Annotated in this window: 45 protein-coding genes (1 of these 45 running past the window's edge); 20 read left to right on the plus strand and 25 right to left on the minus strand. The window is 51.8% G+C overall.

Annotated features, from left to right (window positions below):
• The 13 genes from ACO0K8_RS17820 to mpl form a co-directional block, all read right to left on the minus strand.
• The coding region (locus ACO0K8_RS17820; protein ID WP_422947993.1) for a retention module-containing protein at positions 1-2,356 on the minus strand (2,356 nt) is incomplete at its 3' end.
• Positions 2,357-2,448: 92 nt separating this feature from the next.
• Positions 2,449-3,063, minus strand: a complete 615-nt coding sequence (locus tag ACO0K8_RS17825; protein WP_422947994.1) for a response regulator transcription factor — start codon at positions 3,061-3,063, stop codon at positions 2,449-2,451.
• 27 nt (positions 3,064-3,090) lie between these two features.
• Positions 3,091-4,503 (minus strand): HlyD family type I secretion periplasmic adaptor subunit, encoded by a 1,413-nt coding sequence (locus ACO0K8_RS17830; protein ID WP_422947995.1) that lies wholly within the window; start codon positions 4,501-4,503, stop codon positions 3,091-3,093.
• A complete protein-coding gene (locus tag ACO0K8_RS17835; protein ID WP_422947996.1) occupies positions 4,503-6,707 on the minus strand; it encodes a type I secretion system permease/ATPase in 2,205 nt (734 codons plus the stop codon). Before ACO0K8_RS17835 ends, ACO0K8_RS17830 begins: the two co-directional genes overlap by 1 nt.
• Before the next feature lie 272 nt (positions 6,708-6,979).
• Complete coding sequence (corA, locus tag ACO0K8_RS17840) at positions 6,980-7,948, minus strand: magnesium/cobalt transporter CorA (protein WP_422947997.1); 969 nt, start codon at positions 7,946-7,948, stop codon at positions 6,980-6,982.
• Positions 7,949-8,030: 82 nt separating this feature from the next.
• Positions 8,031-8,489 (minus strand): hypothetical protein, encoded by a 459-nt coding sequence (locus ACO0K8_RS17845; RefSeq protein ID WP_422947998.1) that lies wholly within the window; start codon positions 8,487-8,489, stop codon positions 8,031-8,033.
• Positions 8,486-9,172: a monofunctional biosynthetic peptidoglycan transglycosylase gene (gene mtgA, locus ACO0K8_RS17850; RefSeq protein ID WP_422947999.1), complete on the minus strand. Its 687-nt coding sequence runs from the start codon at positions 9,170-9,172 to the stop codon at positions 8,486-8,488. The genes ACO0K8_RS17845 and mtgA overlap by 4 nt, the downstream gene beginning before the upstream one ends.
• Positions 9,169-10,017, minus strand: a complete 849-nt coding sequence (gene aroE / locus ACO0K8_RS17855; RefSeq protein WP_422948000.1) for a shikimate dehydrogenase — start codon at positions 10,015-10,017, stop codon at positions 9,169-9,171. Before aroE ends, mtgA begins: the two co-directional genes overlap by 4 nt.
• On the minus strand, positions 10,014-10,910 hold the full coding sequence (locus tag ACO0K8_RS17860) for an energy transducer TonB (protein ID WP_422948001.1): 897 nt from the start codon (positions 10,908-10,910) through the stop codon (positions 10,014-10,016). The genes aroE and ACO0K8_RS17860 overlap by 4 nt, the downstream gene beginning before the upstream one ends.
• Positions 10,911-10,948: 38 nt before the next feature.
• Positions 10,949-13,060 carry a ribonuclease catalytic domain-containing protein gene (locus tag ACO0K8_RS17865; protein WP_422948002.1) on the minus strand — a complete coding sequence of 704 codons (2,112 nt, stop codon included), beginning with the start codon at positions 13,058-13,060 and terminating at the stop codon, positions 10,949-10,951.
• A gap of 170 nt (positions 13,061-13,230) precedes the next feature.
• Positions 13,231-13,854, minus strand: coding sequence for a chorismate--pyruvate lyase family protein (locus tag ACO0K8_RS17870; protein ID WP_422948003.1), 624 nt, complete (start codon positions 13,852-13,854; stop codon positions 13,231-13,233).
• The gene (locus tag ACO0K8_RS17875) at positions 13,793-14,362 is read right to left on the minus strand and encodes a YqiA/YcfP family alpha/beta fold hydrolase (RefSeq protein WP_422948004.1); all 570 of its coding nucleotides are present in this window, start codon (positions 14,360-14,362) and stop codon (positions 13,793-13,795) included. Before ACO0K8_RS17875 ends, ACO0K8_RS17870 begins: the two co-directional genes overlap by 62 nt.
• 6 nt (positions 14,363-14,368) lie before the next feature.
• On the minus strand, positions 14,369-15,778 hold the full coding sequence (gene mpl, locus ACO0K8_RS17880; protein WP_422948005.1) for a UDP-N-acetylmuramate:L-alanyl-gamma-D-glutamyl-meso-diaminopimelate ligase: 1,410 nt from the start codon (positions 15,776-15,778) through the stop codon (positions 14,369-14,371).
• A gap of 96 nt (positions 15,779-15,874) precedes the next feature.
• Here mpl and ACO0K8_RS17885 point away from each other — a divergent pair, with 96 nt between their 5' ends.
• The 14 genes from ACO0K8_RS17885 to ACO0K8_RS17950 all read left to right on the plus strand — a co-directional run bounded on the left by ACO0K8_RS17885 (position 15,875) and on the right by ACO0K8_RS17950 (position 29,916).
• Positions 15,875-16,492 carry a hypothetical protein gene (locus ACO0K8_RS17885; protein ID WP_422948006.1) on the plus strand — a complete coding sequence of 206 codons (618 nt, stop codon included), beginning with the start codon at positions 15,875-15,877 and terminating at the stop codon, positions 16,490-16,492.
• Positions 16,493-16,504: 12 nt separating this feature from the next.
• Positions 16,505-17,041 (plus strand): TlpA disulfide reductase family protein, encoded by a 537-nt coding sequence (locus tag ACO0K8_RS17890; RefSeq protein ID WP_422948007.1) that lies wholly within the window; start codon positions 16,505-16,507, stop codon positions 17,039-17,041.
• 79 nt (positions 17,042-17,120) lie between these two features.
• A complete protein-coding gene (gene aroQ / locus ACO0K8_RS17895) occupies positions 17,121-17,558 on the plus strand; it encodes a type II 3-dehydroquinate dehydratase (protein WP_422948008.1) in 438 nt (145 codons plus the stop codon).
• 111 nt (positions 17,559-17,669) lie between these two features.
• Positions 17,670-18,125 carry an acetyl-CoA carboxylase biotin carboxyl carrier protein gene (accB, locus tag ACO0K8_RS17900; protein ID WP_422948009.1) on the plus strand — a complete coding sequence of 152 codons (456 nt, stop codon included), beginning with the start codon at positions 17,670-17,672 and terminating at the stop codon, positions 18,123-18,125.
• Between the two features lie 96 nt (positions 18,126-18,221).
• Entirely contained in the window at positions 18,222-19,589 is a 1,368-nt protein-coding gene (gene accC, locus ACO0K8_RS17905; protein ID WP_422948010.1) for an acetyl-CoA carboxylase biotin carboxylase subunit, read from the plus strand.
• An 82-nt stretch (positions 19,590-19,671) separates the two neighbouring features.
• Complete coding sequence (gene prmA, locus ACO0K8_RS17910; RefSeq protein ID WP_422948011.1) at positions 19,672-20,583, plus strand: 50S ribosomal protein L11 methyltransferase; 912 nt, start codon at positions 19,672-19,674, stop codon at positions 20,581-20,583.
• Between the two features lie 14 nt (positions 20,584-20,597).
• Positions 20,598-21,866, plus strand: coding sequence for a DUF3426 domain-containing protein (locus ACO0K8_RS17915; RefSeq protein WP_422948012.1), 1,269 nt, complete (start codon positions 20,598-20,600; stop codon positions 21,864-21,866).
• 336 nt (positions 21,867-22,202) lie between these two features.
• On the plus strand, positions 22,203-23,156 hold the full coding sequence (gene rbsK / locus ACO0K8_RS17920; RefSeq protein WP_422948013.1) for a ribokinase: 954 nt from the start codon (positions 22,203-22,205) through the stop codon (positions 23,154-23,156).
• A gap of 122 nt (positions 23,157-23,278) precedes the next feature.
• A complete protein-coding gene (locus ACO0K8_RS17925; protein ID WP_422948014.1) occupies positions 23,279-24,274 on the plus strand; it encodes a BMP family lipoprotein in 996 nt (331 codons plus the stop codon).
• A gap of 55 nt (positions 24,275-24,329) precedes the next feature.
• A complete protein-coding gene (locus ACO0K8_RS17930) occupies positions 24,330-25,859 on the plus strand; it encodes an ABC transporter ATP-binding protein (protein WP_422948015.1) in 1,530 nt (509 codons plus the stop codon).
• A gap of 9 nt (positions 25,860-25,868) precedes the next feature.
• Positions 25,869-26,975, plus strand: coding sequence for an ABC transporter permease (locus tag ACO0K8_RS17935; RefSeq protein WP_422948016.1), 1,107 nt, complete (start codon positions 25,869-25,871; stop codon positions 26,973-26,975).
• Positions 26,968-27,936: an ABC transporter permease gene (locus ACO0K8_RS17940; protein ID WP_422948017.1), complete on the plus strand. Its 969-nt coding sequence runs from the start codon at positions 26,968-26,970 to the stop codon at positions 27,934-27,936. The genes ACO0K8_RS17935 and ACO0K8_RS17940 overlap by 8 nt, the downstream gene beginning before the upstream one ends.
• Positions 27,937-28,055: 119 nt before the next feature.
• Positions 28,056-29,057, plus strand: coding sequence for a nucleoside hydrolase (locus ACO0K8_RS17945; protein ID WP_422948018.1), 1,002 nt, complete (start codon positions 28,056-28,058; stop codon positions 29,055-29,057).
• A 16-nt stretch (positions 29,058-29,073) separates the two neighbouring features.
• The gene (locus tag ACO0K8_RS17950; RefSeq protein WP_422948019.1) at positions 29,074-29,916 is read left to right on the plus strand and encodes a 2OG-Fe(II) oxygenase family protein; all 843 of its coding nucleotides are present in this window, start codon (positions 29,074-29,076) and stop codon (positions 29,914-29,916) included.
• A gap of 1,398 nt (positions 29,917-31,314) precedes the next feature.
• Here ACO0K8_RS17950 and ACO0K8_RS17955 read toward each other — a convergent pair.
• Both ACO0K8_RS17955 and ACO0K8_RS17960 read right to left on the minus strand, forming a co-directional pair.
• Positions 31,315-31,734 (minus strand): hypothetical protein, encoded by a 420-nt coding sequence (locus ACO0K8_RS17955; protein ID WP_422948020.1) that lies wholly within the window; start codon positions 31,732-31,734, stop codon positions 31,315-31,317.
• A 367-nt stretch (positions 31,735-32,101) separates the two neighbouring features.
• Positions 32,102-33,349 (minus strand): sensor domain-containing diguanylate cyclase, encoded by a 1,248-nt coding sequence (locus tag ACO0K8_RS17960; RefSeq protein WP_422948021.1) that lies wholly within the window; start codon positions 33,347-33,349, stop codon positions 32,102-32,104.
• A gap of 354 nt (positions 33,350-33,703) precedes the next feature.
• Between ACO0K8_RS17960 and ACO0K8_RS17965 the strand changes: the two genes are divergently transcribed.
• Positions 33,704-35,398, plus strand: a complete 1,695-nt coding sequence (locus tag ACO0K8_RS17965; protein ID WP_422948022.1) for an alkaline phosphatase family protein — start codon at positions 33,704-33,706, stop codon at positions 35,396-35,398.
• 75 nt (positions 35,399-35,473) lie between these two features.
• Here the strand turns inward: ACO0K8_RS17965 and ACO0K8_RS17970 are convergent, their stop codons facing one another.
• The 3 genes from ACO0K8_RS17970 to ACO0K8_RS17980 form a co-directional block, all read right to left on the minus strand.
• Positions 35,474-37,054: an oligopeptide:H+ symporter gene (locus ACO0K8_RS17970; protein WP_422948023.1), complete on the minus strand. Its 1,581-nt coding sequence runs from the start codon at positions 37,052-37,054 to the stop codon at positions 35,474-35,476.
• 218 nt (positions 37,055-37,272) lie between these two features.
• Positions 37,273-40,476 carry an efflux RND transporter permease subunit gene (locus tag ACO0K8_RS17975; RefSeq protein ID WP_422948024.1) on the minus strand — a complete coding sequence of 1,068 codons (3,204 nt, stop codon included), beginning with the start codon at positions 40,474-40,476 and terminating at the stop codon, positions 37,273-37,275.
• A gap of 3 nt (positions 40,477-40,479) precedes the next feature.
• Positions 40,480-41,676: an efflux RND transporter periplasmic adaptor subunit gene (locus tag ACO0K8_RS17980; protein ID WP_422948025.1), complete on the minus strand. Its 1,197-nt coding sequence runs from the start codon at positions 41,674-41,676 to the stop codon at positions 40,480-40,482.
• A gap of 280 nt (positions 41,677-41,956) precedes the next feature.
• Here ACO0K8_RS17980 and ACO0K8_RS17985 point away from each other — a divergent pair, with 280 nt between their 5' ends.
• A complete protein-coding gene (locus ACO0K8_RS17985; RefSeq protein ID WP_422948026.1) occupies positions 41,957-42,580 on the plus strand; it encodes a dienelactone hydrolase family protein in 624 nt (207 codons plus the stop codon).
• Between the two features lie 29 nt (positions 42,581-42,609).
• Here the strand turns inward: ACO0K8_RS17985 and ACO0K8_RS17990 are convergent, their stop codons facing one another.
• Genes ACO0K8_RS17990 through ACO0K8_RS18000 form a run of 3 tightly spaced genes read right to left on the minus strand, consistent with a single transcriptional unit; the run spans position 42,610 to position 47,449 of the window.
• Positions 42,610-44,172, minus strand: a complete 1,563-nt coding sequence (locus ACO0K8_RS17990; RefSeq protein ID WP_422948027.1) for an FGGY-family carbohydrate kinase — start codon at positions 44,170-44,172, stop codon at positions 42,610-42,612.
• Between the two features lie 32 nt (positions 44,173-44,204).
• Positions 44,205-45,839, minus strand: a complete 1,635-nt coding sequence (locus ACO0K8_RS17995; protein WP_422948028.1) for an FAD-dependent oxidoreductase — start codon at positions 45,837-45,839, stop codon at positions 44,205-44,207.
• Positions 45,836-47,449: an FAD-binding oxidoreductase gene (locus ACO0K8_RS18000; protein ID WP_422948029.1), complete on the minus strand. Its 1,614-nt coding sequence runs from the start codon at positions 47,447-47,449 to the stop codon at positions 45,836-45,838. The genes ACO0K8_RS17995 and ACO0K8_RS18000 overlap by 4 nt, the downstream gene beginning before the upstream one ends.
• 120 nt (positions 47,450-47,569) lie before the next feature.
• On the opposite strand from ACO0K8_RS18000, the gene ACO0K8_RS18005 reads away from it, so the two are divergent.
• Positions 47,570-48,628, plus strand: a complete 1,059-nt coding sequence (locus ACO0K8_RS18005; RefSeq protein ID WP_422948030.1) for an AraC family transcriptional regulator — start codon at positions 47,570-47,572, stop codon at positions 48,626-48,628.
• Between the two features lie 129 nt (positions 48,629-48,757).
• Here the strand turns inward: ACO0K8_RS18005 and ACO0K8_RS18010 are convergent, their stop codons facing one another.
• On the minus strand, positions 48,758-49,786 hold the full coding sequence (locus tag ACO0K8_RS18010) for an AraC family transcriptional regulator ligand-binding domain-containing protein (protein ID WP_422948031.1): 1,029 nt from the start codon (positions 49,784-49,786) through the stop codon (positions 48,758-48,760).
• Positions 49,787-50,001: 215 nt separating this feature from the next.
• On the opposite strand from ACO0K8_RS18010, the gene ACO0K8_RS18015 reads away from it, so the two are divergent.
• Complete coding sequence (locus ACO0K8_RS18015; RefSeq protein WP_422948032.1) at positions 50,002-51,486, plus strand: parallel beta-helix domain-containing protein; 1,485 nt, start codon at positions 50,002-50,004, stop codon at positions 51,484-51,486.
• A gap of 56 nt (positions 51,487-51,542) precedes the next feature.
• Entirely contained in the window at positions 51,543-52,763 is a 1,221-nt protein-coding gene (locus tag ACO0K8_RS18020) for an SO2930 family diheme c-type cytochrome (protein ID WP_422948033.1), read from the plus strand.
• Between the two features lie 89 nt (positions 52,764-52,852).
• Here the strand turns inward: ACO0K8_RS18020 and ACO0K8_RS18025 are convergent, their stop codons facing one another.
• The 3 genes from ACO0K8_RS18025 to ACO0K8_RS18035 form a co-directional block, all read right to left on the minus strand.
• The gene (locus ACO0K8_RS18025; RefSeq protein ID WP_422948034.1) at positions 52,853-54,622 is read right to left on the minus strand and encodes a methyl-accepting chemotaxis protein; all 1,770 of its coding nucleotides are present in this window, start codon (positions 54,620-54,622) and stop codon (positions 52,853-52,855) included.
• 413 nt (positions 54,623-55,035) lie between these two features.
• Positions 55,036-55,563, minus strand: coding sequence for a DUF4399 domain-containing protein (locus tag ACO0K8_RS18030; protein WP_422948035.1), 528 nt, complete (start codon positions 55,561-55,563; stop codon positions 55,036-55,038).
• A gap of 452 nt (positions 55,564-56,015) precedes the next feature.
• Positions 56,016-56,390: a GFA family protein gene (locus ACO0K8_RS18035; protein WP_422948036.1), complete on the minus strand. Its 375-nt coding sequence runs from the start codon at positions 56,388-56,390 to the stop codon at positions 56,016-56,018.
• 744 nt (positions 56,391-57,134) lie between these two features.
• On the opposite strand from ACO0K8_RS18035, the gene ACO0K8_RS18040 reads away from it, so the two are divergent.
• Positions 57,135-57,671, plus strand: partial view of a Glu/Leu/Phe/Val family dehydrogenase gene (locus ACO0K8_RS18040; RefSeq protein WP_422948037.1) — the 5' portion only. The gene runs 495 nt beyond the window's last position; the window shows 537 of its 1,032 coding nt (coding positions 1-537); its start codon is at positions 57,135-57,137; its stop codon lies beyond the right edge, outside the window.

A 57,671-nucleotide genomic window follows, 5' to 3' on the forward strand; every position in this document is an offset into this window, starting at 1 on the left:
CGGTGACGGTAGCTGTGACGGATAAGGTCGAGCCTTCCGCTGGTTTCGCAACCGTGCTGCTATACGTACCAGCGGTGATTTCTGCGGCGGTTAAGACATGGCTTTGCGGAGTCGTGCCGTCGGTGATCGTCAGGGTGTCACCTGCCTTCGCGGTGCCTGGCAAGGCGACTGTGACTGCCACTGTCGTTGCTGCACCGAGTTCTGTTTTACTGATCAGGCCGTCGTTGTTGCTATCGGTGGTGATGGTGATAGTGGGTGCGTCATTCGTTACAGTCACTAATGTGGCTGCATCGGTGCCCGGGGCGGAGACATTACCGGCTTGGTCGGTGACGGTTGCACTAACAGACAAGGTCGCGCCTTCCGCTGGTTTCGCAACGGTCGTGCTGTAAGTACCAGCGGTGATTTCTGCGGCGGTTAAGACATGGCTTTGCGGAGTCGTGCCGTCGGTGATGGTTAGGGTGTCGCCTGCCTTGGCCGTACCTGGCAAGGCGACTGTGACTGCCACTGTCGTTGCTGCACCGAGTTCTGTTTTACTGATCAGACCGTCGTTGTTGCTGTCGGTCGTGATGGTGATCGTCGGCGCTGCTGTGGCGGTGGTATCCAACACTGCACTGTCTGTGCCTGGGGCGGAAACATTGCCTGCTTGGTCCGTGACGGTAGCGCTGACGGATAAGGTCGCGCCTTCCGCTAGTTTCGCAACGGTCGTGCTGTAAGTACCCGTGGTGATTTCTGCGGCGGTCAAGACATGGCTTTGCGGTGTCGTGCCGTCGGTGATCGTCAGGGTGTCACCTGCCTTGGCTGTACCTGGCAAGGCGACTGTGACTGCCACTGTCGTTGCTGCGCCCAGTTCTGTTTTACTGATCAGGCCGTCATTGTTGCTGTCGGTCGTGATGGTAATCGTTGGCGCTGCCGTGGCCGTTGTGTCTAAAGTCGCACTGTCTGTGCCTGGGGCGGAGACATTACCAGCTTGGTCGGTGACGGTTGCTGTGACCGTTAAATTAGCACCTTCAGCTGGTTTCGCAACCGTGCTGCTATACGTACCCGCGGTGATTTCTGCGGCGGTCAAGACATGGCTTTGCGGAGTCGTGCCGTCGGTGATCGTCAGCGTATCACCTGCTTTAGCTGTGCCTGGCAAGGCGACTGTGACTGCCACTGTGGTGGCTGCGCCCTGTTCTGTTTTACTGATCAGGCCATCGTTGTTGCTGTCGGTCGTGATAGTGATCGTCGGTGCTGCTGTGGCTGTGGTATCCAGTACGGTACTGTCTGTGCCTGGGGCGGAGACATTGCCAGCGATATCTGTGACGGTTGCTGTGACGGTTAAATTAGCGCCTTCAGCCGGTTTGGCAACGCTCGTGCTGTACGTACCCGCGGTGATTTCTGCGGCGGTCAAGACATGGCTTTGTGGAGTCGTACCATCGGTGATGGTTAGGGTGTCGCCTGCTTTAGCTGTACCTGGCAAGGCGACGCTTACTGCCACCGTGGTCGCGGCACCCAGTTCTGTTTTACTGATCAGGCCGTCGTTGTTGCTGTCGGTCGTGATCGTTACTGTTGGTGCTGCCGTGGCTGTAGTATCAACCGAACCATCATCCGAGCTACTAGCTAGATTACCTGCGGCATCCCGTCCGCTCGCAATTACCTTGTAAGAACCGTCAGCCAAAGGCGTCGTAGGTGTCGCACTGTATATACCTCCGGCCTGTATCGTGGCAGTGATGGTCTGCGATGTACCTGCATTGTCGGTCACGACCAAAGTAATCGTACTTCCGACTGGCAAATCACTGACCCCGAATATCGTTGGGGTACTATCGTTCGTGTTATCCGGCGCATTGACACTGAGTACGGGCGGAGTCGTATCAATCGTATTTGCAAGCAAGCCTGCAGAACGTTCTACCGGCAATATCGACGTAGTCGTGGCAGAGCTAGCGAAGAAAGACTGAGGTGTAACCGCTTCGGCAATTCTATCCAATTGAACGAAGTCATTACCGTCTCCAACCTCGCCGCCACCAAGACCTGCCGCAGTTTCTTCGAGTAATTTATCGAGGCTATTGCCTCCGATAACCGCATTGGCGACGCTCGAAGCGAGCGAGGAATCCGGTAATAGGGCTGCATTCGTGATATCGGTTTGCGCAGGTGCAAACACGCTGGCATCGAGAGTGACTGTTTCGCCTTCTCTCAGCAGATATGTGCGGCCTTGGTCAAAGGCCAACTCCACTCGTCCATTTGCCTCAGTGACAATGACATCATTTTCATAAATGACATCGCCCAAGTGGAGTTGATGCTGGCTTCCGTCCGAAGAACGTACTATGGCTTGGCCTTGAAGCGCAACGACTTTACCAACGATGTTTGCTGAACTTGCCATGATAGATCTCCGGACGAATAAATAAGAATGTCCGTACTCTAGCAAGAATGTTTCCAGAACCCAATTGTACCTAAGTACTATGTTAGCTCAATTTAACTATCTTTTACCAATAAGGCTAATTGCAGGCGATCACGCACCTGGAGTTTTTCAAAAATAGCACCGACATGCGCCTTAACGGTACGCTCTGTGATTGCCATCTGCAGTGCTATCTCTTTATTACTACAACCCAAAGCGATCGCCTTGGCAACCCCAAGCTCACGTTCAGTAAGTTTACCCACCCAAGGCTTGGTACTCAGTGCATCCAAAACCATTTCAGATACTGGGGCACTCAACAGACGTTGCATAATAGATTCACCTATCCACATGCCGCCTTGCGAGACCACTCCAGCAATTTTCCCCAGCACTTCTACGCCTGCGTGCGTATTACAATAACCGCGCGCGCTAGCGGAAAACACTGCTAAGGCTTCTAAATCGTTGGGCATATCACTCATCACTACCAAGGCTTGTGTAGAAAAATATGTACGCGCTTTCGCAATTTGTTGAGCCACGGTCGCATCCGTCGACAAGCGCAACCAGACCATTCCCGCATCAGGCACGACCAAGCTTGTACGTTCAAAACTAAAACTAGAGGCTAGCGGAAAGGCTTGCAACCACCCTTCCAGCATACGTTCCGAGTTTGATACAAAAATATGTTGAATCGGTTTCAACTTAATATCCTATTGAGACGTTGTTACTCATCGTTCGGTTAATGCAGATTGCTTCGCCCTTAAGACTGGCTTAAGCAAATATGAAAGTATGGTTTTTTTACCGGTAATGATATCCACTTCGGCTACCATACCCGGGATAATAGGCTGACCGCCCGACAAAGCGGCATTCGTGGTCGAAACCCTCACAATATAAAATGTATTACCACGTTCATCAGTGACCGAATCAGCACCTATATGTTCTAATTTTGCCTCCAGGCCGCCATAAGTGGAGAAATCATAAGCAGTAAATTTCACCACCGCCTTTTGCCCTGGTGCCAAGAAAGCGATATCTTTTGGTGCCACCTTAGCCTCCAGTAATAACTTACCCTCCATAGGCACCACTTCGACCACATCACGTCCAGGCTGCACCACGCCGCCAACCGTATTGACTAGCAAACGTTTAACCGTGCCGCGCACTGGCGAGCGTATCGCAGATTGCTTGACCTTATCCGCCAAACCTGTACCGCTTTGTATCAAGGCATTCAATCTCGCCATAGTTTCAGACAATTCTTTACTCGCAGTATTACGGGCGGCCAATTCAACCTCTTGAATTTTTCGGTTAGCCTCACCGATTGCGGCCTGAGTACGGGCTATCTGCGCAGTGGCGATATCCCTTTCCCCCCGAAATCGGGACACATCACGCTCCAGACGCAATAATTCAACCTCAGAGACTGCGCCGGAACCGAGCAAGGGTTTAGTGACAGAAAGCTCTTTTTGACTAGACTCGTACGCCTGTGACGCTTGTCTTTGACGTGCGCTAGCCTCGGCCTGTTCCTGCCCTCTTTGGGCTAACTGTTGACGTGCGATGGATACTTGCGCCAGCATTTCGGAATTTGCAGTTTCATACAAGCGCTGCTCTTCGTCTGCCGTTTTGGGGTCCTCTTGCAAAACTTCTGGCGGCGGAACGAAGGCCTTACCGTCACCCAAAGCACGTAAACGCGCAGCCTTAGCAGTTAAGGATAGGTATTGTGATCGATTCTCTTTAACGGATGATTCAAAACGGGTCGTATCTATTTGCAGCAAGGTCTGCCCTTCCTTGACCACCTGCCCCTCTTTCACAAGAATTTCTGTAACGATACCGCCATCCAAACTCTGTAATACTTGCAGTTGCCTGGAGGGGATAACCTTGCCCTCGCCTTTAGTGATTTCATCGACGCGCACCAAGCCAGCCCATAAAATGAACAACAGGAAGGAACCCAATAGCGCATGCAAGAGTATGCGGGCGCGCAATGGTTCCTGCTGCAGGATGATACTATCCGCATCTTGCATAAAATCGGATTCAGGAAGACTAACCTCATCTTTCCAACGCTCCAGCCACAATCCAGGAGAAATCCCGAAACGCAAGCGTAATTTCTCCAGCCATGCAATCAGTGTCAATCCCAATAATCGCAATTTACCCATTATCTGGCCCGTCCGATCTGGCCAGATTGCAATGCTGCCATGACTTTATCCTTGGGGCCATCAGCTACTATCATGCCGTGATCGACTACGATAATCCGACTTGCCAGATCCATCAGGCTAGGTCTATGTGTGACGATGATCATGGTTTTGTGCTGAGCATAATTAGCTATACGCTCTTTAAACTGCGCCTCGGATGGATAATCCATGGCACTGGTCGGCTCATCCAGCAATAGTACCGGCGGATCCAATAATGCGGCGCGAGCAATCGCGATACTCTGGCGCTGCCCACCAGAAACATTTTCACCGCGCTCACTGATAAGCATGTCAAAACCTTCCGGGTGACTATTCACAAACTCGGTCAAGCCAGCCAATTCGGCAGCCGCCACCACCGCTCTATCATCCGCATATGGGGCACGTATAGTAATGTTTTCACGCAAACTGCCATAAAACAACATAGAGTCTTGCTCGACATAACCCAGACTACGGCGTAGATCGGCAGGATCCAATTGGCGCAGATCTACGTCATCGAGTAACACAGCCCCCTTAGTCGGCGCGTACAAACCGAGTATCAGTTTTTCCATAGTCGACTTGCCTGAGCCTACCCTACCTATGATCACGACACGCTCCCCTGGCGCGATTTTAAAGCTCACACCACGCAGTGCCTCTTCGCTACGACCAGGATAACTAAAATGCACATTTTTAAATTCTATCTGACCGAAAATTTCTGGCCTATGCACAAAGGCGCTCTCATCACTACGCTCGGATGGCGTTGCCATGATTTTCTCTAGAGATGCCAGAGAATTCTTTGCTCCCTCATATTGCAGCAATAAACCAACTACCTGCCCGACAGGGGACATGGCTCGACCCGCCAGCATGGTCGCTGCAATTAAGCCCCCCATCGACATCATTTTTTCATGGATCAGATACACACCCGCGATCACCACTGCCACATTCACTAATTGCTGTATCGCCGCAGCACCATTAATACTGGAGGCGGATAGCAGCTTAAGGTCGGAATTGACGCGTGCCAAAAATGCCGTGGTTTTTTCCCACTTAGCCTGCATCTGGCTTTCGGCACCATGAGCCTTAATCGTTTCTAGGGTAGTCAGACTTTCGACCAGAGTCGAATTGCGCAAAGCCGCGGCACGGAAAGTAGTCTCCGATAATTCCCGCATTTTGTGCTGAACCATATAACTATAAATGATCACGATGATGATACCGATCAACGGCAATAGCGCCAAAGGCCAGGCAATCCAGATTAAGGCGAATAGAAATAGTATTGCGAAAGGGAGATCAATTAAGGCGGTCACCGTGGCGGAGGCAATGAAATCTCTTACCGTTTCAAACGAGCGTAAATTTGAGGCAAACGCACCTACCGAGGCAGGTCTTTGCGACATACGCATGCCCAGTACGCGCTCCATGATCAACGCAGATAATTTAAGATCAATACGGTTACTCACCAAGCTAATAAAATGGCCGCGCAATAAACGCACTACATATTCAAGTATCAGTACTATCGTGATACCGAAGGCAAATACCCACAATGTTTCAATCGCAAAATTAGGAACAACCCTGTCATACACGTTCATGGTAAACAAAGGCATGGCCAGCGCGAACAAGTTGATCAGCAAGGCCGCGGCCAAGATATCTTTAAAGATAGGTTTTTGCTCCAGGACTGCACCCCAGAACCAATGACGTTGCGGCACCACAACCAAAGGTGGAGTGCGCTGATCAAAACGGAAATGTGGGCGGCAGAAAATCGCCACACCAGAATAGCGCACCAGCAGTTCATCCCGTCCCATGCTAACAGCGCCCTGCCCCGAATCTGGCAATAACAACTGCGCACTCGATCCATCGTCCGACCACTTTTGCAACAAACAAGCTTCGTTATCTTTCAATAAAAGAATCACTGGGAAAAGCGCGATATCGATTTTATCCAGATCACGTCTGACCACCTTGGCGGAAAAACCAGCGTGTGCGGCTGCTCTGGAAAATAACGAGGGAGTCAAGCCCTCAGCCAGCAGCGGTAAGCCGGCCGACAAGGCAGCGCGGGTACTGGGCCGACCGTGGATGCGGGTCAGCTCAACCAGACAATCTAGTAAAGGATCACGATGCAGTAAATCCTCACGAATTCCAGTGCCAAAGCCTGCAGCATTGCGCGGAGTCACCGGTGCGGGGTCTAAAGGAGTTTCCTTTTGTGTCATGCGTATCGCACCTTATCTATTTCGAACGACATGGAATAAATCAAAGACTGGCGCTATGAACGCTACATGTTTCATCCTAGACCATATTTCAAAAAGAATTATCTACGACGAATAACAATATTGCAATAGCGAAAGTTTAGCTTCAAAGCTAAGGATACGATTTTAAGCTTAAGATAACAATCGTTGACATTTTCATGAAAGTATTACGCTTCGGAGCAGCTTAGATCTATCATCCATGCCAGCTATTGACTAGCCGATTCGCCCATCAAAATTTACTTAAGCCAACCACGCTGCCTAAAATACCAAAACGGCGTAATCGCAGAACCCAGCATTAAGGCAAGCGCAAAAGGATAGCCGAATGACCAGTCCAACTCGGGAAACCAGCCGTGAAAATTCATCCCGTAAATACTGGCAATCAAGGTAGGCGGGAGAAATGCAACAGATGCAACTGAGAATATTTTAATAATTTTATTCTGATTAATATTAATAAAACCGACCGTGGCATCCATCAAGAAGTTGATCTTATCGAACAAGAAAGAAGTGTGTCCATCCAGCGATTCTATATCGCGTAAAATTTGCCGCGCTTCCTCAAACTGTTCAGAGTTCAATAAACGACCACGCATTAAAAAACTGACAGCGCGCCGGGTGTCCATCATATTGCGGCGGATTCTTCCGTTCAAATCCTCTTCTTGCGCTATCGCGTTCAAGGCTAACGCGGCATCCTGATCTGAAAAGTTTTTTTGCAATACCGCACGACTGACGTCTTCCAGGTTTTGATAAATACCTTCTAACGCATCGGCCGAGTATTCGGCATCGGTCGCATACAAATCCATTAAGACATCTTTGTAATCGGCAATCGAACCTGGCCGTGATCTAGCTCGCATGCGCACCAGGCGAAACACTGGTAGGTCGACCGCATGCACAGAAAATAAAATATCGCGGGCCAGAATAAAAGCCACCGTCACCGTACTGGCGGGTTGATCATCGTCATCGATTAAGAAGTCAGTACGCAAATGTAAATCACCGCTATCGGCTTCGTAATAACGGGCCGATGCTTCAATATCCTTTACTTCATCTTCGCCGGGCAAGGTCACGCCATAGATACTTTTTACCCATTCGCGCTCATCCTCATTCGGATCGGTGAGATCTACCCAAATCGGCAAAGTATTTTCCAGGTCTTCCCGATTTTCCACATTAATCTGGCTCAAACGCCCATTGTGTAAAACAAAAACATTAATCATGGCTGACCTTAGAAAAAGCAAAATGTAAAAATGAGAAAAAGAACGAAATCACTTGACGCCTTAAAGTAACAATCGATTGAGGCTACTTGCTCAATTTTTCTATCATTTTCGTTTTTAAATCGAACTCGGAAGCGTCCTTATCTTCATTCGAGTTCGTCACCGGCTTGGGCGCATCTGCACGATTATCATGCAGTTTAATGGTGCGTGTTGTGGCATTATTGCTCAAACATTCAGTATCGGAATAAACCACTTTACCTTGTATAGTGCAACGCTGGACACCGCTCTTTATCGTCACAGTCGGCGCTGTATCGTCAGACTTAATGAAAGTCTTATCAGCCGCTGTTGCCTTGACCCCGCTGACATTTTTCAATTCATTCGAAATTACATCGGAAGAATGGCCCAAGCGCGCACGTAACTCGGGAAACGGCAAGTGCCCATATCTCGCCATATAAAGGAACAGCATCCCGATCAGCGTCACCAACATCATCAGTATCGCTGTCATGAACAGGCTAATAGCACCTTTTTGAACTTGGAAACTCATGGCAACTCCGCAGAATTCATGCGCCTTAGAATTAAATCCGTCCGTTTTTGCAAATAAGCGGAGCCGGTATGTGCATCAAAAAAACGCGGTTTGGGCAACATGACGGCAAGTCTGGCCGCCTGCGCTGGCCCCAGTGCCGCGGCACTAATCTTGTAATAATGCTGCGAGGCCGCCTCGGCACCGAAGACGCCGACACCCCACTCCACCACATTCAAATAGATCTCGAGTATGCGCTCTTTATCCATACACAATTCCAGCATATAGGTAATGATCAACTCCTGGCCTTTACGCAGATAACTGCGTTCACCGGACAGAAAAAGATTCTTTGCCAGCTGCTGAGTGATGGTCGATCCGCCATACCTTACCTTGCCCTTTTTTTGATTTTTTTCGTAGGCTTTTTGCATTGCGTCCCAGTCGACGCCATCATGTTCAGAAAAACCATCGTCTTCAGAACTGATTACGGCGCGCTTTAAATTGACGGAAATACGGTTATACGGCACCCATTTATGCTGCAACTTGGCATCAGGATTTTTTTCCTGCAATACAGATAATTGTTGGCGCATAAAACTAGTAGAGCTAGGGTTGAAATTAATCCACCAGCAAATTTGCAGAAAAAAATACAGCTGCAACAGCAGAAATAATATTAGCGGCAGCAAGATCAGCCATAACAATAGACGTTTCATGGCAACTCCAAAGCCTCGCGCAACTCAAGCAACAACATCGCAGTGTCTGGCCGCACGCCACGCCAGATATAGAAAGATTCGGCAGCCTGCTCGACCAGCATCCCCAAACCATCACGCAATTGCGCGCCCTGAGTTTGCGCAAAGCGCAAAAATGCCGTCAACTGCGCGCCATACATCATGTCGTAGGCTAAGGTATGGGCATCAAATAAAGTCGCAGAAATCGGCGGAAGCTCGTCACTGAGGCTAGCCGAAGTCGCGTTAATGATCACATCAAAGCGGCCGCTTAATACCGCCCATTCACAAGCTTGCAATTTGACAGAGCCTGCTCCATGTTGCTGCGCTAATACAAGTAATTCTTCTGCCTTACTTAAAGTCCGATTGGCGATCACCAACTCAGACGGCTGCTCGGATAATAGTGGCAGTAAAACCCCACGTGCGGCACCGCCGGCGCCCAATAATAAAACCCGCTTACCTTTGAGTGTTTTGCCAGCATTGCGCACAATATCATTGACCAATCCGACGCCATCGGTGTTGTCGCCAAAAATTTCATTCCCACTAAAGCTGAGGGTATTCACGGCACCGGCCAGTTGGGCCCGCGCTGTCAATTGCGTTGCCAGTGCATAGGCTTGCAACTTAAAAGGCACAGTCACGTTCGCGCCCTTGCCTCCGCCATCTCGAAATGCGGCAACACTAGCGGCAAAGCCGTCCAGCGGTGCCAGCAAAGGCTGATATTCCATATGCTGCTTGCAAAGACTGGCGAATCGCGCATGTATCGCTGGCGATTTGCTATGCGCGATAGGATTACCAATCACGACATACTGATCCGGACTAAGGATTGCATTCACTTGGCGCCTCCACGCAATTCTGTCTCCAGCTGCTCATCCCTTGTAAATTTAAAACGCGTAATGACTACCCATAAGTCATCCTTATCTTTAGAGCGCATATTCGGTGGAAACTTGCCAAACGGAGCGGCACGGCGCACGATGCGCAAGGCGGCGGCATCCAGCGCAGGATTACCTGAAGACTTCTCGACCTTAGGTCCGCCATCTCTTTCGTAGATGCTGCCATCCTGAAAAATCGGGATATAGATGATCAGCTCGCCATACAATTTACGCCCGTCTTTTTGCGGGAAATTCATGGTTCCCATATCCTCGACGCGCTTTTGCAAGGCTTTGTAATACATCGCATAACCGACCGCTTGGGTGCTTGGCGTAATAAAAGTCTTGCGCGGACGTTTGTTTTGATCCTCGATGGTCTGAGAAATTTCGGCCGCCATACGCGCCAGCGCTTGCGTACTATCCTGAGTATCGCGCCCCGTGTTATAGAGCTTATTTTCCTCAGGCGTGAGCTTTTCATTCGGTTTTTTTGTAGACAATTTGGTTTTGCTACGAACCTGATCCAGCAACTTTTTCTGGTTTTCTTCCAACTCCTCTATCTGTCTTTTCGCCACCATGACACGCTCGCCATTTTCGGTTTTATTCATATCCGGCAAAGGCGACTTGGAGCGTCCGCTATCATGCGCGCCGCCACCGTCCAGATTGGCTTGCGCCAGGGCTTGCGCGTTGAGTGGTTTTTTATCGTGTTTGGCATTGACTAAAATGACTTCCAAACCGGGGTCGGTGGCGGGGGTTTCGGCCGGCCTAGGTGCGACAAAATGCATGAGAAGTAGCATGCCATGCAGCACCACGGAGATGAAAATGGCAGAAGTCAGTATCAGGTTATCAAGAATCGATTTCACAAATTTTTGTCAGCAAATAATAAATATTAATCGTCCGCCTAAGCGAGCAAGGCGTCATCAGGGCCATCAATTGGCTCAGCTTCAAGCGCGGCTCCAACTGTGGCGTCAGCAGCAGCTGCGGCGCTGAGTTCAGCATCGTTTTCAGCATCTGCCTCAACTTCGGATTCCGCGTCTTCGCCTGACATATGGCCGACAGCCTCGGTCGCCTCAACGGCATCGAGTTCCTCGTCCATACCTTCATCGGTTACCGTTGTCAGCATTTCCAGCAAGCGTGCCTCGACACTCAAGTCAAGCTCATTCCAGCGCAAAATATCAAGCTTGACCTGAGCGCCACGTGCCATCGCTGGCATACCAGCCAAACGGATAATCAATGGGATTTCTACCAGACGCAAGACTTCGTCCTTCAGCACCACCGCTTCGACCTGACGCACGTTCTCTTGCTGTAACCAGCGTAAGCACCAATAACGCTCCATATTATTTTGGAAGTCTGAGTACGCAGAATAAGCCGCCTCAAAAGCCGAGACGATGGCGAACAGGTCAGCATCTTTCGGTTTAAATGGTGCCACCAAGGGCGCCGTCACGCCATTTTGTACGCAGGCGATAATTTGCCATTGATTGACTAAATCGGTATAGCGCCGCAGTGGCGACGTGCTCCATGCATATTGATCGACCCCTAAACCTTGATGCGGCGCGGCGTGCGTCACCATGCGCACCTGCATCTTGGCAGCCCAGCCGCCAGAACCGCCACCTTGCGCACGATAGATACCAGGCACACCATGATCGGCCATGAACTTGCCCCAAGTGCTATTAGCAAAGATCATCAGTTCGGCCACCATTTTATCCAAGGGTGCACCGCGCTTGCGTCTGACGATGGAAACCACGTCGTCATCCACATAAAAATTAAAATCGACCCTATTGGTTTGCTCAGGCTTGAGACCAAAGCCTTCACGCTTGGCCATACGGCCTTGCTCCAGCACTAGAGCCCATTGCCAGATGATGGCGATATCGGCCTTATGCGGATACTCACCGGCATCATTCGCCAGATTGTCTTCCGTCACCAGAGTGTCCAGATCATTATGACGAAGATTGGCAGCCATAGGCACTGCTTCCACCTTGGTTTCGGTGGCTAGTACGCTCCAGTCCTGCATATCTAGCGTTACATACAAAGACAAGGCGGGCCGGGTTTGCCCGGCACCTAGAGTATACGTCTCGACTAGGGCATCGGGCAGCATGGTGATTTTGTCGCCAGGCATATACACGGTCGACATACGCGCGCGCGCGATCAGATCGAGCGCATCGTCGCGCTTGATGCCAAGGGTAGGTGCGGCGATATGAATACCGATACGCACTTGATTGTCAGCCAGCCGTTCCACAGAAAACGCGTCATCGATCTCGGTCGTGGTGACGTCATCGATCGAGAAGGCTTGTACCTTAGCGACGGGCAAATTCTCTGGTAAAGCCGGAATCGCCACGTCTGGAAACGCCAGGCCTTTAGGAAAACTTTCGAACAGAAATTTAGATAAGTGAAAATCTTTGACCGTGGCGAGGCCGCCACATTCCAGCATCAACTGCGCGGGCGCGGTTTGTAGGGCATCGCAGGCTTCCGCCCATGCCTTGTACTCGATACTGTTCTTGTCTGGCTTAAACAGTAATTGCAGAGCCAAGGCCTTCAGTTGTTCGGGCATACGATGTTGCTTCAGATGCTCGACATACGAAGCCTGGATCAAGGCTTGTTGCTTTTTCTTTTCTATGCCCGCCAAGGCCGCCTTCAAAGAAATTTCTGGCGCGGCCTTATATCGACCACGGCCTTTTTTATAAAAATAGATAGGTGCAGTATGCAGCGCCAGTATCAAACCGGCAGCCTCTACCGCTTGCGGTACGTGGCCAAAATATTCGGCACCGAGTTCAGCAAAACCAAACTCTTCCTGACCCGCGACTTCCCATAAAAATTCCAGATCGATCTGCGCTGCGGTCAATTTGGCTTGCTCCATCAGTGTTGCAGCATCCGGCGCAGTAAACTGCAACAAGACATCTTTAACCCTGACCTTACTGCGTTTGCCACTGGCAAGCTCGACCTGGTAAGCCTCACCGACCTGCGACATCACACTACCAGCTTTAAAATCACCGGACTCTTCGAAAAATAAATTCATTCCACACTTCTTTTCTGTCTTAATGGCAGGACCTTGCACGGGCGCGGATTTGCCCCTGCTCTCGCTCTGCTGCCTATTTAAATATGAGGGAGTATAGGAGAATGCCGACCGAATGCGCACGTACTATATGCGCAAATCAGCAACATAACTCCATACCCCCTCCTAGTATCCTATTTCCTCAAGAACTCTACCGGAGGCAAAAAAACCTCGGTTACCAATAAACAAGCGCCCTTACGTCGAAATACCGAACGCCGGGCCAGCAAGCCGACACTGCACTCAGGCAGCAACTGCAATTGCTGTATGCGCTGCATCAAGACGTGGTCCGGCCGCAATTTGGCATAACTTAAAGCGCAACGCTCCACCAAAGGATCGTTAAACAAGGTGGTACCCAGGGATTTCTCACCGAGCGCAGCAAACAAAGGCCATTGTGAGGCGCTCGCCGTCAGCGGCACCACGGTATGGGCATACACCATCGCCACGCCATCGCAACGCAACAACACTTCCCGTTCCAGCGCTTTGCGCGGTCTGGGTAAACCTATCTCGGCAAATTCGTCTGCCAGACAAATGGCCAATTTCTGATGCAAACGCTGTACCCGAAATTGCTGACAACCTGCCACCAATCTAGCCGTCAGCGAGGCGCGATTAGTCAACCAATCGCGCATCTCGACCGAGGCACCCAGCGCATTAACATGATTATGCCATTGCGCAACCCTCAGAAACTGCGTTGCGCGCTTACTTTGCATCACAAAATGCCAGGATGGGATCAAGATAATCGACGAAATCGGCCATACCATGGTCACTGCCATCGATGATGATTTGCTTAGCGCCCGGGTAATGCGCCGTCATTTCGCGCCAATCGAGTACCTCGTCACCAGTTGCCGCGATTAAAAAATAACGTTCCGGTCGGCTGATAGCAGCCACTTCATAGGCGCGTAATTGGGCGACGTATTCAGACTTAAACTCAAATAGTTCATCACTGTGGTAAGCGGTCGTCACACCGACATACTTTTCCAGATCGCGTGGCGGCTTGACTGCCGGATTAAGTAACACGGCTTTGCAGCCATATTGCTCGGCCAGCCAGGTCGCATAATAACCACCCAGCGACGAGCCTATCAGCGTTATTTCGTTCGCAGGATAAGTGCTGAGTAGGCTTTCGATGAGCTGTATCGCCAGCAAAGGCGAGGCGGGCAATTGTGGGCAAAGATATTCGCCAGCGCGCCCTGTCTGTTGCAGATACTCAGCCATCTTGCGCGCTTTGAACGAGGCAGGAGAGGAACGAAAACCATGTAAATACAAAATCATCTGCTGCTACACCTCGGTTACCGACACCGCCAGAGCAGTCAGCAGCTTTTGATGAACGCCACCAAAGCCGCCGTTACTCATGGCTAAAATCGTATCGCCAGGACGCGCCTGAGCCACGATCGCCGCAACCAGGGTATCGAGATCGCTGTAAGTGCTGGCTTTCTCGCCCAAAGGTGCCAGTGTCTCGGCTAAATCCCAGCCCACGACATCCTTACCGGTACTGGCGCTATACGCAAACACCAGATCGGCTTGCGCCAGACTGTCCGGCAAAGCCTGCTTCATACTCCCTAACTTCATGGTATTCGATCTAGGCTCGAGCACTGCCAAAATCCTGGCGCTGGCGACTTTGCGGCGCAAACCTTGGATAGTGGTGGCGATCGCAGTCGGGTGATGAGCAAAATCATCCACCACCGTAACGGCAGCAGCCACACCGCGCACTTCCATGCGGCGTTTGACGTTCACAAATTGCGCCAAAGCCTCAATTGCGACGGCCGGCACTACGCCTACATGTCTGGCCGCGGCAATCGCCGCCAGAGCATTCATGCGATTATGCGCACCGTTCAAAGCCCAGTTAACCGTGCCCTGCAATTCGCCATTAAAGTACACGTCAAAATCCTCGCCCTGTTGCAAACGCAGACTCCAGCCTGACTGCGACTCTGCATTGCCGGACTCCGCAAAAAATTCGGTTTCGCTCCAGCAGCCGCGCTGCAATACATTGCGCAATGTGGCTTCTTGCCCGTTGACGATCAGGCGACCTATGCCTGGCACGGTACGCACCAGATGATGGAACTGAGTTTCTATCGCCGCCACATCCGGAAAAATATCGGCATGATCGTATTCCAGGTTATTCAGAATCGCAGTTTTTGCGTGATAGTGCACAAACTTGCTACGCTTATCAAAAAAAGCCGTATCGTACTCATCCGCCTCGATCACAAAAAAATCGCTGGCAGCGGCCGCAGCAGATCCGGAAAGACGGGCCGAAATCCCGAAATTGAGCGGCACTCCACCGATCAAGAAGCCCGGCGCATAGCCGGCAAACTCCAAAATCCAGGCCAGCATCGCCGAGGTGGTGGTTTTGCCGTGGGTTCCGGCTACCGCCAGCACCCATTTATTTTGCAAAATGTGTTCGCCCATCCATTGCGGACCAGATATATACGGCAAGCCACGGTTAAGTATCTCTTCCATCAAGGGGTTACCACGCGAGACCACGTTACCGATGACAAATAAATCGGGAGCCAGTGCGACCTGCTCTTTAGCAAAACCTTCGGTAAGCGCAATCCCCTGCGCCTGCAATTGCGTGCTCATAGGAGGATAAACATTGGCATCGCAGCCCGTCACGGTATGACCTGCTTGTTTTGCCAACACGGCCAGGCCGCCCATGAAGGTGCCGCAAATACCTAATATATGAATATGCATTTTTTGCTTATTTTTGTACTGAAACATGTACTAATTTTAGAATTCCGCAATTCTACCTGAGAGACGCAGCTATTCCGTATGCGTTATGATGTAACAATGATGATTACAACTCCTAACGAAGCTGAGGCACTGCGTGCAGAAATCGCGATGCTGGCAGCGAAAATGATTGCCGAAGACGGTGCCGACTACGGTTCTGCCAAACGCCGTGCAGCCAAGCAAATACTCGGCAATAGCAAAATCCACGGCCACATCCTGCCAGATAATGCCCAGATTGAACAGGAAGTACGCGAGTACAACGCCCTGTTTTTTGGCGAAAGCCAGCCGCAACGTCTATTACTACTAAGACGCATCGCCTTAGATATCATGCTTGAGTTGGAACAGTTCAATCCCTATCTGGTCGGCGCAGTCTTAAATGGCACTGCAAGCAAACATTCAGACATCTATCTCCACCTTTACGCCGACAACACCAAAGAGGTTGCAATTTTTCTGCTGAACAAAGATATTCAGTTTGAGGTATCCGAGCATTTCAATAAGCGCAACGAGTCTATCGAAACCCTTAGCTTCATGCGTCATCAAGAAGGCGTACATTTATTACTACATAGCATGGACGACATACGCACTGGTGCTCGCACCGATCGTGCCAATGTCGCCGCAGTGCGTATTCTGATTGAAGAAAGTCAGACCAGCGATATTTCGTCCACCGATCTCCTTTAAAGCCATCCTTCCATGAATAAACGTTTTCTTCCTATTGCCGTGATCTGCGCACTCGTGTTTGCACTCATTGGCGCCTATGCCGGCATGCAACATACCGAAGTAAAACCCGCACAAAACGGTGCGGTACAGAAATTAATGAGTCTGACTTTGCCAGATAGCCAAGGTAGAGCTCAAAAACTATCGCAATGGCAAGGGAAAATCCTGCTAGTTAATTTCTGGGCGACCTGGTGTGCGCCATGCGTACAAGAAATGCCAGAATTATCCGCATTACAAAAAGATTTAAGCAAAAACAATGTTCAGTTACTTGGCATGGGGATAGATAGCCCAAGCAATATTAAGGATTTTGCAAATAAATACCATATTGACTACCCTTTATTTTCGGCTGGAATGGAAGGCACGGAACTCTCTCGTTTGCTGGGCAATCAAAACGGAGGATTGCCTTTTACCCTCCTGATCGCAGCCGATGGCAGCATCATAAAAACATATTTAGGCCGCTTGAAGATGGACGTTTTGCGTGCTGATATAAGCAAAATAACCGGAAGCCATTAATTTAACGCGATTGTTTTCCTTGCCAAGCACGTGCAATTGACGGCAAAATGCGCTCACCTTCGTCAAATCATTAGATATTATGGCAAGCAAGCTGCTGCTGCTAAACGGACCAAACCTGAATTTATTAGGAACGCGCGAACCCGAAGTGTATGGGTCGAGTACGCTGGCGGACATAGAGTCGGCAGCCCAAAAACAGGCGCAAGCAGCTAATGCCACCCTGACAGCATTTCAAAGTAATCATGAGGGAGCATTGATAGACCGTATTCATGCTGCGCGCCTTGAACAGATCGACGCCATCATTATTAATCCGGGTGGATTAACCCATACCAGCGTTGCATTACGAGACGCCTTGGCCGGTGTAGCGATCCCTTTCATCGAAGTGCATATTTCCAATGTGCATCAAAGAGAGTCTTTCAGACATCATTCTTACCTTTCTGGCATCGCTAAAGGCGTGATCTGCGGCCTGGGTATAGATGGATATCGCATGGCGATTGACTTCTCTCTAAAAAATCTATAAATTCTCGCATCTTCACGCAATTAACTGATATTGACTTATAATTGCGCTCATTCTAATAACGCACTCTGAGACAATTTGATGCTCAGAGGCATCTTCATAGGGGGATTTCACATGGATTTAAGAAAACTCAAGACCTTGATCGACCTAGTGGCCGAATCAGATATTGCAGAACTCGAAGTCACTGAGGGTGAAGGTAAAGTACGCATCGTCAAATCATCGGCCATGCAACAACCGCAGATGATGATGCAACCTCAGTATATGCAACAAGCGATGCCTGCTGCAGCACCAGTTGCCCCTGTGGCTGCAGTGCCTGTGGCTGCGGTGGTGCCTGATGGTCACGTTGTTAAGTCCCCTATGGTAGGCACATTTTATCGCTCCGCCTCCCCGGGATCTGCCCCGTTTGCAGATATCGGCAAAACAGTAAATCAAGGTGACACCTTGTGCATTATCGAAGCGATGAAACTTTTGAATGAGATCGAAAGTGATTTCTCCGGTAGCATCAAACAAATTCTGGTGGAAAACGGCCAACCAGTTGAGTACGGTCAGCCGCTCTTCATCATAGGCTAAACCGGCTCAATTATGGCTCTTACCTGGCGCTGAATAAGCGCATGTAAGAGATATTGCCTGCAAGGCTAAAACCATTGCCAAAGCAAATCGAAAATCATGTTTGAAAAAATTCTTATCGCCAATCGCGGCGAAATTGCCCTACGTATTCAACGCGCCTGTCGCGAAATGGGCATTAAAACTGTCGTCGTGCACTCAGAAGCTGATCGCGAAGCCAAGTACGTCAAATTAGCCGATGAATCTGTCTGCATAGGTCCTGCGCCGTCAACGCTTAGTTATCTGAGCATGCCAGCCATTATCAGCGCGGCAGAAGTTACTGACGCCCAGGCAATTCATCCTGGTTATGGTTTCTTGTCTGAAAATGCGGATTTCGCAGAACGCGTCGAACAATCCGGCTTTGTATTTATCGGCCCGCGCGCTGAAACCATACGCATCATGGGTGATAAGGTCTCGGCCAAGCACGCGATGATCGCTGCCGGTGTTCCCTGCGTACCGGGTTCAGAAGGCGCATTACCAGACGACCCGAAAGTGATCGTGCAAACTGCACGCAAAGTTGGCTACCCTGTCATTATCAAGGCCGCTGGCGGTGGTGGCGGACGCGGTATGCGGGTAGTGCACACCGAGGCCGCCTTGCTCAATGCAGTCACTATGACCAAGGCAGAAGCCGGTGCAGCCTTCGGCAATCCAGAAGTCTACATGGAAAAATTCCTGGAAAATCCACGTCACGTGGAAATTCAGATACTCGCCGATCAACATGGCAATGCCATCTGGTTAGGTGAGCGGGATTGCTCCATGCAAAGACGCCACCAAAAAGTAATAGAAGAAGCACCGGCACCAGGCATTCCTCGCAAAATTATAGAAAAAATCGGTAACCGTTGTGCTGAAGCCTGCCGCAAAGTGGGCTATCGCGGTGCCGGTACTTTTGAATTTTTATATGAAAACGGTGAGTTCTTTTTCATAGAAATGAATACCCGGGTTCAGGTTGAGCATCCGGTGACAGAAATGATTACCGGGGTCGATATCGTGCAAGAGCAGATTCGTATCGCTTTCGGTGAAAAGCTGCGCTTCAAGCAATCCGATATCGAATTGAAAGGGCACGCTATAGAATGCCGTATCAATGCAGAAGATCCGTTTAAGTTCACGCCTTCTCCAGGTCGCATTGCCACTTGGCACACGCCGGGCGGACCGGGAATACGGGTAGATTCACATGCCTATGCTGGTTATTATGTTCCGCCGCACTACGACTCCATGATAGGCAAGGTGATTTCTTACGGTGCGACGCGTGAACAAGCGATCAAGCGTATGCAAATCGCTTTATCTGAAATGGTCGTAGAAGGCATACAGACCAACATCGCATTGCATCGTGAATTGATGATCGATGCGCACTTCATAGAAGGCGGCACCAACATCCATTATCTGGAACATAAATTGGCGGATATGCCAGTTTTATCAAAAAAATCGAAATAGAAATACGCAACACCAACGGGGGGAAGCTAGCTAAAAAGTTAGCCTCCCCCTAATGGCGAATATTAGGACTAAAGGGTAGAACATGGGTTGGATAGAGATAATCATAGAAGTTGCACGCGACCACGCTGAAAGCCTGTCGGATGCTCTGATGGAAGCCGGTGCCTTATCGGTTTCCGTAGAAGATGCCGATGAAGGTACAGAAGCGGAGCGGCCTCTGTTCGGCGAACCCGGCATGGAACCTGACGAAAACGCCTGGGATCGCAGTCGCGTCGTGGCGCTGGTTGATACCGACACCAATCACGCTGCCATGGTGGCCGAGGCCACTGCCGCTATCGCGCTGGCCGAAGTACCTGCTTACTCCCTGCGTTCAGTAGCAGATCAGGATTGGGTACGTCTGACGCAATCGCAATTTGAACCTATTCATATCGGCAAAAATATCTGGGTCGTGCCTAGCTGGCATGCGATCCCAGATGCCAACGCCTTGGTCTTGGAACTCGATCCTGGTCTCGCTTTTGGTACTGGTAGCCATCCGACTACCCGCCTGTGCATGGAATGGCTGGAAGCGCATGCGCCTAAAGACTCCTCGGTACTCGATTACGGTTGCGGCTCCGGGATTTTGGCCATGGTGGCCGAAAAATTGGGTGCCAAGGCAGTCATCGGCGTAGATATCGATCCCCAAGCGATAGAATCGGCACGCTTTAACGCCGAGCGCAATCGCTGCAATATAGAGTTTTCTCTGCCTAAAGAATTTGGCAATGCCCATCCAGCGACAGAAAAATTTGATGTCGTGGTCGCCAATATTCTGTCTAGTCCTTTGAAATTGATGGCACCGATGTTATCGGGACGTGTCGCCGCTGGTGGCGCGCTGATCTTATCCGGTGTATTAGCGCGTCAGGCAGAAGAAGTAGCCGCGGCCTACGCCCCCTTCATCACGCTCACAGTCTGGGCTGAACATGAAGGCTGGGTCGCCTTATCTGGCAACTTAGCAGCATAAGTTCAGGTTCCCGCATGGCACTCGCCACTCAATGCCCGTATTGCCATACCGCATTTCGGGTTGCCAATGACCAACTAAAACTGCATGCAGGTTTGGTGCGTTGTGGCGCGTGCCAGCAAACCTTCAACGGCATAGAGCATTTACTGTCTCCTGGTCAGGCCACGGTTGCCCTGATCGCTCCGCCTGCGAACCCTGTCAGCGCTGCAGCGGCGACTGATGCTGTCCCTGCGGAATCGCGAACAGTCGCAGCTACGACTACGCTCGCCAACAGCGATGAGCTAGAAATTTCAGAGTCGCCCCAAGCAAACGCAGCGCATCTGGCATCCGCCAGTGCTCTGGAATTTGATATGGGTGAATTCGATTTTAGCGATCAGGCGGAGGATGCCGCTGCTAATCCACAAGCTGAGACCGCGGTAAGCTCAGCGATTGGCCTTGAGCTCGATGCCGAAGTGCATCATCTGGAGCTAGAGATCCGCTCTACCCTGATGAATCAGGGAGAGCAAGATTGGTCTATCACCACCCATCCAAAGTCCGGAACTGATCCTGAATCTAAGCCTGAGTCTAAGTCTGAGTCTGAGTCTGAGTCTGATCTCGCTCGCACGGCGTCCGTTACCGAACCGACCTGGGATGCGTCCGCTGTAGTCCGCAAGGAACCCAGCTTTACGAGCGAAGATAGCGATTCGACCAGCGACGAACTGACGCCAGAAAATGCAGGGCAAGATCAGCTAGACAGCGATGACAATGAAACTGGCCTGGACAAACCCGATTTCGTACTGAAGGCCGAGAAACAAAAAAAACGTAGCCGGGCAATACGCTATCTGACGCTGTTTTTCACCTTCTTAATGCTACTGAGCCTGTTGGCGCAAACCACGTATAGCGCGCGCGACATGATCGCCGCCTGGTTTCCACAAACTAAAACCTCACTACAAAAACTCTGCGTCGCGCTGCATTGCCAAATTGCTTTGCCGTCTCAAATCGACATGATCACGATAGAGTCGAATGAACTGGAAGCTCTGGAGACAGGTCGCAATGTTTTCTCGTTAGCACTGCAATTACAAAATAAGAGCGGTACCTTACAAAACTGGCCAACGCTGGAATTAATTTTGAACGATGCCAAGGGTAAAGTCTTAGTCCAAAGAGCGTTTCCTCCCAGTGAATACCTGTCGAACAAAGACGATATTGCCAAAGGTTTTAGTGCTGGAAGCGAACAAACGGTGAAACTATTTTTTGAATCATCGGCAGGCAAAGCATCCGCTTACCATGTCGGCGTGTTTTATCCTTAATTCAAACGCTGCAGCTGGTTTGACTCTCAACTAATTGCGCTCCATAAGAAGTTTTTTGGAGATTCCAAAACCGCTTACGCAATATCTATGCGGGTTTCAGCAAGTTTTGGCTTGGAAAGCCGCATGGATATTGACATATGACTCAAAAAAAACTAATCGAGAGCATACCCGATTAGTTTTGCCAGTTACCGTCAAGGCCACTCACCGCGGGACTGAAGCGTCGAAATAAAACACGACAATAATCAGGCAAGCTGAAGTAGTTCTTGACTTGCCTAGAGCTCGCATAGTTAAATACCAAAATGATGGCGCAAACGATTGCGCACCCCATTTTCGATCATGAGAACCGTAAAAATGAAGCCTAGCATCACCGTTGTTGGTAGCGTCAATATGGATTTGGTGTTCCGCACACCGCGCATGCCTGCCATAGGCGAAACCCTGCATGGCCACGAATTTCGTCAAATTCCTGGCGGCAAAGGTGCCAATCAAGCCGTTGCTGCGGCCCGTCAAGGCGCGGCGGTGCGCTTTATCGGTGCGGTCGGCGATGATGGTTTCGGTGAATTTTCGCGTAATTGTCTGAATGCAGAAGGGATAGATTTGCACTATCTAAGTACCTGCAAGGATCTGGCAACTGGCGTAGCAGGAATCATGGTGGAAGATTGCGGCAACAACAGTATCGTGCTGGCAGCAGGTGCCAACGCCGCTTTGTCGATCGACCATATAGAAGCAGCCAGTGCAGCAATCAGTTCAGCCCAGTTCTTGATCTGCCAATTAGAAACACCTCTCCCTACCGTAAGCCGTGCGATTGCAATTGCGCATGCGCATGGCGTCAAGGTGATACTCAATCCGGCACCGGCCTTCGCCTTAACTGACGCACTATTGCAGCAAGTCGACTACCTGATTGTCAACGAAACCGAAGCTTCGCAACTCAGTGATATCCAGGTCGTCGATCAAGCAAGTGCCCGCTTGGCCTCACAAGTGCTGTTGCAACGCGGTGCTGGCGTAGTATTGTTGACCATGGGTGAGCACGGCACATTAATCACTGAAACAAGCGGTGATCAATTTATTCCGGCAATCCGGGTTGACGTAGTCGATACCACCGCCGCTGGCGATACCTTTGTCGGCGCTTTTGCGGTTGGGCTAGCCAATGGCCTGAGTCTGCTCGATGCGAGTAATGAGGCGCAATACACTGCCGCCCTGACCGTCACCAAACTCGGCGCGCAAACTTCGATACCGCAACGCCAGCAAGTGCTGGATTTCATGGCGCAGCGTAAGGCGACATCAGGTAAATAATCTGCTGAATAATCGTCGTTGACATCAGCGGCTACGCTTAAAATCAAACTCGTGATAGTCTTAAAAAATTGTCGACCTGCTTAGTTCGACGCCACCAACATCTAGCGCATTAGGATATACCAATGAAACTCCATAGTCTCTGTCTGGCACTGGCAACTGTGTTCACGGCGGCCAGCGTACATGCTGCCGATCCTAAGCTGGCGGTAATCTACGATGCGGGCGGCAAGTTTGATAAATCTTTCAATCAGTCAGCCTCGGAAGGCGCTGAGCGCTTCAAGAAAGAAACTAAAATCGGCTTTATGGAAGTACAAGTCGCCAGCGACACCCAGACCGAGCAGGTATTGCGCAATCTGGCGCGTAAGAACGTCGATTTGATCGCGGCGATCGGCTTTGCCCAAAGCCAGGCCGTGCAAAACATCGCCAAAGAATTTCCGAAAACAAAATTTGTCTTGATTGATGGCGTCGCCAGCGGCGACAACGTCAGCTCCGTTTTATTTAAGGAGCAGGAAGGATCTTACCTGGTCGGGGTAGCCGCAGCGATGGCAACTAAAACCAAAAAAATCGGTTTCATCGGTGGTATGGATATCCCGCTGATACGCGCCTTTGTCTGCGGCTACGCGCAAGGTGCCAAAGCTGTCGATCCTAAAATCGAGATTACCCAAAATATCGTCGGCAGCACCTCCTCTTCCTGGAACGATCCGGCCAAAGGCGCAGAACTGGCGCGCGCCCAGTTTGAACGCGGCGTCGATGTCATGTTCGCCGCCGCTGGTGGCAGCGGTATGGGCAGTCTGCAAATGGCGAAGGAAAAAGGCAAGCTGGCAATCGGCGTCGATTCGAATCAGAATGCACTACACCCTGGCACCATGCTGACCTCGATGGTCAAACGTGTCGATCAGGCGATTTACGACAGTTTCATGCAGGTTAAAAATGGCACATTTAAAGGTGGCATTAGCAATAAAGGTTTAAAAGAAGCCGGAGTCGACTGGGCTTTGGACAAGGATAACCGCAGCCTGATCACACCAGAGATAGAAAAACGTGTGAACGCCGCCAAACAAGACATCTTAAGCGGCAAAGTAAAAGTCATTGATTCGCGCGAAGCGAACAAGTGCCCGGTCTAATCGCAGCCTGCATTTCAGTCCGCATCACAGTCAGCTTTTCTCTTTAGAACCTCGTATGCACGCAGCCGTAGAATTTCAACACATTTCAAAACGTTTTGGCGCGGTGCAAGCCAATCGCGACGTCAGTTTCGCCGTCGCGCCCGGCTCCATCCATGGCGTCATCGGTGAGAACGGCGCTGGCAAGTCGACCCTGATGAGCATACTGTATGGCTATTACCATACCGACGAGGGGCAACTGCTGATCAATGGTCAGGAACAAAAGATACGCAACAGCCAGCAAGCGATACAACTAGGCATAGGCATGGTGCATCAGCACTTCATGCTAGTTGAGAACATGACGGTACTCGACAATGTCATGCTAGGCAGCGAAGGCGGATTTCGGCTGGCCGCCAAACGCACTCAAATTGAAGCAAAGCTGCGCGAAATTTCTCAGCGCTACGCATTGGACGTCGATCCACTAGCGCGGATAGAGGATTTATCGGTAGGCGTGCAACAGCGCGTCGAGATTCTCAAGCAAATTTATCGCAGCGCGAATATCCTGATTTTAGATGAGCCGACAGCGGTGCTGACGGTGCAAGAAACCGCATCCTTATTTGATGTCTTGCGCTTGTTTAAGGCGCAAGGTAAAACCATCCTGCTGATCAGCCACAAATTACAAGAAATTCTCGACATCACCGATGAAGTCACGGTGATGCGTGCCGGCGCCGTGGTTGGCTCTCTGCAAACCGCCAACACCAGCAAAGAAGAGCTGGCAACGCTGATGGTAGGTCGCCCTATCGAGACCCAGTTGCCGCGGGCGCCTTATGCGCCAGGCGCTACCGTACTCGAAGTACGCGAATTACAGCTCAACAATAGCCAAAATGTGAGCCTGTTAAAAGATATTAATTTCAGCTTACGCGCTGGCGAAATCGTCGCGATTGCAGGCGTCTCTGGCAATGGCCAGAGTGAGCTACTCGAAATCATCAGTGGCATGCGCTTAGCCAGCGCAGGCAGCATGCACTTCTTAGGAAAAGAGCTAGCGGTGGCGCAGCGTAAAGATGCCGATGGCCTGCCTGCCGAGTTCCGCGCACTAGGAATAGCCCATGTACCGGAAGACCGCTTGCGCGATGGCGTCATCAAAAATTTCTCGGTGATGATGAACAGCTTTCTCGGCTACCAGAATCAGGCCAAAAAACGTTTTGGCCTGCTCGATTTTTCTTCCATCTTGAAAAACTGCCGCGCGCTGCTAACGCAATTTGATGTGCGCCCTGCCGATCCCGATTTGCGTATAGGTCTGCTATCCGGCGGCAACCAGCAAAAAGTCGTGATTGCCCGCGAGATCGCCGCCCAGCCCAAGCTCATGCTGGTCGGCCAACCGACCCGCGGCGTGGATATCGGCACCATAGAAACCATCCACGCCCAACTGCTGGCGATGCGTGATGCCGGAGTGGCGATTTTATTGGTCTCGGTAGAACTAGAAGAAGTACGCGCGCTGGCCGACCGTATCCTGGTGATCTCGGGCGGGTGTATTACCGGCGAATTAAAGGCGGAAGAATTTGATGCCACCCGTATCGGCCTGCTCATGGGCGGCTTACATAAATCATGAGAAACGCGTATGAATAATTCCGATCTGCCACGCTGGGCCACTGCGCTGCTACTGCCTTTACTCAATTTGCTCTCTGCCTTGTTGGTGGCGGCACTGGTGATCTATTTACTCGGCGAAAATCCACTAGAATCGCTGAGCATACTGATCAATGCCGCCGTCCTCAATCCCGAAGGTCTGGGATATACCTTGTTTTATGCCTCCACGTTTATTTTTACCGGTTTGTCGGTCTCGGTAGCGATGCAGGCCGGCTTGTTCAATATCGGTAGCGAAGGCCAAATGTATCTGGGCGGACTAGGCATCACTCTGGTCGTGTTAGCGCTGGACGCCAGTCTGCCGTCCTGGATCTTAATCCCGCTGGCATTGCTCGCCAGTGCCGTCTTCGGTGCCGCCTGGGCCTATCTGCCTGGCTATTTACAAGCCAAGCGCGGTAGCCACGTGGTGGTCACCACCATCATGTTTAACTTCATCGCCGCCAGCCTGATGAATTTCATCATCGTCGCCTATCTGATACCGGCCGGCCAGCAAAACACCGCCAGCCGCATCTTCGCCGACAGTAGCTGGCTGCCGAAACTCAATGCAGTGTTCCCGATTTTAGGCGAGACGCCACTCAACATCAGCTTTGTGCTGGCCTTACTGGCGCTGGTAATTTACGGTATCGCGGTATGGCGCTCGGCCTGGGGTTATCAATTGCGCGCTACCGGCCTCAACCAGCATGCAGCACATTACGCGGGCATCTCTATCACCAAGACCATCGTGGTGGCGATGTTGATTTCCGGTGCCTTGGCCGGACTCGGTGCGGTCAATTCGCTGATGGGCTCTACCCATTACCTGAACCTGAATTTCCCGGCCGGTGCCGGCTTCATCGGCATTGCGATTGCCCTGATGGGACGCCAGCATCCTATCGGCATTCTGCTTTCTTCTATCTTGTTTGGTGCTCTGATACAAGGCGGTTTTGATCTGTCACTAGAAAAACCGAATATCCCGCCTGAGACCTTTATCTTCATCCAGGGCCTGATCATTTTGTTTTGTGGCTCCATGGAAAATCTGTATGCGCCGGCACTGAGCGCGTGCTTTAAAGTTAAATCTACATTCACAGCAAGGAAGAGCGATGTTTGAAGACTTCCACCTCGCCAGCATCCTGGTCGCTACCATACGCAATGCACCGGTGCTGATGTTTGCCGCTTTGGCCGGCCTGTTTGCCGAGCGCAGCGGTATCGTCGATCTGGCGCTAGAGGGCAAGATGCTCGCTGCCGCCTTTGTCTCTGCCGCTGTGGCTTATGCCACCCAGAATCCCTGGCTGGGCGTATTAGCTGGTGTAGGCATTTCGGTTGCAGTAGCGCTGTTGCAAGGTTTCGTCAGCATCACGCAAAAAGGCAATCAACTGGTAGCGGGAATCGCGCTGAACATTGCCATCAGCGGCCTCACCTTTGTGCTGGCGCAGTTTTTCTTTGCCCAGGGCGGCCGTACCCCAGATCTGGGTCAGGCGCGCCTGTTTGACATCGTCTTACCAGGCTCTGCACTGGTGGCCGACATCCCTTTCCTGGGCTGGTTTTACACGCAATTTTTAGGCGGTCACAGCGCGCTGGTGTATCTGGCCTTCGCGCTGATCCCTGTAGTTCACTGGATTATCTATCACAGCAGCTTTGGCTTGCGTCTACGCGCAGTCGGTGAAAATCCGCATGCTGCCGATGCGGCTGGCGTCAGCGTAGAAGCCACCCGTTTCATGGCGATGTTATGCGCCGGCGTGCTGTGTTCTTTCTCCGGCGCCTACCTGTCGCTGGTGCAGAGCGGTTTTTTCCTGCGCGACATGTCGGCCGGTAACGGCTACCTGGCATTGACGGCCCTGGTGTTTGGTAACTGGCGTCCTTTACATACAGCACTCGGTTGCCTGATGTTTGGTTTTTTTGCTGCGCTACAGGTACAGATAGAAGGCGTGACTTTCCCTGGCATAGGCAAAATACCTGGCTCACTGATACAGATGATTCCATATGTGATTACCGTGATCGTACTGGCAGGCTTGATGGCCAAATCGGTCGCACCAAAAGCCATAGGCCTACCGTTTGTGAAGTCACGTTAACTTAATTCCTAATCTTAAGCCCTAATTTAATACGGCCTGCTTGAACCAGGTCTCTAGCAATCTGCAGCGAAGCTTGGGTTCGACCTTTACGGCAAAGCTTCGCAGTCCTGGAGAAAAAAATGAGTACTTTTAACGCTAAACATAAAGTTATTTTTGATACCGACCCGGGCGTCGATGATGCGATGGCACTGTACTTCGCCCTTGCACATCCAGACATCGATGTGATCGGCATCACCACTACCTTCGGTAACGTCACTGTAGAACAAGCCACTACTAACGCGCTGTATCTGACACGCATCGCCGGCCGTGCTATTCCGGTCGCGCAAGGTGTTCACGTGCCGTTCGCCAAAGCCCCTGGCACGCCGCCAGATTTTATTCATGGTGCCGATGGCCTGGGCAATTTACCTAGCCGTATTGAAGCTGGTGGACAGGCTGAGCCGCTTAGTGCCGCCGAATTCATCGTCAAGATGGCGCGTCTGCATCCCGGTGAAATCACTCTGGTCGCAGTCGGCCCGCTGGGTAATCTGGCGCTGGCATTGAAGCTGGAACCACAATTGCCTAAGCTCCTCAAACAAGTGGTACTGATGGCTGGTGCCGTCGATGAACCGGGCAATGTCTCGCCAGTGGCGGAAGCGAATGTCTGGAACGATCCGGACGCCGCCGATCTGGTCTTTACCGCAGGCTGGGATCTGACCATGGTCGGCCTCGATGTGACGCACCGCGTGGTCTTGCTGTCGAAATTCTTTGAGCGTCTGGCCCAGCATCACAAACACGTCGCCATGGATACCCTGCATCACGCGGTGATGTTCTACAGCGACTTCTACAGCTCTATCCGTCCGGACATGGGGCACGGCTGCTATGGTCACGACGTACTGGCCTTTGTCTGGCTGGTCGCACCGGAACTATTCAAGACCCAGAACGGGCGCGTGCGCGTTGCCACCGAAGGGATAGCCAACGGTCAGACCATGATGGCAAAACTGGCGATCCCTTACCCGCAAGCGGGCTGGGAAGCGGACAAGCCAGAGACACGCGTTTGCATGGAAGTCGATGCCGCCGCGTGCGAAAAGCTGATCGACGAGGTTCTGGCCAGCGACTGGTTGTTAACGCCTTTGACCAAATAAGCCAAAAGGGAAAAATATGTTCATCCAACCAGTTGATTACCGCAGCCCGGATGCGGCACAAAAATTCACCGAAAGCCTGCACAATACCGGCTTTGGCGTCTTGACCCATCATCCGCTATCGCAAACTTTACTCGAAACTATTTACAAGGAATGGTACGAGTTCTACCAGACCGACGCAAAGAATCAGTACCAGTTCGATCCGATAAAAATGGATGGCTATTTTTCCCCAAAAATTTCAGAAACCGCCAAAGGCTATACCAAGCGCGACCTGAAAGAGTTTTACCATATCTACCCGACCGGCCGCTTCCCTGCCGAAGTATCAAAAGCGGCGTTGGACTACTACGCCCAAGGTGCCACGCTGGCCGCCGAGCTGCTGCAATGGGTAGAGCAATATACGCCGACCGACATCAAGGCCAGATATTCTATGCCGCTGTCGGACATGATCACCGGCAGCGACCTGACCTTGCTCAGGGTCTTGCACTATCCGCCTTTGCGCGGCGATGAAGAACCCGATGCAGTGCGTGCCGCCGCCCACGGCGACATCAATCTGCTGACCCTATTGCCAGCGGCCACCCAAGCCGGTTTGCAAGTTCTGGGCAAAGATGAAGAATGGCATGATGTACCCTGTGATTTCGGCATGCTGATCGTGAATATCGGCGACATGCTGGACGAAGCATCGCAAGGCTACTACCCGTCAACCATACACCGGGTACTCAATCCAACTGGCGAAGCCGCCAAGCAATCGCGCATATCCCTACCGCTATTCCTACATCCCCGCCCCGACGTAGTGCTATCAGAACGCCACACCGCAGGCAGTTATCTGAATGAACGTTTGATAGAGTTAGGCGTTAAGAAGTAAGTAGCTTAATCGGCCATCACGCTCAGCTAGAGCTTGGCGGCCGATTTTTTATTAGTACCCTGCCACCGCGCATATTCCATGCGGGTTTCCAGCCACATGCCTTGCTAAGGCGCATGGAATATGCGCGGTGGCCGGGTGATGGTTTGTGAGATCTCGTACTGAGCAATAGATCAAGGTCGTTGCGTCCTACCGCAGCTCATATCTTACGAACTCAACGACATTCACATTCAAATTTATCGTTCGACGGCTTGGAAGAATATTGCCGCTCTTCTTTGACAAGATGCCCATACTTTCCCCGTAATTTGCAATATGCGATACATTCATCAGTCCTGTTTTGATAAGACGGTCTTTGAGATATATAACCACCGAAAACAAATGCAAGAATGACACAAAGCATGGCAAGAATACTCAAAATAATAAAATATGGCTTCTTTATCTTTTTCAATTTATACCTTTCTTCTCGTCCATTAGGCCCTACAACGCATTAAGGCGTAATCGTAGCACCATACGATTAGCAAAGAGAATCCGCCAACTTGCCTTGTACCGAAAGCGACGCAATCATCACGCGTACTCCATTCGCATATCCAAGCGACACTAGCCTGCGAAACGCATGGAATATGGGTTATAGCGGCATGGTGTTTTTGGTTGGCTGTTGCCTGGTCTTGTTTGTACTTCTGTCGTTGGCGAGCGATTGCTGGCCGGTGGTAGACCGGCGGCTACTCCCTTTTCTTGCTTCGCCAAGAAACGGAAGCAAAAGAAGGCGACGCAAAGTCGCTGCCCTTCGGGTTCCCGCCTGTGCAGGTCAAAAAATGGGAAATGAAGCAAACTCGCCTGCGGCTCAGACAGCTTCATTTCTGATCCATTTTCTGCCATGCACAAGCGGCAGCGCCACATGCGGAAGGCGAACGTCAAAACACCCGTAGTGCGGCCGCCGTTCCTCTGTACACGCAATGTGCAAGCCCTTCGAGGTACGGCGATCTTGTGCTGTTTTTGACTTGGATTTTGACTTTGCTTTTGAATCGAATTCGCATGTGGCGCTGCCAATTGTGCGGGGCGGAAAATGGATTAGAAAGGTTCGTGTCTGAGCGCAGCGAGTTTGCTTCATTTCCCATTTTACGACCTGCATAATTGGGCACCCGAAGGGCAGCGACTTTGCGTCGCCTTTCTTTGCTTCCGTTTCTTTGGCGAAGCAAAGAAAGGAAGTAGCTACCGGGCTACCCCCGGTCGGCAATCGTCCATGAACGACAGAGGTGCAAACAAGACCAAACCACAGCAAACAAAAAAACGACCCCGCCGCTCACGCATATTCCATGCGCTTCTTCAAGCATGCAGGCCTGAAAGGCGCATGGAATATGCGCGCTGGCATAGGTACCAGGTGGAATTTTTTGGGCGGTACGCTTATTTGTTATCCGGCACCACCAACTCTCTCAGTAAACCACCGTCACGCGCGCTGCCGCTGACCGAGCCTTCGCCCGCGATACGGCGGCGGCATGCACTGGCCTCGTCGACCGGTAGCGCATTGCAACGTATCAGGGCATTTTGCTGATACGCATTCTGACCGTCGCTGAGCCGCCCCATTTTGGCCTCATGCAGCGCGGCACCGGCCTCTTTCAGACAGGTCGCACGATCCTGGTTCGACTCGCCACGCTGGCACACTGCGCGCTCGGTCTGGTAACGCGCGTTGGCATCGGATAATTCGCTGGCACTGGCGATCAAGGCCGTGCTCACCACAAATAACGCCAACGCCAAGCGCTGCGCGACTTTGCTTATGAATTTATTCCGGCCGCCAACTGTAAGCTGCGTCGTGTAAATTGACATGATGATCTCCTGGATAAAACCCCAATCTAACGAAGAACAATGCCCGCTGTATGTGCGCTAACAGACCTTGACAGAGCAGTTTCAGAATAAATTTTTGCGACTAGCCCCTAGGCACGGACATAGATGATCAAAACAAGGCAGACGGGAACTTCTAAAAACCCGTTAATCGGGATGCAGCGCAAGGCGCAAACCGGAGTAATACGTCGGTATTGCGAGGATTTGCAACGCCGCGATGCGCCCGAGAATAGGGTTTTTAGAAGTTCCCAGACCGCTCACGCATATCCCATGGGCCTTGCAGGCCAATATGCCTTGGCGAGGCGCATGGAATATGCGTGTTGTGCTGGGCAATCAACAATTCAGAACCCGCTCAACTAAACCAGACCACCTTGTTACGGCCGCTGTGTTTGGCGGTGTACAAAGCTTTATCGGCGCGTTCTAGTAACTTGGCCAGCCTCTCATCGCCTTCGAAATTGGTGGTCACGCCTATGCTGACGGTGAGTTTAAACAATGCGCCGTCAGGATCTTCAAAGTCTAGCTCTTGCACGCGGGTGCGAATGCGCTCGGCTACCGTCATGGCCTCGTCTTTACTAGCATGTTGCAACAAGACGCAAAATTCTTCGCCACCGAGTCGGCCAAAGACATCTGAGTCGCGCAGCTCCAGAGCCACGGTTTGGGCAAAACGGGTCAACACTTTATCGCCGCCCAGATGGCCATACTTGTCGTTGATGGCTTTAAATAAATCCAGGTCCAGCATCAGCAAGGTGATGCTGTCGTGATACCTTTGCGTGCTCTTGAAAATATGTTCGGCTTGCTCCAGAAAAGAGCGCCGGTTTGCGATATTGGTTAAGGGATCGGTAGTGGCCAGCCTTTGCAATTCGCGCTCCATCATCTTGCGCTGCGTAACATCACGGTAGATCCCCTCTATCCCTGCAAATGCGCCGTTTTCGTCATAGATGGCGCGACTGGTAATTGCAATATCGATGACACGACCATCCTTTCTGACCATTTGGCCGGGGAAATCGGCTACTTTACCGTCTTCCATAATGGCCTTTTTCACGGCATCGCTATCGGCAGCCTGCGGATAATACGACTCCGCCGTTTTACCCTCGATCTCACTCGGTTCATAGCCCAGCACATTGCGCACACCAGGGCCGACCATCTGCACCACGCCTTTGGCATCGGTGCGGTAATACACATCCTGCATGTTCTCAAACAGGCGACGAAAATTTAATTCACTGACGCGTAATTGCTCGGCCATCTCGGCTTGCGCGGTCATGTCCATGCCGGTGATGAGGATAGCGTCGCGGCCCTCGTAAGCGATAGACTGACTGGAAGAAAGCAGCATTTTCATCTCGCCATTGGCGGCACGCAGACGAAATTGCGAAGGCGTGTTCGACCACTCAGGGCCGGCTTTATTTAAGCGGGTTTGCGAGCGGGTCTGATCTAAAAGATGGATAAATTCGGTGATAGGATGGCCCAGCACTTGCTCGCTGTGCGTGGCGGCCAGCAAACTCAAGGTGGCCGGATTGGCGAAGACGATTTTTCCATCCGCCACAATACTTACGGCGACTGGCATCGTGTCGAACAGCGAGCGGTAGAATAAATCTGAGTCCATTAATCCCTCTTATTTTCAACACAGCTGGCAAAGCGCAATGCATGCAGGAAACAAGCTATTCCAATTTTCCCAATTTTAACCGAGCAAACAAAACCCGTCGCTAGTTTGGGCAACATACTCGCTCCGTAGCGCTATTTAGCCCCTACGCTAACCCGCAATCCCTATGCGCCTCCCGAGCCAGGCAGCCCTGCAAGCCGCATGCAGATTGCGCATTGAGCCTGCGCTCTTTTGATTTTTTTTGCCCCCCTAGTTTTATGCCTTAAAACTATGGTGTATTCTACCAGTTGCCCTTGCTAAGCCTGAGCTATGCGTAGCAAACACTGAGCGTAAGCTCCCCTTTCCTCCACTATCGACATGCAAAATTTTAAAATAAACACGCTCAGACGTCTGAGCCTTAGTACGCTGATTGCCAGCACCCTGGCCTTAGCCATACTGCCCGCTGTGGCTGACAACAAAGCCACCAGCGCCAGCGCCAAGCAGCCCAAGCTGATAGTAGTTTTAGTGGTGGACGGACTGCCGCAAGAACAGATACAACGCTATCGCGATCAATTCGGCCAGGGTGGCTTCCGTCGTCTGCTAGATCAGGGCGCCTGGTTCAGTAACGCCCATCAAGCGCATGGCGTCACGGTCACGGCAGTCGGGCATGCCGCGGTTTTGACCGGCGCTTATCCTTATCAGCATGGGATCATTAACAATAACTGGATAGACCCCACGACTCTGGCAGCGATGTACTGCACCCAGGATAACGCTCACACCTATATCGACGAAGAAACCAAGAGCGATGATGGCACCTCGCCCGCCAATCTGCGCGTCAGTACGGTTGGCGATGAATTGCGTTACGCCAGCGGCAACCGCTCTAAAGTCGTCACCGTTTCCGGCAAAGACCGCGGTGCTATTCTGTTGGCGGGCAAGACCGGCACAGCCTACATCTTCATGAAAAAATCCGGCAACTTCGCCAGCAGCACCTATTACATGCAAAGCCACCCGCAATGGCAACAGGCTTACCACGTCGGCAAACCGCAAGACCGGTTTTACGGCAAAACATGGACGCCATTGTTGGCAGACTCAGCCTATGCCAGCGACGCCGATGATCAAATCGTCGCGCCGCAGCAGGCGGATGGCGCTAATCGTTTCCCTTATCTGTACAGCAGTAAATCGGGCAAGCCCGATGCCGAATACTATGGCAAATTATTCACCGGCCCGTATCTGGATGAAATGACGCTAGATTTCGCGCGTGCGGCGGTGGCTGGCGAACAGCTGGGCCGCAACCCTGCTGGCGTGACCGATATACTCGGGGTCAGCTTGTCTAGCCATGATTATGTGAACCATAGTTTTGGCCCTGAAAGCCGCATGTCGCATGATCACCTGCAAAGGCTAGATCGTATGTTGGCGAGCTTTTTCGATTCCCTCGATAAATCGGTCGGGCTTGAGAATACTCTGGTCGTATTAACCGCCGACCATGGTTTCCCTAACGTACCAGAGTTCGCCCAAAGCAGAAAATTCGAGTCCCAGCGTATCGACGGCAGCAAGCTGATGAACGCACTGAACCAACATCTGTCCGACAAATTTGGCGCAGAAAAAATCGCCTACAAATGGTCAGCCCCCAACGTATTGCTGGACTATAAGCTGATCGAACAAAAAGGCTTAAAACGCGAAGAAGTAGAAAATAGCGCTGCACGCTTTTTGATGAGCTATAACGGCGTCGCTCAGGTCTACACCCGGACCCAGTTAGAAACCGGTGCCATGCCAGACAACCGCATCGCAAAACTCATGCAACGCGCCTGGCACCGTCAGATCTCGGGTGACATCGTGGTCGTGACCAAGCCCTACTGGCAATTTGGCAGCGGCAACCGGGGCACCACCCATGGCTCGCCTTACAGCTACGACAGCAACGTACCTTTAATCATCATGGGTAAGCCATGGATTAAGCCTGGCGTTTACGGTCAGTATGCCGAAGTCATGGATATCGCACCGACCCTGGCGCACCTGCTCAGAATACGCCCACCCTCGGCTGCCGAAGGTCGGGTGCTCACCGAAGTACTGCCTTAGTAAAGTAATCGTCTAATAAAAAAGCCGCATGATATGGATCATGCGGCTTTTTTCTTTCGAGAACCTAGCTCGCGACTAGGCGCGGCGGTAATTATTCAGCATGGTATATTTTTTCGCATAGGCAGCAAATGCAAGTGCCGCCAACAAGGCAAAACCGGCAAAGAAGAACATCTGGAAGGCAGTAACACTCATCCCTGTGGTCTTAATTTGCTCAGTCACTGCTTCGCTTTTAACACTGGAATTGGCCAGTAAGACCCATAGATTGCCTATCGTAGTGGAGAGGTTCCAGAAGCTCATGATCACGCCCTTCATCGCCAACGGTGCCTGGCTATACGCGAACTCCAGACCAGTCGCCGAGACTAAAACCTCACCAAACGTCAGCAAGGCATACGGCAAGATTTGCCAGGTAATCGACAGCATATTGCCGCCATCGATCGCCAGTTGCATGAAGCCGACCACGATCCAGGCGATACCTGAGAAGGCGATACCCAGGCCCATGCGGCGCAAGGCGGTGAGCTCTACGTTCATGCGTTTGAGCATAGGGTACAAAATCAAATTATTGAAAGGAATCAGCAACATCACCAGCATAGGATTGAGTGCTTGCATCATCGAGGATTGAAACCAGGACGGCTTATCCATTTGATCCGCTTGCAATACCCAGGTCGAGGCTTTTTGATCGAACAAAGACCAAAACGGCGTCACCAGAGCAAATAAAACCAGAATACGCAATACCGAGCGCACGCCATCGACCGCAATATCAGGATGCACGCCACGCGCACGCTCCAGTTGCATCCAGGCGCCAGCGCCACCGAAGCCCAACACAAACACCAGCGCCAGACAGAGTGCGGCGACGATACCGATTTGCGGTATCAGAAACATGCCTGCCAGCGCCAGCACGCCACCGGCCAAGGCTAGGTAATAGCCAGAACGGCCTTGATCCGCGCCTTTGCCTTCGGCAAATAAAGCGGTTTTTACTACATTTAGGAAGGAGTGCGGATCTTTCGCCACTGGTTCTACATGCACGTATTTTTTACGACCCAACCAGAACACTATGGTAGCGATAAACATCAAGACGCCAGGGATACCAAAGGCGATACTGGCACCAAATTGCTTGAGGAAGATAGGCATCAAGAGCGAAGCAAAGAAGGAGCCGAAGTTAATGATCCAGTAAAAACCATCAAATACCTTTTGCGCCAGTGAGCGATTGCTCTGATCAAATTGATCGCCAATAAAGGAGCTGACCAAAGGCTTGATACCGCCAGAGCCTAGTGCAATCAAAAACAGACCGGTAAAAAAGCCATTGCGGTTATCTTCAAACATTGCCAGACAGGCGTGCCCGGCGCAATACACCAGACTCAACCACAACACCGTATTGTATTTACCGAAATAGCGATCGGCCAGCCAACCACCCAACAAAGGAAAAAAATACACACCGATGACAAAAGTATGGAACACCTCTTTTGCCATGCCTTTGCGTAAAGGCTCAGGTATCGACAACAACAGACTGGTCATCAAAAAGACCGTCAGAATATTGCGCATACCGTAAAAACTGAAGCGTTCACAACCTTCACTGGCAATAATATAGGGGATTTGACTCGGCATTTTTGCCTTGTCGGCTTTCTCAGTACTCTCAGTGGTCTCAGTGCTGTGACTCATCTAGCTCTCCGGTGGTTATTGTTCTGGTCGCACAATAAGCAAAGCGGCCTTAGGTCAGGCCGCTTTGTAATTTAGGGATATAAATTTTAGGGATATAAATGATGAAGCTAGCTGGATAAGCTAGCTTCATCATTATCAGAAGTATCCAGAATTGGCTGGTGGCAGTCAAGCCCGGGATCTCATTTACCCGACTAAATTGCCAAGCCAATTTAAAAACATCAGTTCATCCTAACCTTATTTCGATTTACCAGCATAGACACAAGCTTTTTCAGTGAACGATAAATCAAACGGCTAAAGGTCAAGGCCAGCAGCGCCTCGACTAAGGTCACAAAAAATGCCACTAAAGAATTCCAACGGATTTCACGCGCACGGTATTTGGCAATCGCACTATCGCGGGCAATTTCTATACTGTCATAGAAAGTTGGCACCACCAGCAAAGTGAGCAAGGTCGAGGTAATCGTGCCGCCGATAATCGCTACCGCCAGCGGACGATAGAACTCGCCGCCCTCACCCATGCCGATAGCCACCGGCAGCATACCGGCGATCAAAGCGAAGGTAGTCATCAAGATAGGACGTAGACGCATGCGGCCGGCATACATCAGCGACTCTTCGCGATCATAACCTTCGGCTTCACGCTTGCGGGCGCAATCGAGCAAGAGTATGGCATTCTTCGCCACCAGCCCCATCAACATGATGACACCGATAAAGCTCATCAGGTTCAAGGTGCCGCGCGTAATCAACAGCGCCAGCACCACGCCGATCAGACTGAGCGGCAGGGACAACATCACGGCGATCGGTGCGGTAAATGAGCTAAACTGCATGACCAAGATCAGGTACATCAAACCTATGCCTGAGACTAGCGCTATCGTCATTTCAGTAAATAAGGCGTCCTGATCTTTCGAAGCACCACCCAGTTCTATCCCATAACCGGCAGGGAAATCGATGGCCTTGGCGATCTTCATCGCATCTGTAGTGACTTCGCCTGATGAGCGACCTTGTACATTGGCCGACACCGCGATCATGCGCTTACCATCTGAGTGATTGATCTTAGCCGGCCCTTTGCCCATGGTGATCTTAGCGATCTGATCCAAAGGCACCATCTTATCGCTACCGCTAACGGCAATCGGCAAATGCTCAATATTCTCGGCACTGACCCGGTCTTCCGGATGCAGGCGTACCGCCACATCGCGTGCCTCACCGGTAGGATCGACCCAATCCCCAACTTCTACCCCGGCAAACGCCACCCGCAAGGCTTGCGCCGCATCGTTGACCGAGATCCCCAGAGAATTGGCCAGACCGCGATTAAGCTCTATCTGCAATTCATCTTTAGGATCTTGCTCGGATAAGCCGACATCTACCGCGCCCTCAACTTTACGCAGTTTTTCTACATAGGCACTGGTAATTTCCATCAGCTTGCGTGAATCAGGTCCTGAGAAACGGATCTGCACCGGCTTACCGCCACCGTTTTGCAAGTCATCTTGCACCACGTATTCGGCACCAATGATCGTACTCACTAGCTTACGCAAATCAATCGCAATATCCACCGCTGAGCGTTTGCGTTCGGTGCTCTTACCCAGATCCACGTACACACGGCCGCCAGTAATATTCACGTTGCTATTGGTCGCTTTGGTTTCTGGCAAAGTACGCGCCAGTTCGGCCGCTTTCTCTACCTTGAGGCGCGCATATTCGAGGCTGCCGCTAGAAGGCGTGCGCACATCGATCATGATGGTGCCGTTATCGGCCGCTGGCATGAAACTGGTACCGCCAAATTTTGCGTGCAAGGCAATCGCGCCAACCAGACTCAGGCCGGCGATGATCGCCATCCAGCGTCTGTGATGCAAGGCCCAGGCGATCACATTGCCGTAACGGTCGGCTTGATGATCAAACCAGTGATTAAAGCGTTCCAGCTTCAAGCTCAAGCCTTTTTTCGGTTTCAGATGTTCGCCAACCGGGTCGCCCCAGTAAGCCGACAGCATAGGATCGAGAGTGAACGAAATGAACAGACTGACGATCACGGAACTGGTCACGGTCAGCGCAAACGGACGGAACCATTCACCCGAGATACCTGGCATAAAGGCGACCGGAATAAATACCGCGATGATAGAAAACGTGGTGGAAGCGACCGCCATACCGATTTCGGCAGTGCCGTTGAGTGCTGCAGTGCGACGGTCTGAGCCCATCTCCATGTGACGCACGATGTTTTCGCGCACCACAATCGCATCATCAATCAAGACCCCGATCGCCAGCGACAAGCCCAGCAGGGTCATGAAGTTAAGAGTAAAGCCGCATAACCACACCGCGATAAAGGCAGCAATCACCGAAGTCGGCAAACTGAGCGCCGTAATCAGGGTCGAGCGCCAGGAATTAAGAAATACATACACCACAAAAATCGTCAGGACCGCACCGAACATCAGCGACTCGATGACTTGATTAAGATTGCTCTCAGCGTCTTTACCGCCATCGCGGGTAATTTCTAATTTAGTACCTTCTGGTAAAGTCTTATTGATTTCATCAACCAATTTGCGGATTTTATTTGCAGCAGAAACCGTGCTAGCCTCACGCGAACGGGTGATAAAAATCCCGACATTGGGGTTGCCGCTGCGTATGCTCAGGCCGTTAATTTCAGCAAAACCATCTGCTACCGTCGCTACTTGGGCCAAGCGCACCACTTCATCACCGCGCCGCTTGACGACAATTTGTTCAAACTCTGCTGGTGATTCAATACGACCTATCAAACGTATGCTTTGCTCGTCCAGAGTACCGCGTACCTTGCCCACCGGTGCCGTGGTATTTTGATTGCGCAGAGCATTGACAACGTCTCCCACAGAAATATTATATTCGCGTAGTTTTTGGGCGCGTAACAAGACACTCAGTTCCCGCTTTAATGAGCCATTCACACTGACCACTGCCACGCCATCGACTGCGCGAAATTTATCCGACAATTCATCCTCAGCCATGCGCGAAATTTCGGCATGTGTCAGAGTTTTTGACGATAAGGCCAATTGCATAATAGGCTCGGCCGAGGGATCTTCGCGTTCCAGCACCGGCTCGCGCATCTCGGTAGGCAATTTGTAGCGCACCGTAGAAATCGCATTACGTACCTCATCCGAGGCCTCGATCATATTTTTGCTGAAGTTAAATATGATGACGATCTGGGCGCTGCCTTCGCGCGCGGTCGAGCGAATTTGCGTTACGCCAGAAATACTCTGCAAGGATTTTTCTATGCGATTGATAATCTCACGCTCGACCGTCTCTGGTGAGGCACCCGGATACGGGATGGACACCACCATGACCGGCTCTTGCACGTTCGGTATTTCATTTACCTTAAGCTTTTTCAGCGCCAGCAAACCCAGACACATGAGCGAGATGATAATGACGATGGTCGCTATCGGCCGCTTAATACTAAAGTCAGATAGAAACATGGTTTATTTCCCCGCTGCCGGTTCGGCAGCCACAATAGACTTGATTGCCGCAGCTTGCGTCACGCTTGAGGTCCCTGCCGACGCCACCATCGTCACTTTTTGTCCGTCCTTGAGAGTCGACATAGGGTTAGCAATGACTTTATCGCCATCCACCAAACCAGAACGCAAAGCGTAATCGCCACGCCGCGGGTCGCGCTCACCCACTACTACCACTACCTTATTCAAAACGCCATCTTTGACGCGCCAGGCTGAAGCCTTATCGCCATCACGGATCAAAGCGCCGTTGGCGATCGTCAAAGTTTGTGTACTACCCGCTTCGATGCGTCCCTCGGCGTACAAGCCAGAGACACGCGGCTGATTAGTCGCATCAGCAAATTCCACCATGACTTCAACCTGACGCGTGGTGGCATTGGCGGCCGGATCTACCCGTTTCACCTTGCCGACAAATTCCTGCTCGTAACCGTTGATACGGAAGCTTACTGTTTGTCCAGGCTTGACGTTATTGATTTTGTCTGCCGACACTAGGCCTTGAAAACGCATGCTGGCCGGATCGATGACCTTGACTAATTCTTTACCTATCTGTGCGGTATCGCCGTTGGAAACCTTACGCTCGCTGACGATACCGTCAAATGGCGCACGCACTTCGGTGCGTTGCAATTGCTGACGTGCCTGCACGGTACGCGCCTTGGCAGCAACTAAATCGCTTTGCGCATTATTCCGGCGAATTTCTGCGTCTTCCAATTGCTGAGTCGATGCCATACCGGAAGCTCGCAAAGTTTTGAGGCGCTGAAACTGCCTTTCGGCCTGATCAAAACTTTGTACCGAAGCTCGTGCCGCTTCTTCGGCCGAAGTCATCAAATCGCGGATAGAAGTGTCATCCAGACGTACCAGCAGATCGCCCTTTTTTACGGTCTCGCCGTTTTCTTTGAGTACCTGCAAGACGATGGCAGAAACTTCGGCGCGCAGATCGGCACGTCGCTCCGGCTGTATCGAGCCGGTAATCACGGGGCCGGAAGCGAGCGCATTGCTGCGTACGATGAACAGATCTTCGGCGGTCACTTGCAAAGGACTCTCTGCAGCGGCTTTGGATTTTTTATCCGCGTCGGATAACTTACTGTCTTTATCTCCCTTATTACAGGCAGTCAAACTCATGCTTAGGGCCAAAATGAGGGCGTAGATCAGCAAACTAGGTCGCAACATGGAAGGTCTCCGAAATTAAAATTTTCTATTTGAGCGTCGGACTTGGGTAAAGTTCAACCACGCAGAAATAAACTGCTTGCAATGATAATGTATTAACAGAAATGTGTTGTAACAGAACTTAAATAAATTTTGAAATCGTCGATTTCAGAGCTCGCTTTCAGAACTCATTTCCAGAGCTCCATTTTTCGCTGCTTGAGTTTGCCGGCAAACTCCTGTAGTCTGCGCCCTCCTTGTTTATTCGCTTTTCACGCTGCCCGCAATTGGCGGCCTAGCTTTATCTATGACCGTATTGATTGCCACCGATGTCTTTGGCATTACACCAGCCTTAGCTAGTCTGGTTCGCAGTTTAGGGTGTGAGTGCCTGCTAGTGTCCCCGTTCGATGATCCAGACCTGTACTTTCAATCAGAGCAAAAAGCCTATCATGCATTTTTGGCAGAAGGCGGCGTTGCACGTTACGCGAATAAAGTGACGGCACTATTACAAGAAAAAAACGCGAGCAACAGCCAAACAGCGGGCATACAGATGGTTATAGGTTTTAGCGCCGGTGCCAGTGCCTTATGGATGTGCTGTGCCCGAGATGAGGCGAAACAATTGCAAGCGGCCGTTTTGTTTTATGGTTCGCGCATACGAGATTTACAGACCTTGCAAGCGCTGTGTCCAGTGCGTTTGATTTTCGCCGAAAAAGAAGCGGCCTTCGATTCTCCGGCGCTCAGCAATGCATTGCAGAAACTGGGGCATCAGGCCGAACTGGCGCGCCACACTAGCCACGGTTTCATGAATCCCTATTCGCGCGGCTTTGACGTGAAAATTCAAGCCCTGTATCTGGATCAGCTAGCCGTCCAAATACAGGAACTAAAAGAGTTAAACCAGAATTGCCCCTTAGGCGAACTGACTTGCGCCTAAGGCCAAGCCCATAAAGCCAGCCCGCAGCTTTAATCCAGACGCGGATAGCCTGTGATTTTCTGTATATCCAGATACAGAGGCTGAAGACGCGCATACATCTTTTGATACACCTTGCGGTACAGCGCATCATAGGTTTTCTGGTGCTCTGCGATAGGGTAGAAAGTTTTCCCTATCCGCGTCATGGCCTTGACCGCGCTGGCAAAATCCGGATACAAACCCAGCCCGACGGCAGCGTCTATCGCTGCCCCCAAACCTGAAGTTTCATACACATGCGGGCGCGAAGTCGGCAGCCCAAAAATATCGGCAGTCAATTGCATCGCTGCATCGCTTTGCGAGCCGCCGCCGGAAATACGCAATTCGGTAATTTTCACACCGCTACGCTTCTCTATTTTTTCCTTGCCTTCGCGCAGCGCATACGCCAAACCTTCGAGGATGGCTCTATACATGTGAGCGCGCGTATGCACATCGCCAAAACCTATGATGGCCCCTTTCGCCTCCGGACCTGGCACCTTGATGCCGGGTGACCAGTAAGGTTGCAGCATCAAGCCCATAGAGCCGGGCGGCACTGCATTGACCAGCTCATCGAATAAATCTTCGGCCAGCACGCCTTGCTCTTCGGCCTGACGTCTTTCATGGTGGCCGAATTGCTCCTTAAACCAGTTGACCATCCAGTAACCACGGAAGATCTGCACCTCAGTGCTATAAGCGCCTGGGATAGCCGCCGGATAAGGCGGGATAAACGGCGTCACTTCCAGATACCTGGCACTGGTGGTATTGATGGTGGCGGTGGTGCCATAGCTGAGGCAACCTATATGCGGCTGCATGCAACCGGCACCTATCACTTCACAGGCTTTATCGGCGGCAGCGGCCAGCAAAGGCGTACCTGGCGGTATGCCGGTGGCGACCGCAGCAGCTGCGGTGATCTTACCCATCACGGTCCCGGGTGCGACCAACTCCGGTAAAGAGTCGGGCTTGACTGCCAGCGCTTGCCATTTCCAGTCTTTGCGACCGGCCCATTTCAAGCCTTTATAGTCAAACGGCAGATAACCGACTTGCGAGCCGATAGAATCGATAAAACTGCCGCACAGACGGTAATTGAGGTAACCCGACAGCATCAGGTATTTTTCGGTCTGATCCCAGATCGCAGGCTGATTCACCTTGATCCAGTTGATCTCGGCTTCACCGCGAAAATAATTAATAGTTTGTGCCACACCGGCCAGCTTGAATGCCAGTTTCCAAAACGCGCTAATCGGCGGCACATCATCGGTACGGCGCTGATCCAGCCAGGTGATCGCCGGCCGCAGCGGTTTGCCATCCTTGTCCAGATTAATCATGGTGCCGCGCTGGGTGGTGACCGCCACACCTTTGATGCTGGTAGCTGCGATGGCATTTTGCGCCCACAAGCGCTGGCAGGCAGTGCACACCGCTTGCCAGTAATCCTCGGGGTCGTGCTCGGCCCAACCGGGATGAGTAGAAAAATAGGCTTCCAGATGCACTTGCGCTTTAGCGACGATATTTCCATGCAAGTCAAACAGTATGGCACGCACGCTTTGGGTGCCGTTGTCTATCGACAGAATATAAGATGCGGACATGGGTCTCCTGATTTTTATTTTATTATGCGTATTTACTGATCTGCATTTCGCGTCGGCAAACTGTAATGTTTCTGCCACAAGCTTAAATATGCTTGTTGTTCGCAATCCCAACGCACATCGTCCCAACCCAATTCTGCCTGACAAATTGCGCGTATGCGCGGCAAAATATCTAGCCCGCCAGCGCGCAATAACAGGCCGAGACGGGTGCGTCGCAACAGTAAATCTTCCAGATGCATAACGGCTTCATTGCGCGCCGCCCAACGCAGCTCTAGCCACATGGTTTCGGTGCCGGCGATGGTTTCGAGCTCGCCGCTTTTGGCAGCCGCCAGTACCGCTGCGGCTTGCTGGCCGTAACGTCCCTGCAAACGTTGCTGTTGCCCGCTGCTTAAGCGCTTATCGTTGGGCATAGCGGGGGCGCGGCGAAACAAGGGCGTCAGCGTCAATGCCTGCTGCCAATGCGGCAGCAAGGGTGCCACATGCTTTAAAGCGTCCAGCGCAATAAGCCGGAAGGTGGTCAATTTACCGCCGGTGACGGTCAGCAAACCCTGCTCCAACCAGACCGCATGATCACGTCCTTCTTTGGAGGGATCGGCCTTGCCGCTATCGATTACCGGACGCACACCAGCATAGGTAGCCAGCACATCGTCCAGACACAAAGCCAATTGCGGAAACTGAAAAGCCAGTGCCGCCATCAGATAAGCCACTTCATCGGGGGTGATGCTAGCCTCGATTTGCAGATCAGCGCCGTGATCAACGTCGGTGGTTCCCACCAGCGTTGCGCCTTCCCAGGGAAAGCAAAACACCGGCCGCCCGTCTTGCGGATGCATCAGGCTGATCGCCTGCGCGACCGGCAAACGCCAGGCCGGAAACACCAGATGACTACCGCGTAAAGGGCGTAACTTGGCTGGTGCGCCCTGTTGCTGGCGCAAGCCGTCAGCCCAGGCACCAGTGGCGCTGATGACCACTTTGGCATGCACGCGATGGATCGCGCCACTGATGGCATCGACCAGTTCCAGCCCATTTACCTTGCCACTCACTTCAGCATTCAAGGCATCGCCCTCACGCAATAGCGTGCGCGCAGCCAGATAGTTGATGGCCAGACCGCCAAAGCTCTGCGCCTCTTGCAATACCCGCAGCACCAGACGCGCATCGTCGGTTTTGGCGTCGACATAACAGAGGCCGCCGTTCAAACCGTCTTGTCCTATATGCGGTGCCAATTGTAAAAACTCGTCGGCAGGATAGTAATGACGACCGCGCTGGCCCGCCATCCTGTCATAGATCGCCAGTCCCAACGCAAACATCCAGCGCCCCGGTTTACGGCCCTGGTAGTCGGCAAATGCGAAGCTCTGCTGATCCACTAGTCCGGCCGCCTCTTGCATCAGGTTCTGGCGTTCTTGCACTGATTCGCGTGTCAGTTGAAACTTACCCTCCTTCAGATAGCGCAAACCACCATGCACCAATTTCGAAGAGCGGCTAGAAGTTCCCCAGGCAAAATCACGCTGCTCTATCAATAAAACTTTTAAGCCGCGCCTGGCAGCTTCCAGCAAGATACCGGCACCAGTGATGCCGCCGCCGACAATCACGAGATCCCATTGCTGCGCCAATTGGGCCGGAATCTGCTGACGCCAGCCGTCTTGCCAGAGCTCGTTGGAATTGGGGATGTTCATGTTGATGCTGTCTCTTCTGCCGGCAACAATTTACCCGGATTCATCATGCCGTCCGGATCAAAATGGCGGTACAAGTGGCGCATGGCGCTAATGCCCAGTTCGCCTTTTTCCGCCGTCAGATAAGGCGCATGATCGATACCTACCCCATGTTGATGACTGATGGTGCCGCCTATGCAGACGATGGCCTCGCACACCGCCGCTTTCAGGGTCTGCCAGCGCGCCAGATCCTGCTCATAGTCACCACTCAAGCGATAGGCAAACGTGGTGTAGACACTGGCACCCTGTGCATACACATGCGACAGATGGGTGTAGGTATGCACCAGCTCGCCGCATTCGGCCAGCGCATCGGTGGCGGCCTGTTCCACCGCCAGCATCATGCCTTTTACCTTAGGCCAATCGCAGGCAGTTTCTACTGTATCGATGGCATAGCCCTGCTGCCACAGGGAGTTACGCAGATACACGCTGCGAAAACGGTTTTGCTTCCACTTCTGTCCCATGGCCTGACCTACCGGCACACCATTTTGCTTACGTGCTATGCGCATGGCGGTGCTGATGGCATTGGCGACCGTTGCTTTATGTCCGGTGGCGCCTATCATCAGCAAGCATTTATTTTCTTTGCAACCGCGCCAGCCTAGATAGGTTTCCAAAGCGCCTATCAATTTTTTGTGACCGGCCAGCGTCAGCGTCGTCAGCGTCTCGGTCGCATTTGACAGGCGTAACATAGAGAGCGGTAACTTGGCTTGGGCGATCTGGCGTATCGCTTCTTGCGCCGCCTCCCAGTCAGGGAAAAACACCGCATGAAACACCTCACGCTCGGGCAAGGGCGTGACTCTGACCACGGCCTCGGTCAAGATGCCGATGCGGCCTTCCGAACCCAGCACCATTTCACGTAAATCGGTACCCGCCGCCGAGGCCGGAAACGTCGCGATATCCAAGGTACCGGCCGGTGTTTCCATCCGGCCACCGGCAAACAATTGCTCGATGCGACCGTAGCGCAAAGACTGCTGACCGGAGGAGCGTGTCACCACCCAACCGCCCAAGGTCGAGTATTCAAACGACTGCGGAAAATGCCCCAGGGTATAGCCTTGCGCGCGCAACTGCGCTTCCAGATCGGGGCCAAACACGCCAGCGCCAAAGCGCGCCAGTTGGGCTTTTTTATCCAGATTCAGTAAACCGGAAAGGCGCGACATATTCATGCTTAAGACCGGCTGCGCGCCTGGCGGCACCGTCAGATGGCCGACTACGCTGGTGCCGCCGCCATACGGGATTACCGCCGCACCGCAAGCTTTAGCATAGACCAGCAATTCGCGCACCTGATAGCCGCTTTCCGGAAACGCTACACCATCGGGGAAACTGTCTATTTTTCCGTAACGCATTTTCAGCCAATCCGGCAAACTTTGTCCCAAGCTATTGCGCATACGAACTTCGGCACCAGTTTCGACCAGAGGATGTGGCGGCAAGCGACTTGCCGGAACCGCGCTGCAAGCCTGCGCCAGTGTCGCATCATTAATCGCTTGTCCCTGGCCTATGCGCTGTTGCAAAAATGCCAGTGCATCGTGATTGATGGCAAAATTGATGCTGTCATCTCCCCAACCGTTCCAACGTCTCATCTTGTTTCCCTTTTCTGTGGTGGCGATTGTTATACTTGCCAAAACTTTTCGAATTTATCCTAGCTTAACCACGCACCGATAGAAGGTATTGCGTATTCATGACAACTAATTTGTTCTTTCATGCCAATCGCTGTTAAAACAACGCCGCTTGCGGCTAGCCGCTCTGGCGGACGCGTCACAGGCGCGTATTTACAACCATTGCTAGAAGTCGCACTGGCGCGCGGCGTGACGCTGGCGGCACTGGCTAAGGCGGCTGATTTACCGTTAGCGGCACTGTCACCCCTGCCCGAAACGCTGGCCGCCAGTGACTATGTGCGTCTGCTGGATGTGGCGGCAGAGTTGGCCGACGATCCGCATTTTGGCCTGCACGTAGGCGAGAGCGTTAAACTCGGCACTTATACCGTGTATGGATTGATACTCTTGAGTTGTCATGATTTTGGCCAGGTGTTCCAGCAAACCCTGCGCTATGAAGGCCTGGCCCATGATCTGGGACGTTCAGATTTATTGATAGAAAAAGAACTGGCGCATTATCAATGGAACAGCCACTACCCGAACGCCAACCGGCATTTGGCCGAGAGCGTGTTTGCCGGTATCCGCGTATTTGGCAACTGGCTGGCGGGCGTGCCCTTACCGGCTGTACCGATTGCTTTCAGCCATGCGGCCCCCGCAGATTGCAGCGAACATCGGCGTATCTTTGGCGACATCCCGGCATTTAATGCCACGCTAAACAGCGCCAGCTTCGATGCAGCCTTACTTGCCTGGCCGGTACCGAATGCAGATGTCGGCATGTATCCGGTCTTGCAGCAACATGCCGAAGCACTCTTGAAAGAGAAGACCAGGGCGCAGGCCGATGGCGGTATCGTGGCGCAACTACGCGCCAGCATCATCAGTAATCTCAGTCAGGATCAAGCCAAGCTAGCCCTGATCGCGCAAGACCTGGGGCTAAGCCCTCGCACCCTACAAAGAAAACTCAGCGAGGTCGGTACCAACTTCCAGCAAGTGCTGGATCAGACTCGCCATGAGTTAGCCAAGGACTACCTGCGCCAGCGCCAGCTGAACCTGGCCGACATCGCTTTTTTATTAGGCTACCAGGAGCAAAGCGCCTTCAATCACGCCTTTAAGGGCTGGTTCGGACTTAGTCCCGGCAGCTATAGAGAGAAAACCAGCATTTCGGATTAAGCCGTCAATCAAGGCCACCCCGCTCACGCATATCCCATGCGGCTTACAGGCCAGGCAGGCTGGAAACCCGCATGGAATATGCGCCTTGGCAGGGTTAAAACGCACACGCGCTGATAAGCATGAGCGCCACTAGACTTGATTGAGCTTGCTAGCCGTCCCCAAACGGCGATAGGCACCCGGCGCGCTGCCTGTCCATAATTTAAAAGCCCGGCTAAAGGTAGTCGGATCGTCAAAGCCCAGATTGAGACCGATTGCGGCCACTGGCAACTCGGTTTTAATCAGCTGCAAAATAGCCATATCGCGCCGCAACTCATCTTTTACCGTCTGAAAAGTGCTGCCCTCTTGCGCCAGTCGACGCGACAGCGTGCGCACCGAAAAATGCAGGGCCTTGGCGGTTGAGGCGACTGTCGTCACATCGGCCAGGCGCGACTCCAGATGATCGCGGATGCGATGGGTCAGGATTTTGTCGCTAAATGACACGTAGAGCCAATCGGCTGGCGCATTGCGCAAAAATTGATTCAGTGCGCTCTTGTCCTGACGCAGCGGTGCACTCAGATATTCGGATTCTATATACAGCGCGGTTTCGGCCTTATCAAAATTGATGGGGCCAGGAAATAGATACACATATTCGGCCGCCCGCGCCGGTCGCGGAAACGAAAAATCGACCTGCGCCAGGGGTATCTTGCGCCCTATCATCCATGAGGCCACCCCATGTACCAGTTTCAGCATCAGCTCATGCACCATGACCCGCATACCTTGCGGCGCAACATGCTCAATCAGGGCGATGCGGGTCAGCTTAGTGCCACGCGTAACCTGAAAGCCCATGTCATCGAGCAGCAACCGGAAATAACTGACAAATCGATGTAGGGCGATGTCCAAATTCGGCGAATCTAGCATCCCCAGACACAGGAATTTTAGGGTGCCGTTGCGTAAGGGTCGCGAAAAAAAACGTGGCGTTTCATCGTCGAGCAAGAGCGCAGCCTGACGCAACAAAGCAGAAAATTGCTCTATCGTGATACGCCCGCCCTGCTCCAGTAAAACCTCGGGAGCGATCTCTGCGTGCCCTATCACAGCGCGCACCAACTCGGTATCAGGATGAAACCCGGCCAGAAAATCGGTCGCCATACTGATGGCAACGGTGGCGCTCTGGCGGCTCATAAAATAATGCAGTGCAACATTTTAAACCTTCTAATTTTGGCACGATATGTACATATTTAGGCCTTTTCTGTCATCCAGCGCAAACCCGGGCAGAACTATAATCATCGCACAAATATGGATAACAACAGTAAAAACTGGTGAATCCTCCTGGCGTTTGATGCCATTAGTCACAACACATATTTGAGATGACACAATAAAAACCAAGGAGACGCAGTATGAAAAACAAGGCGGAAATCAAACGATTCCAACTAAGTGCTCTAAGCGCTGCAGTGCTGACACTGGCAAGTTGTGGTGGCAGTGACAGTCCGGTAGCGTCGGCGCCGGTGGTCGCCGCACCGGTGGCAATAGAAGTGGTCGTGACGGCCGCCCAGATGAACGACAATGATATGAGCAATATCCTGTTCCGTCTGAAAGAAGGTTCGACTCTGACACTGCCGGCCGGAAAATTTCATTTTGACCGACCGCTGATCATGAACACCAGCGGCGTCACGATCATAGGGAAAGGGAGCGGCAGCAACCCGGCCATCGATACCATTTTGTCGTTTAAAGATGCCAGTACCCGCAACGGTCTGCAGGCCAGCAATGTCAAGACCATTACCCTGAAAAATTTTGCGGTAGAAGATGCGGCCGGCAATGCCGTGTTTGTTTCCGCCTCGACCAATGTGACCATGGACGGCTTACGAGCCGAGTGGACCACCGACCCGACCAAGACTTCTAAAATGGCGTATGGCCTGTATCCGGTTAACTCCGACAATATCATCGTCAAGAATAGCAAAGTAATAGGTTCGGAAGATGCTGGCATCTATGTAGGGCAATCGCAAAACATCCGAGTCAGCAACAATGAAGTATATTTAAACGTGGCCGGCGTAGAAATAGAAAACTCGCTCAATGCCATCGTCGAGAACAATGATTTGCATGACAATACCGGCGGCGTGCTGGTGTTTTCCCTACCCGGCACTTACCGCTTCAAAAAAGGTTCCGGCGTCCTGATACAAAACAATAATATTCACGATAACAATACACCGGTCGCTGCCAACGCTTCCGGTTTTGTCACTTCAGTGCCGGTCGGTACCGGCATCATGGTGTTAGCCGCAGACAATACAGAAATTAAAAACAATATCATCACGAACCACAAGACCACTAGTGTGCTGGCACTGAGCTATCAAGCCACCGGCTTCACCATAAACGATCCGGCCTACAATCCCTTCATCCATACCCTGTACGCGCATGGCAATACGATCTCGGTCTCAGGCTATGCACCTGACGGTGCCTTCAAGGGCGAACTTAAACCTCTGGTCGACGGCTTATTTGCGCAGCTGACAGCGGCCGGTTTGCCGGCGCTACTGCCTTACGGCGTGTGGGATGGCATACTCGATCCGGAAAAAAGCAGCGGCCTGATACCCTTGCCTGGCATGGGCGGCTTGGGTATAGGTGGCGTTGCCAACGACGACAGCCGCATTTGCATCAAAAATAACACCTCGCTAGACACGCCTTTCATCGATCAGGTGATCTCTTATGAAACCCTGGATATCAATCTGATAGGGCTCAAGCTAGGCGCTTCGGTACAGGCTGGCGAAACACCGCCAGAAGCAATTGCCGGAATCCCGCTGGAGCTATTGCAACCGACCTTCCCATCCTCGCCGCGCATGAACTGCCAATTAACGCTGCCAGCAATCCCGGCCTTTCCTGTCATTAAATAAGCGCCAGGCTCTAGCATGCACCCCATACAATTCATTGCTCGTCAGGAGTCACTATTATGAAGATCAAATCACCACTTTTTGCCTCGCTTTGTTCGGCGATGTTAGCCCTTAGCTTACTCAGCGCCTGCGGCAGCGGCAACAACAGCCCCACTGCAGCGAGCGCGGTCGCCGCCTCCGACGTCAAGGTTTTTGAACGTACCAATGCACCGGATAAATTATCTAGCTGGAACCTGTTGCAGAGCGACGGCAAGTTAATGAAGCTCAATCCGGCGACCGTCGCCTATGATTTAAATTCCACCCTGTTTTCGGATTACGCCAGCAAATTACGCGCCATTTACATCCCCAAGGGCAGCAAAATTGCGTACAACGGCAATGGCGCCGATCCCTTTGATTTCCCCAACGGTTCGGTCATCGTCAAAACCTTTTACTATCCGAAAGCCACCGCTAACGATGCCAGCTATATCGGTGCGCAGGCAGTCAGCCACCAAACCGTACAGGGCGACTCTATCGACCTGAGCAAAAATCACCTGATAGAAACCCGCCTGCTAGTTAAACAAGCCGATGGCAGCTGGCTGGGCTTACCGTATGTCTGGGATGAGGATCAGAAAGACGCCTCCTTGAAAATCGGCGGCGACGTCAAGCAGGTGGAGCTGGTAGCCGGCGATGCTAGCCATCAGAAAATCAGCTATAAAGTACCAAGCGCGCAGCAATGCCAGCAATGCCACGCCATCACCTCGGCTGGCGGCGGCGCACTCTTGCCTATCGGTCCGAAAGCGCACAATCTGAACAAGACGTATGCATATAGTGCCGGTGTCAAAAACCAACTCGACAATCTCAATGATCTGGGTATGCTAAGCGGCTATATCAGCGCGGCTACAACGCCTAAAGCGGCCGACTGGACCGACACCACGCAAACCCTGGATGCGCGTGCCAAAGGCTACCTGGAAGCCAATTGCGCACACTGCCACTCGACCAGCGGCCAGGCCCAGCAAAGCGGCTTATTGTTAGGCTTTAATCAAACCGCCAATCCGCTGATCGATTCAGTGAAACGCGGCATCTGCAAAAAACCGCTGGCCTACGGTGGCCCTGGCCTACCTTACCAGTACGATATCGTGCCTGGCTCGCCTGAGACCTCGATCTTGTTATACCGCACCAGCCATACCGACTCAGAAGCGGTAATGCCCGTGATAGGCCGCTCTTCGACGCACGTCGAAGCCAATGCCATGTTAAGCGAATGGATCACGACCATGGCCAAGGCAGAATGCTCGCCGCCTTAAACTAGCGACATAATCAGGTGGGGTCCGTGCGATCCCACCTGAATGCGTTAATCGGTAACAATGTGCAGTAAATGATATTGCTGACGACATTAAAATTCAGCCCAGCCCTCTTCCGCAGTCCGGCTTGTATTATCATCCTTGCTCGTAGCCTCGCTGGCATTTGCCACCCGCTTAGGGCGCACTAAGGCAAAGGGCTTGGTGGCGATCTGTGGCGTTTTTTTGACGATAGGCACAATATTTTGTTGCGCCGCGAAGCTCTGCTTGCGCTTATCCCAATCGACATTCTTGACGCCGTCTAAAATAAAGGTGCTGACCACTTTCTCAAGATCGTCGGCCTGTTGTTGCAAGGCGCCGGCAGCAGCAGCCGCCTCTTCGACCAGTGCGGCATTTTGCTGGGTCACATCATCCATCTGCATAATCGCCTGATTGATTTGCTCTATGCCCGTGCTTTGCTCCCGGCTGGCCGACATAATTTCGTTCACGATATCGGTTACGCGGCCGATGCTGGTGACGATGTCCGTCATGGTGGTTCCGGCCTGATCAACCAATTTGGCACCGGCATCGACCTTCTGCACCGAATCATCGATGAGTTTTTTGATTTCCCTTGCCGCCTCCGCGGACCTTTGCGCCAGATTACGCACTTCTCCTGCGACCACAGCGAAACCCCGTCCCTGCTCGCCCGCTCTGGCCGCTTCGACCGCTGCGTTCAAAGCCAAAATATTGGTTTGAAAGGCGATGCCATCAATGACCCCAATGATATCGACAATTTTTCTGGACGAGGCATTGATAGAACCCATGGTTTCTACCACTTCAGTCACCACCGCTCCGCCCTTGACTGCCACATCAGAAGCTGACACCGCTAGTTGATTCGCCTGCCTTGCATTATCTGCATTTTGTTTCACCGTGGAGGTGAGTTGCTCCATAGAAGCGGCAGTTTCTTCCAGCGAACTGGCCTGCTGTTCGGTGCGTGAAGAGAGCTCCATATTGCCGGAAGCGATTTGTTTGGAAGCGCTCGCAATAGTATCGGTACCACCGCGCACCTGACCGACTATCTTGGCTAAACTCATTTGCATTTCATGCATGGCATGTAACAGACTACTGCTGTCATCTTTGCGCAAGATGATGGGCACCGTCAGATCGCCAGAGGCAATTTTTTCTGCAATGCTGGCTGCGTATTGCGGTTCACCGCCCAATTGTTTAAGCAAACTACGCACGATCAGATAAGAGGCGAGAACCCCGACCAGCAGGGCCACCCCACCAAAAACCATCATCAACCAGCGCGCACTCAGATATGCATGTTCGGCATCGAGTATGGCCTGGGTGGTTTGTTTTTCTTTCCCTTCAATAAAATTATTCAGCATCTCCCACCATTTTTTTTGTACCGGGCGAAATTCAAATCTTAATAATTTATAGGCTTCGTCTCCCCGTTTTTGTAAGCCAAGTTCTGTCCCCTTGTTCACATACGGTTCTGCTAGTTTCGCTTGCGCCTTGATTTGCTCGAGTAGCCCCACCTGCTCTCTTGAACTATTCGCATCAGCGGCGACCATGCTTGCCAGCTTCGCCTCGGCTTCCTCGTATTTTTTTGCCTGCGCCTTGATGCGATTGACTTCTATCTGGATTTCAGCCTCGTCGCTTAACAAGATCAGATTACGCAGAGCCAAAGCACGCTCGGTAATGGTGAGGTACATGCTGGAAGCCAACTTAGATTCGACGTTATTGATGTTGGCAATTTCTTCCATACGATTTTGCATTTGGGCCATGCGATTTATCCCAAGTAACAATACCGTCAACAACAATAACAGCACCAATCCAAAGCCTAACGTCAAACGTGTTGAAACCTTCACATTGCCGATATTCATGACTTCCCCTACTGGTTTAAAGTGCTTTGCTACTGCATAGAAATATTTCTACGCAGACCGATTTAGCATAAATATTTCTCTTAATATTTACACAAAATTGTTTCAGCTAGACCTACGGTCGACGACTTACTCTAATACTCATTGTACGAACGGGCGGATACAAAGACGCTGGGGCGGCTTTGCGCAAGTCCTAACTCTTTCAATGCGGCTGGGAAATAACCATAAAGCCCAGCCCCAGCAGATCACTACCGAGTTAATAATAGGACAATTAATGGCGATATCAATAAATAATGCAAATAAATTAATTTGCTTATTCGGGGGACATGTGTAAGCGCATGGCGCGTACTATGGATAAGCCGCCCGACCTGTAGCTCAGCTAGGCGCTACAGGTCGGACGAAGCAAGGGATAGAGCTCAGGGATTTTGCTTGACGACCTCGATATGGATTTCTTTGCTTCGAATATAGAAGGGCACGTGATTATGATTGGCAAACAAGAGGCGCAGAGTGTGCTTGCCTGGCGGCAAATCCAACACCGTTTCGGTCTCGCCTTTACCGAAATGTTTGTAGTGTTGATTCTGATATTCGTCGGCCTTATCGAAGGGAATCGGCGCTTTGATATCCACCGGCATCTGCGCGTCGATCAAAATATGGTGGTGACCAGTCCCCTCAATCTCACCCGCTTTCACCGGAGACACGCCCATGCCTGACACCACAAAAGCCACGCGAAAAGGCGAGCGAACTTTATCGCCGTCTTTAATGTTGACAAAATATTGCAATTTTTCACCGGTAGGGAAAGGCCGCGTACGCCCATTGGCACTGAGCCCGCTGATAACCGAATCGGTGTCCATCGCTTCTGCCGACGCCGTTGCGTTCTTACTCTCGGCAGCTGCTGCGATCAACGGCATGGCCATCAACAATACGCTCAAAATGTTTCGCTTCATGAATTTACTCACTATTTTCCTTAACAAAAAAAGCATTTACTTCATTAAATCTGTGCACCAGGCAAAACCGCAATGATGACTGCGACGATGCCTTAGGCATATCAACTGCACAAACTAGTCTGATTTTTGTTTGCAACTCCTACAGATAAAAGATCACTCAGGCGCTATGCGACTTAGAAAAATTCACGCTGCGGTTGTGAATTATCCGTGAATCGCAAAGTTATCACAAGATTAATTTCCAACTAAGGATTCCAGGCGCGTTGTTACGGCTTCCTCTCAAAACAAAAACTCAAAACAGCACCCTGCCAGCGCGCATATCCCATGCGGCCCGCAGGCCGACATGCTTGAAGAAGCGCATGGAATATGCGCGCTGGCCGTGGTGGCTGATGAAATGCATTACGGCGCAATCGATGAGCTCAATTGCGTCCTACAAAAGTTTAGGCCTTTTGGACCTACCAGAGATTTTTGCCGTCGATGATCACGATGCGTGCCTCGGCCGCATTGAAGTCGTCGAACAGACGCGCATTGACACAGATCCGACGGCTGCGATGGTCCCAGCTTCCATCCGGTTCAAAGGCTGGGCTATCGGAGTACGTAGCGCACCCGCACCCAGAACAGAAGTGATGCGCCACGAGCATCGTATTCCAGCGATAGATCGCATCGTCGCTTGCCGAGGCTGTCACCTGAAACTGCACTGGCTGGTAGTACGCCAGTAGCGCACCACGCTTGGAACAGTAGGAGCAAGTGCAACGAGTAAGTTCAGTCGGTATGTCGCCTTCGATACGAAAGGCAATCTTCCCACAGTGGCAGCTTCCCGTGATCGTCATGTGTCTCTCCTGTTGTTGGTTCTGTGCTTCTGCTGTCTACCGGACTCAGCGCTGGGCACTAGCAGATTGTCCAATGATTTTTGACGACCAGCTGTGCGCCAGCACACACATCCACTAAGAGGATGAACCTGGCTGTCGCACCAGCGAGAGTTTAGTACGCAGGTGGTTCAACGTCGAAGCTCAGGGGCGCGTCCTTTGGTTCCCATTGTTATGGAGCATAAGCGTATCAACTGATGTCAGCGATTTTGGAGATAACACCGTCACTAAACTCAAACTCCGAACGGCCTGATAAGTTTAGAACTTGGCCCTTCTTTAAACCATTTGAAAGATCGTTGGCGACAAGTGCAAGTAATCCTATGGATGCCACAAAAAAAGCGAAAAATGATTCGTTTCATAGGATGAAGCCGGTGCGCTTTGGTATTTTTCAGTGTCTTTCGTGACTTTCGTGGACAAAATAAGATCCTTTTAAATGGCCTGCCATTTCATGCAATTGCCCAGCCTCATCTGCCACTGCGGTTGAGTTTCGCCCCCCTATCCCGTATACTCCAGCGCGCGTGACACAATCACTGCGTTTGATATTGGCGGCAACAACCCGCTGCTTTTGTCTAGAATGGTCTGGATTTATTTTTGTTTTTTGCTATGTTTTTCCCATTTTTTTCGCCCATTTATTTTTAATCTTTTTTACGCGATGTATTGTCACCCGCCCTATCCGGTGTGTGATCTCCACCGCGCGGAGCCATAAGCATGACCGCCTTTGTATTTAACGAAATCAATTTCGACAACCACGAACAAGTGGTATTTGCCTCAGAAGCCAAATCCGGCCTACGCGCCATCATCGCCATCCATAACACCAAACTTGGTCCAGCCATGGGTGGTTGCCGTATGTGGAATTACGCCACTGAAGCCGAAGCACTGCGCGATGCCTTGCGCCTGTCGCGCGGTATGACCTACAAAAACGCGGTCGCCGGCCTGCCTATCGGCGGCGGCAAAAGCGTAATCATTGCCAATCCAAAAACCGACAAGACCCCAGCCCTGTTTGAAGCTCTGGGTGAAGCCCTGGAGCGCCTGGCCGGCCGTTACATCACGGCAGAAGACGTCGGCACTAGCCCGTCTGACATGGCGTATGTCGCCGGCAAAACCAAGTATGTCGCCGGTCTGGGCGACCGTGGCGACCCATCGCCATTTACCGCACTCGGCTGCTTCGTCGGCGCCCAGGCGGCCGTCAAGCATCACCTCAAACGCGATGACATGCAAGGTCTGGTCGTTGCATTGCAAGGTCTG

The sequence above is a fragment of the Undibacterium sp. Ren11W genome, assembly GCF_049340485.1.
Classification (GTDB): Bacteria; Pseudomonadota; Gammaproteobacteria; order Burkholderiales; family Burkholderiaceae_D; genus Undibacterium.

Coding starts and splice junctions, on each gene's coding strand:
- ACO0K8_RS17830 (WP_422947995.1), bottom strand. CDS start 4,503: ATGGGTAAATTGCGATTATTGGGATTGACACTGATTGCATGGCTGGAG.
- ACO0K8_RS17835 (WP_422947996.1), bottom strand. CDS start 6,707: ATGACACAAAAGGAAACTCCTTTAGACCCCGCACCGGTGACTCCGCGC.
- corA (WP_422947997.1), bottom strand. CDS start 7,948: ATGATTAATGTTTTTGTTTTACACAATGGGCGTTTGAGCCAGATTAAT.
- ACO0K8_RS17845 (WP_422947998.1), bottom strand. CDS start 8,489: ATGAGTTTCCAAGTTCAAAAAGGTGCTATTAGCCTGTTCATGACAGCG.
- mtgA (WP_422947999.1), bottom strand. CDS start 9,172: ATGAAACGTCTATTGTTATGGCTGATCTTGCTGCCGCTAATATTATTT.
- ACO0K8_RS17865 (WP_422948002.1), bottom strand. CDS start 13,060: ATGAATTTATTTTTCGAAGAGTCCGGTGATTTTAAAGCTGGTAGTGTG.
- ACO0K8_RS17870 (WP_422948003.1), bottom strand. CDS start 13,854: ATGGTATGGCCGATTTCGTCGATTATCTTGATCCCATCCTGGCATTTT.
- ACO0K8_RS17875 (WP_422948004.1), bottom strand. CDS start 14,362: ATGATTTTGTATTTACATGGTTTTCGTTCCTCTCCTGCCTCGTTCAAA.
- mpl (WP_422948005.1), bottom strand. CDS start 15,778: ATGCATATTCATATATTAGGTATTTGCGGCACCTTCATGGGCGGCCTG.
- ACO0K8_RS17885 (WP_422948006.1), top strand. CDS start 15,875: ATGATGATTACAACTCCTAACGAAGCTGAGGCACTGCGTGCAGAAATC.
- ACO0K8_RS17890 (WP_422948007.1), top strand. CDS start 16,505: ATGAATAAACGTTTTCTTCCTATTGCCGTGATCTGCGCACTCGTGTTT.
- aroQ (WP_422948008.1), top strand. CDS start 17,121: ATGGCAAGCAAGCTGCTGCTGCTAAACGGACCAAACCTGAATTTATTA.
- accB (WP_422948009.1), top strand. CDS start 17,670: ATGGATTTAAGAAAACTCAAGACCTTGATCGACCTAGTGGCCGAATCA.
- accC (WP_422948010.1), top strand. CDS start 18,222: ATGTTTGAAAAAATTCTTATCGCCAATCGCGGCGAAATTGCCCTACGT.
- prmA (WP_422948011.1), top strand. CDS start 19,672: ATGGGTTGGATAGAGATAATCATAGAAGTTGCACGCGACCACGCTGAA.
- ACO0K8_RS17915 (WP_422948012.1), top strand. CDS start 20,598: ATGGCACTCGCCACTCAATGCCCGTATTGCCATACCGCATTTCGGGTT.
- rbsK (WP_422948013.1), top strand. CDS start 22,203: ATGAGAACCGTAAAAATGAAGCCTAGCATCACCGTTGTTGGTAGCGTC.
- ACO0K8_RS17925 (WP_422948014.1), top strand. CDS start 23,279: ATGAAACTCCATAGTCTCTGTCTGGCACTGGCAACTGTGTTCACGGCG.
- ACO0K8_RS17930 (WP_422948015.1), top strand. CDS start 24,330: ATGCACGCAGCCGTAGAATTTCAACACATTTCAAAACGTTTTGGCGCG.
- ACO0K8_RS17935 (WP_422948016.1), top strand. CDS start 25,869: ATGAATAATTCCGATCTGCCACGCTGGGCCACTGCGCTGCTACTGCCT.
- ACO0K8_RS17940 (WP_422948017.1), top strand. CDS start 26,968: ATGTTTGAAGACTTCCACCTCGCCAGCATCCTGGTCGCTACCATACGC.
- ACO0K8_RS17945 (WP_422948018.1), top strand. CDS start 28,056: ATGAGTACTTTTAACGCTAAACATAAAGTTATTTTTGATACCGACCCG.
- ACO0K8_RS17950 (WP_422948019.1), top strand. CDS start 29,074: ATGTTCATCCAACCAGTTGATTACCGCAGCCCGGATGCGGCACAAAAA.
- ACO0K8_RS17955 (WP_422948020.1), bottom strand. CDS start 31,734: ATGTCAATTTACACGACGCAGCTTACAGTTGGCGGCCGGAATAAATTC.
- ACO0K8_RS17960 (WP_422948021.1), bottom strand. CDS start 33,349: ATGGACTCAGATTTATTCTACCGCTCGCTGTTCGACACGATGCCAGTC.
- ACO0K8_RS17965 (WP_422948022.1), top strand. CDS start 33,704: ATGCAAAATTTTAAAATAAACACGCTCAGACGTCTGAGCCTTAGTACG.
- ACO0K8_RS17970 (WP_422948023.1), bottom strand. CDS start 37,054: ATGAGTCACAGCACTGAGACCACTGAGAGTACTGAGAAAGCCGACAAG.
- ACO0K8_RS17975 (WP_422948024.1), bottom strand. CDS start 40,476: ATGTTTCTATCTGACTTTAGTATTAAGCGGCCGATAGCGACCATCGTC.
- ACO0K8_RS17980 (WP_422948025.1), bottom strand. CDS start 41,676: ATGTTGCGACCTAGTTTGCTGATCTACGCCCTCATTTTGGCCCTAAGC.
- ACO0K8_RS17985 (WP_422948026.1), top strand. CDS start 41,957: ATGACCGTATTGATTGCCACCGATGTCTTTGGCATTACACCAGCCTTA.
- ACO0K8_RS17990 (WP_422948027.1), bottom strand. CDS start 44,172: ATGTCCGCATCTTATATTCTGTCGATAGACAACGGCACCCAAAGCGTG.
- ACO0K8_RS17995 (WP_422948028.1), bottom strand. CDS start 45,839: ATGAACATCCCCAATTCCAACGAGCTCTGGCAAGACGGCTGGCGTCAG.
- ACO0K8_RS18000 (WP_422948029.1), bottom strand. CDS start 47,449: ATGAGACGTTGGAACGGTTGGGGAGATGACAGCATCAATTTTGCCATC.
- ACO0K8_RS18005 (WP_422948030.1), top strand. CDS start 47,570: ATGCCAATCGCTGTTAAAACAACGCCGCTTGCGGCTAGCCGCTCTGGC.
- ACO0K8_RS18010 (WP_422948031.1), bottom strand. CDS start 49,786: ATGAGCCGCCAGAGCGCCACCGTTGCCATCAGTATGGCGACCGATTTT.
- ACO0K8_RS18015 (WP_422948032.1), top strand. CDS start 50,002: ATGAAAAACAAGGCGGAAATCAAACGATTCCAACTAAGTGCTCTAAGC.
- ACO0K8_RS18020 (WP_422948033.1), top strand. CDS start 51,543: ATGAAGATCAAATCACCACTTTTTGCCTCGCTTTGTTCGGCGATGTTA.
- ACO0K8_RS18025 (WP_422948034.1), bottom strand. CDS start 54,622: ATGAATATCGGCAATGTGAAGGTTTCAACACGTTTGACGTTAGGCTTT.
- ACO0K8_RS18030 (WP_422948035.1), bottom strand. CDS start 55,563: ATGAAGCGAAACATTTTGAGCGTATTGTTGATGGCCATGCCGTTGATC.
- ACO0K8_RS18035 (WP_422948036.1), bottom strand. CDS start 56,390: ATGACGATCACGGGAAGCTGCCACTGTGGGAAGATTGCCTTTCGTATC.